The following is a 57,671-nucleotide window of genomic DNA, read 5'->3' as shown; positions in this document are numbered from 1 at the left end:
GGACGGCTTCTATCAGCACGACGAACAGCTCTACGCGTTCGTGATCGATGTCTGCGGACCGGCCGGACAGGTCGAGCAGCAGGCCGTTGCCGCAGCGCGGCAAGCCGGCGTGCCCGTACCGGCGCCGTTAGGATCAGACATGCCCGCTGTCGCTGCCGCCGAGCTCGAGCGGATTTGGTGGCCAGCCAAGATCACCGACAGTGCCCTGCTCACCTACCTCATCCCGATCCGGCAGGCGTACTCGGCCGACCTGCTCGGCGTCCCTGGCGGCCTGCTCCCCCGCCACGACAACCTTGGTCTCGCCCGCGAGCACGTCTACTACCGCAGCCCACGAGGTACACGGCCACGTCACCCCGCTCGGCTTTTGTGGTACATGAGCCGCAGTGGACCTGCCACCGCATACCCTGCCGCTGTCATCGCCTGCTCACAACTGGACCTAGCGGAGATCGGGGCACCGGAGGATTTCCACGCGCGGTTCCAGCACCTTGGCGTCTGGGACGGGCATCAGCTCCACAACGTTGCTCACAACGGGCAGGTGCAAGCTTTGCGCTTCACCAACACTGAGCTGCTGACCCACATATCCTCGCAACGGCTGCAAGTACTGGCTGCCGCCCATCAGCAGCGAGGAGTGCCACCTCCAGGACCGCTACGGATACCGCCCGGGCTGTTTGCCGCGCTCTACCAGGAAGGCCGCCGACAGTGAGCACATCCAGGACCCTGCTGCTGTCCCTCCGCCCCCGCTTCGCCGACGCCATCCTGTCCGGCACGAAAACCGTGGAGCTGCGACGAAGGCCCGTCAACGCTCACCCAGAAACCCCGATTATCCTCTACGCCAGCAGCCCCGCCATGGCCATCGTGGGCACCGCCCGCTTACGCGACGTTCAGACGCTCGACCCGCCGGAGGCATGGCGGCTGTACCAGGACCGCCTCGGCCTCAGCCGCCCCGAGTTCGACGCCTACCTTGCTGGCAACGACCGAGCTCACCTACTCCGGCTGCACCGCGTCTGCACCCTCGACGAGCCACTATCCCTCCGCCGACTCCGCGAAGAAGGTCGGTTCCAACCCCCGCAGAGCTTCCGCTACCTCGCCGAGTCCGACCCGTACACCCTGCGCACACTGATTCCCGCAACCAGCGCCAGGAGGGTCAGCGTCACACCTGGTCAGTAGGCCACCGGGGGCACTAACCGTCGGGTAGTACATGCCCGCTCGTGGCGGGGCGGACATACCAACGTGCCGCACTGCGGCCCAGTTCTTGGCCGGTACCTGACGAGGTGGTGGTTGCCGGGTCGCGTGTCCTTGACACCATCGACTACTCTACGCGTCGAACCTGTTACCGGTCGGCTCTGCCCGGAGGTCATGGTGCTCGAGGATATCGACCAACCCTCGTCCGCGTCGGAAGTCCTCGTTCCCTTGGAGATAGATGGACACACCGTCTTCCTGTCCGCTAGAGCGTCTACCGACCGCACTCAGCCCGGCGATGAGGTAGAGATCGCTGCCAAGCAGCCGGAGCTGGATGATGCGCTCCGAGGAGTCGTAGCATTCGCCGATAAGGTGACCGCTCGCCTGCAAAATTCGGATGCGACTCGCTTCAGCGTCGAGGTTGCCTGTGAGTTTGCGATGGAGTCCGGAACGTTCGTCGCGATCCTCGGGAAAGTCTCGGCGAAATCCGGGCTCAAGGTGACGATTGAGTGGGAGAAGTCGGGAACGTAGAGTGGCGAAACTGTATGGCGGACCGGCGAGGGTGGGGCTAAACGTCCGCGATATGCTGTGACTCAGCGCGGTCCTGCAGTTGGCTCGATTGCGGCACAGGCAGGAGCGTCTCAGTTCGGACAGGAGGGAGGTGGCGAATCTCCTCCAATGACACTGCCAACCCAACAGGTGTGGGAACGCTTGGTCACGTCCTATACCGTTGCGCTGTGCGTCCCGGCTACAGCATCGCAAAAAGCTCGGTTGGGGACGGGGTTCTTTGTCGCACCTGGGATCGTGGCGACCTGCGCTCACGTCCTCGCTGATACCGCCGATACGCTGCCTCCAACGATTCAAGCGCAGATAGGACCGACCGGACGAGTCATTTCATTGCGCACCGACCGGGAAGAGTACTACCGAGATCCGACAGGCTTGGACCTCGCCTTCGTAAGGACGGAAGAGGGGTGTTCGGCGGGACCGACCGATGCTGTACTGCTATCCGACGTGCTTGCGGTGCAAGACCCAGTCTGGTCATACGGCCACCCCGCCAACAACTTTCGCGATGGTCAATCCGTAACCTTCAAGTACCAAGGCTACTCCAAACGTAGCAGGCCTGGATCCTCGCTATTACCTAGGGTGTGGGGTCCCCCGGTAGGTGGGGGATTCAGCGGGAGCCCGGTCGTAAATATACGGACCGGTGCGGTGTGCGGCATGCTCTGCACATCAGATGGAAAAGGTAGCGCACACCTGCTGCGAGCCCACGAGATGACTAATAGATGTGAGGCGGTGCGGGCCTGGCAAGAAAGATTGGAGGGACACAGGCATTGGCTTGATCAGCTAGACGATGACGAGATCAAGGCTGGGGGATGGGCCTTTCCAAGCCCGCAACTACGCGCCTATCTAGCTGCTTCGCGAAAGTCCAACCAGATGCACCCCTATCCAGGAGTGCTCCCAGGCAACCGGCCACCTCCCCTTTCGACTGTGTATGTACAGCAGTTTGCGACGGTGGACGAGGCTAGCGAGGACGACGATGCCCCGGATCGGCGGCACGTTCCGGCCGACGTAGTATTCGATGGCCCGAGCGACGCCGCTTTGATCGGTGCAGCCGGAGCTGGCAAATCCAGCCTTCTTCGAATCGCATCCATTAACCTCCTCGACCGCGTCAGTCGAGGAGCAGCCTCGGCGGTACCCGTCCAAGTGCTCGCCGCAGACCTAGTCCCATCCCGTCCGGTGTCCGAATCAATAGCCGCTAGCGTAAATTCTGCGCTCAGTGATGTCGGTGTACGCCGCAGGTTGCCCGCTGAATTATTCGCTGACGCTCCGATGCCCGGAGCGCTCTGGCTTGTCCTGATAGATGGTCTAGATGAGGTGATGAGTCCAGAGCTTCGGGCGAAGGTTCTGGAACGGCTTCACGGATTGCGTCAAGGTGAGGGTGGAGAGCACTACCGCTTTATCTTGGCCTCTAGGCCCGGCGACCATCTCCTAGCGAACGTACCGGCGCTCGCAATATACGGACTTCTTCCATTTGATGGCGATCAGATGCTCGCGTTCGCCAAGGGCTGGTTCACTCAACTCCGACTCCGTGGCCCGGCGAACGAGGCTCAAAGCTTCATTGATCTATTGGACCGAAGTAGTCTCAGGGAACTCGCCCGAACTCCCCTCGTCTGTACCATGTTGTGCCAGATATTCGCTTCAGATCCCCGTCGCCACTTTCCCGCCGGCCGAGCGAACATCTATGCGACTTTCATGCGGATGTTCAGCGATCGTCAGTACAACGATTCGGAAGGCGGGATACGTCAGCAGATAGCGGCGATTACGCGACGATACGGAGATGTGGCGGAGCGTGCCGGAGAGGCGCTTCTAGCGCGGGCGCCCGGGATTATTGCAGGATTGGCTTCGGCGCGGCAGATGGGGTCGACCGAGGCGGCGGTGTGCTTAGTGACGGCTTGGACCGCTGACCTCCGGCCCCAGCAAATCCCGGAGCAGGTTTGGCAATCACTCGTACGTGAGATCCTCAGGCGTAGCGGCGTGCTGGTTGCCCGAGCCGATGATTTTGTGTTCCTTCATCAGACGATTCAAGAATACCTGGCGGCGCAGCATATAACGTCTCAGTCAAGTTTGAGCGATGCTCTCTTCGAGAGGCTATTTCTGCGGGGTGAAGTCGACGACGAGTGGTTTGACAGAAGACAATCATTTACCAGATTCCTTATAGCTGCTTGGCGACGCAGGTCGGACTTGACTCCTGCGTTATGTGATTTGGTGTCAAGGAACACTCTCCATGGGGGCGACCTCGTCGTTACCCTCCTAGCCGACGGTGTGGAGCTTGCTCCGTCGGTTATGGAGACCACGGTATCCAAGCTTGCGAACTCTGTAGGGCGTCGGCGGAGTCCAATGGCTGACCGGCGTCGTTCCGCTGAGCTGCTGGTCCAGCTCGACGAGTCCGCCGGATCAGTTGCACTGATCGGCCTCGCGCAGGATAGGCGCCTTTCCTACGCCGACCGACGATGGGCTATCGGCGCCCTCGCGCTCGTGAAAGCGGACCATGTTTCGAAGGACGCGCGCCTTGAACTCTCGACGCCGCCATATAATAGACAGGCCCTACAGACCATCGCCAAGCTGAACGAGCATGGTACCGATATGCTTCTCCTAAGGCTCGCTGAAGACGTGGGGCTCGATGGCGTGGACCGGCGGTGGGCGGCAGAAGCGCTCCTTGAGTCGAGACACCCGAGGGCAAGAAGCCTTCTTTCCCGGATAGCGAACGACAAAACTCTACTGTCGTTCGATCGGGAACTCGCCCTAGACTCGATTGCGCGGCTCAATCGAACGGGGGCCGACACGACCCCGGGTCAGGCGGTCCCGGTCGATGCCAGTAAGAACGCACCACTCGCTCGCTCGCTTGTCTGAGGGCTGTTCGCTCGACGCCGGCCTGAATCAGCCAGCGTGCGCTCCAGGAGAATCAGTGAAGTACTGGAGCCATTGATCGAAACCCACAAATCCAGCCATCCGAATGCCGACACGAGACAGATAGCCCGTGCATACGACTTCGCTGCGCGCTTCCATACGGGGCAGTATCGGAAGTCGGGCGACCCCTACATAGTCCATCCGCTAGCTGTCGCCACGATCCTCGCCAACCTGGGCATGGACACGGCAACCATTGTCGTCGCGCTTCTGCATGACTGTGATGATAGTACTCAGGATCTCTCGGGTGCGTTCGACCGGGAGGTCATGTCTTTGATGGCTGGTACGGCGACGTTGGACAGAATGAGAGTTGACGCTGACGCGGACCCTGCGGACACGCGAGCAATGATCGTCTCGTTGACCAGAGACCCCAGGGTTCTGGTGATAAAGCTCGCGGATCGATTGCACAACCTCCGTACGTTGACCTTCCTGCCGGTGACCGAGCGGGAGCAGAAGGCCAAGGAGACGCTGGAGGTTCTGGTGCCACTGGCGCACCGGCTCGGTATGAACGCCATCAAGTGGGAGCTGGAGGACTTAGCCTTCGCGAACCTCCTTCCGAGACGTTACGCGGAGATACAACGGCTGTTGGAGAAGCACCAGCCGCAGTGTGAGGCGCTGCTGAGGCAGGTGACCCAGAAGGTGCAGATCGATCTGCGGTCCGCCAAGATCAAGGCGGAGACCACCGGCCGACCCAGGCACCTCTACGCGATCCACCGAAGGATCATGGGGCGGGGCAGTGATTTCGATCGTGTCCACGACCTGGTCGGCGTGCGCATCCTGGTCGACAGCGTGGTCGCCTGCTACGCGGCGCTCGGTGTGATCCACGCGAACTGGCAGCCCGTGCCGGGTCGGTTCAAGGACTACATCGCGATGCCGAAGTTCAACATGTACCAGTCGTTGCACACCACGGTGATCGGGCCGAGTGGCAAGCCGGTCGAGATGCAGATCCGGACGTACGCGATGCACCGTACGGCGGAGTTCGGCATCGCGGCGCACTGGAAGTACAAGGAGAAGAAGGGCGAGACGGTCGTCGGCCCGCCGGCACACATCGACGAGATGACGTGGCTGCGGCAGTTGCTGGACTGGCAGCGTGAGGCGGCCGACCCGAGCGAGTTCCTCGACGCGCTCCGCTTCGACCTGTCCAGCCAGGAGGTCTACGTTCTCACCCCCAAGGGGGACGTCCTACCACTGCCGACCGCCTCGACGCCGGTGGACTTCGCGTATGCGGTGCACACCGAGGTGGGGCACAAGTGCATCGGCGCGCGGGTGAACGGCAAGCTGGTGCCGTTGGAGTCGACGCTCTCCAACGGCGACTTGGTCGAAATCATCACCTCAACATCCAGTACGGCCGGGCCGACTCAGGACTGGCTGGGCTTTACCAAGAGTCCTCGAGCGCGGGCGAAAATCCGGCAGTACTTCAACAAGGAGCGGCGCGAGGAGGCGATCGAGGCCGGCAAGGACGCGATCGTCAAGGCGATGCGCAAGCAGGGCATGTCGTTGCAGCGGATGCTAACCAGGGACAATCTTGAGGCTGCCGCCAGGGACCTACGGCTGGTCGATATCGCCTCGATCTATGCCGCAATAGGTAACAATCAGGTCTCCGCGCAGTCCGTGGTGCAAATTCTGGAGGCGGGCTACGAAAGTGAAGGGGACGCTGCCGAGGGCTCCGCCGAGGTCGCGGTCGATGACCGTTCACAGCGCCCCCGTGACGCCTGCAACCCAGGTGTGGTGGTCGAGGGTGCCAGTGACGTGTGGATCAAGCTTTCCCGCTGCTGCACCCCGGTGCCACCAGATACCGTGTTCGGCTTTGTTACCCGCTTCAGTGGGGTGAGCATCCACCGTGACGACTGCGCGATGGCGGAGGGGTTGAGAGCGCAGGCAGAGAGGGTTGTCAACGTTAGGTGGAAACCGACCACTGCCTCGATGTTCATCGCGGCTATACAAGTCGAGGCCTTCAGTCGAGACGCGCTTATGGCAGACGTAGTTCGAGTGCTTTCCGAAGAGCCGGTCAAGATTCTATCCGTCACAATGACCACCACGCTCGACTACGTTGTAGTCGGCCAGCTCAGCTTCGAGTTCGGCGAGCCAAGTAAATTGAGCGGCATCGTCGATGCTGTGGCGGCCGTTGACGGTGTATTCGACGTCTATCGAATCATTCCCGGCAACTGATCAAGAGAGTTGCAGAAGGGATAGCCGCAGCGGAGTCGTCGAGTCAGACACCATCTCCGAAAGTTCAGCCCGGACCCCGTGGCTCTGAGCCAGTGTCACCACGTGCGAGGTGTCCCTCCCTTGAGCACCACGGGCAGCCTTCCTCACGGCATGGCAGTTGGGCTGTGCGTCCGCTCCGGCGCGGTGAGTGCATCGTGGAGGTGGTGTCGTCCGGGTCGTGGTGCATGCCGGTGGTGGCGGACGGCGTTTCATTCGGCAGGCGACCTGTCGAGCGAGTGGGGTGTTGGTGGTTCGTGCGACGTGTCGTCCGGCTGCGGGTCCGTTGGAGGACTATGCGGCCTCTTTCGACGAGTTGTTCTCCAGGCTGGCGCAGCGGCGAGGGTTTCGTGAGTATCTGACCGGGCTTTTGCCGCCCCGTGATCGGAACAAGACCTTGACCGGCCTGGCCGGGTCCGAGCCGGTCGCGGGGGCACAGCACGCTGCGGTGCAACGGTTGCAGTACTTCCTGTCGCAGTCGACATGGAACGCCGACGAGGTCAACTGGCGGCGGCTGGAGTTGCTGGTCAACGATCCGGCGACCGCGCCGCACGCGCGCGGGGTGATCGCGACCGACGACTCCGGCGACCGCAAGGACGGCACCGCGACGGCACATGTTGGCAGGCAGTGGCTGGGCCGTTACGGCAAGACCGACAACGGCACCGTCACGGTGAGCACCATGTGGGCCGACGAACGCCTCTACTATCCGCTGCACGCCGAGCCCTACACCCCCGCGTCGCGCTTCGCGAAGAAGCGGGCCGATCCCGACTTCCGGACCAAGCTGCAGATCGCCGCCGACCTGGTCGCCAAGGCCCGCGCCGCCGGTGTGGCGTGCCGGGCGGTGGTGGCGGACTGCTTCTACTGCGATCACGACGACCTAACGCGCCGAACTGCGTACCAGCGGCTGGGGCTCTGTCATGGCCCTCAAGCCCGCCCGCGGCACCTGGCAGTACGGTGCCGAGGCCTACACCCCGAAGGACGCCGCCCGGGCCGTGCCATGGAATGGTCCCGGCGATCCCGGCGGCTGGCACCCGTCGAGCGCCGGTTCCGCGACGGGCGCACCGGCACCTGGTGGGCCACCGACGCCCAATTGGGCTGGTGGGGATCCGATGGGCGCACCCGCCTCGTGGTCGCCACCACCGACCCGGAAACCTTGCCGGACAAGGCCACCTGGTACCTGGCCACCAACATGCCCCGACCCGGTGGCCCGCACGACACTCCTGATCCGGCCCACGAGCCGGCGAACCTGACCGAAGTCGTGCGCATCTACGGGATCCGGCACTGGATCGAGCAAAGCTATAAACAGGTCAAGGACGAACTCGGTTGGGCCGACCTCCAAGTCCGCTCCGCCACCGCGCTCCGCCGTCACCAAACACTGGTGAACTGCGCATTTCGTTTGCTGGGACACCTGGTTCGACCGACCATCCACAAACGACACCCTTGCCCCCGCTCCGGAGCCGCCCCGCGACAACTCCGGAGAGAGGGGGCGCCGAAGCCGGGCCGCCGACTGACCAGCCCAGCTGGTCCAAAGCGCTACGCGCGGTCCGCCCTGGCTCACCCCGTGGCTCCTGCTGCACCGCTGCTGGACAGCCTGGACCAACAAGCCACCACCCGACGAACTCCAGCAACTGCTCAACGCCGTAGCGCATGGCCACGCCCTGAATCTATATTTGCCACCATGAAGCTGACAAACTACCGCTAGTCAGGCGGCTCCAGATGCTCCGTGGGTGCTCGGACGCCAGGGAGGTGGTATGGAAGTTGCGCGATGTAGCCGGATTCCGTGGCCACTGCGAGGCGGTCAAGCGCATCCATTGACTTGGATGGCGGCCTATACACGGCTAGGACCTGTGCGGACGTGCCGGGATGCGGTTGGAACTGGCGGGTTGCGGTGGGATGCGTTTTGCGATAGAGTCGACTTTGGATCAGTATGCCTTCTACTTTGGACTTTTAATCCGCGGGTTCTGGGTTCGAATCCCAGGCGGCCCACCAGAGGTGACCTGCGGCTATCGCCGCAGCGACCGCCGCGTGCCAGGTCAGCGGATGCCAGTTGGTCGTCCCGGGGCGATACCGTCGAGTTCCGCGCGACTACCACCTGCGGAGGTAGTGCCCTGCTCGCTGTCCCGATCGGTGTCGGCCTGAGCTTCGTGGCGGCGGGCCTGCTCGGCTGGCGGGCCCGGCCGGGCAACCGGACCGGCCCGCTGCTGGTCGCCGTCGGCCTGTCGTGGTGGTTCGCCAAGCTCCCGCTGCCGTTGGCGCTGCCGGAGAGTCTCGCCGTGATCCGGGCCGCCGGCTGGGCGGCCGTCCTGGTGCACCTGGTGGTGGCCTTTCCGACCGGACGACTCGGCACGCCGACACCGCGCCTGGTGGTCGGGCTGGCCTACCTGAGCGTCGCCGTGGTCGCCCTGCTGGCCGTGCCCGGTGTCGGGCCGGACGGTGGCGGAACCGGCGGAACCTGGCCGTCCGGTGCCGACCCGGGGTTGCCCGACGCCGGCCCGCCGGTCGGGGCGGTCGCCATCGTCGCGATCCTGGTCAGCGGCTCGGCGGCGGTGGTACTGCTACTCGTCCGCTGGCGGCGCAGCAGCGCCCTCCGGCGCCGGTACCTCAACCCGGTCTTCGGCACCGCCGTGCTGGCGGTGGCGCTCTTCGTGACGGTGAAGCCGGCGACGATCGCCGGTCGGGACGTCGTCGCGCTCACCGTGGCGTTGCAGGTCGCCCTGGTGGCCGTACCGCTGGGCTACCTGGCCGGGCTGTTGCGCCGCCGGCTCGACCGGGCCGGGGTCGCGGACCTGGTCGTCCGGCTGCACGCGGTACCCCGGCCGGCGGCGATCGAGTCGACGCTGGCCCGGGCACTGCACGACCCGACCCTGCGGATCGGCTACTGGGCGCCGGAGTCGGGCCGGTACGTCGACCTCGACGGCCGTACCGTGGTCCCGCCGGAGGACGGTGCGGACCGGGACGGTGCGGACCGGGCGGTGACCCGGATCGACCGGGGGACCGAGCCGATCGCGATACTCGTGCACGACCGGGCGCTGGCGGAGGAGCCGGAGTTGATCGAGGCCACCTGTGCGGCGGCGGGACTCGCGCTGGAGAACGAGCGGCTCACCGCCGACCTGCGGGCCCGGCTGCGGCAACTCGCCGACTCCCGGCTCGCGTTGCTGCGGGCCGGCGAGGCGGAACGGCGACGGCTGGAACGGGACCTGCACGACGGCGTACAGCAGCGGTTGCTGGCCATTCCGCTCACGCTGGGCCTGGCGGAGTCCGTGCTGCGTACCGATCCGGACCGGGCCGTACCGCTGATCGCCGAGGCCAGGAGCGGCACGCTGGCGATCCTGGCCGAGTTGCGGGCGCTGACCCAGGGGCTGCATCCGCCGCTGCTGACCGAGCGCGGCCTGCCCGGCGCGGTACGCGAGCTGGCCGCGCTGTCGCCGGTACCGCTGAAGCTGCCGGACGAGCTGCCGGACCGGTTGCCGGCCGAGGTGGAGACCACCGCCTACTACGTGGTCGCCGAGGCGCTGGCGAACGTCACCAAGCACGCGGCGGCGGCAACGGCCGAGCTGCGGCTCGACCGGCACGACGGGCGGCTGGTGGTGGAGGTCCGGGACGACGGCCGGGGCGGTGCGGATCCGGCCGGCGGTACGGGGCTGCGCGGGCTGGCCGATCGGGTAGCCGTCGCCGGTGGCTCGTTCGAGCTGGTCAGCCCGGCCGGTGGCGGTACCCGGGTCCGGGCGGTGCTGCCGTGCGGGTAGCCCTGGCCGAGGACAACACGCTGCTGCGGGAGGGGCTGGTCCGGCTGCTCACCGAGGCCGGCCTGACGGTGGTGTGCGGTGTCGAGGACGCGACGGCGCTGCTCGCCGGGGTGGCCCGGTACCGCCCCGAGGTCGCCGTCGTCGACATCCGGCTGCCGCCGACGCGTACCGACGAGGGGTTGCGGGCGGCCCGGGAGATCCGCCGCCGCCATCCGGCGACCGGGGTGCTGGTGCTGTCGCAGTACGTCCGGGTCAGCTACACCGTCGAGCTGCTCGACGGCGGCGCCCGGGGGGTCGGCTACCTGCTCAAGGACCGGGTCTCCGACCTGGCCGAGTTCGCGGCGGCGGTCCGGCGGGTCGGTGCCGGGGGTACCGCGTTCGACCCGGTCGTCATCGACCAGCTCGTCGGCCGCCGGGACCGCGACGACGACCCGCTGCGCGGGCTGAGCGAACGGGAGCGGGCGGTCCTCGCCCTGATGGCCGAGGGCCGGACCAACCAGGCCATCGCGGAACGGCTCGACATCGCCGAGCGGACCGTGGAGAAGCACTGTACGAACATCTTCGCCAAACTGGCCCTGCCCGCCTCGCCCGACGACCACCGCCGGGTGCTGGCCGTACTCCGCTACCTCAACGGCTGAGAAGGGGGCGGGTACGGGTAGCCGCACCCGGTGGGTGTGGCCGGCCCGGTGCCGGGGGCGGGCTGGCTCGCTTCCGGGGCCGGCGCGCGGACCGCAGACTCGTCCTCGTCGGCAACGGGATCCGGGGAGGGACGACGATGGCTGGTCCGGGGTTCGGGCGGGTGGACACGGTGGCGGTCGCACGGGGGACCGCCGCTCTGCTGACGGTGGTGATGGTCTGGTACTTCGCGACCTCGGGCGCGGTCCGGTCGGACAATCTGTTCCTGGTCCCGGACCTGCTGGTGACCGTCTTCGCACTGGGCTCGTCGCTGCTGCCCCGGCGGGTGGCGGTACCGGCGATGCTCTTCGCGTACGCCTGGGCGGCGGCCGTCTTCACCACGTCGCTGTTCAGTTACGTGGTCCGGGGCGAGTTCCCGGTCGACCACGTCTTCCTGATCCTGCCCAGCGTGGTACTGGCGGTGCTGCTCGGCCGGATCGCCGCCGGGCGGGTGCCGGCGACCCGGCCCGCCCCGGCGGTGCCGGCGCCGGACCGGTCCGACTCGCCGACCGCCCGGGTCTGACGGGGTCTGACGGCTGCCGCCCGGGCCGCCGACGGACGCCACCGGTCCGTCGGCGGCCCGGGCGGTGGCCCCTGCGATCGCACATCGGCGATCCGACGACCCGGCGGCCCGGCGGTCGCGGTGCGGGTCAGCCGGCCAGGGTACGGACCGACTCCGCCCAGAGCCGGGCGGCGGCCTCCGGGTCCAGGGCGTACGCGGCGACGCCGTTGCGGGTGCCCGGCCGGTGCGGCTCCGCCTCGGCGCAGTCCTCGAAGTACCGGCCGCCGATCCCGTCGAGCAGTGGCGAGGTGCCGACCAGTACGGAGGTGGCGGCGCCCTGCTCCGGCGTCTTCCAGACGAACGCCGACGGTCCCGCCTCGGCGCGCAGCCGGTCGAGTTCCGCCTCGCTGACGTACCGCTGGAGGTTGGTCCGGATCCCGCCCGGCATCAGCGCGTTGGCGGTGATCCCGTCGTCGGCCCAGCGGCTCGTCGCCTCGACCGCGAACAGCACGTTGGCGGTCTTGGACTGCCCGTACGCGGCCCACGGCTCGTACGGCCGCCGGGCGAAGTGGATGTCGTCGAAGACCACCGGCGAGCGCAGGTGCGCGCTGGAGCTGACCGAGACGACCCGGGCCCCGCCGGCCGAGGCGAGTGCCCGGTGCAGTCCGGTGGCGAGGGCGAAGTGCCCGAGGTGGTTGGTGGCGAACTGGAGTTCCCAGCCCTCCGGGGTACGCGTCTCGGGCGCGGCCATCACCCCGGCGTTGTTGACCAGGAGGTGCAGTGGGCCGTCCCAGGCGGCGACGAAGGCCGTGACCGAGGCCCGGTCGGCGAGGTCCAGGGGCGCGACGTGGACGCGGTCGTTGCCGGTGGTCGCGGTGATCTCGTTGGCGGTCTGTTCGCCGGCCGCCAGGTCCCGGACGGCGAGGGTGACCTCCGCGCCGATCCCGGCGAGCGTCCGGGCGGTCTCGACGCCGATCCCGGAGGCGCCGCCGGTGACGACGGCCCGTCGGCCGGTGAGGTCGATTCCGGCCGCGACCTCGGCGGCGGTGGACTCGGCCGAGAACGGCGTGCTGATGCGTTGCGGTGCGTTCATGATCATCCCGTCCTTGATCGGTGCTGCTGGTCGGGGTGGGCCGGCCGGTATGATGTGAAGCGGAGGAACCTCCACTACGAATCACGTTAACCGGAGGAGCCTCCGGTTGCCAACCGCATCCCCGGGTCCGGTGTGTGAGCCACGCCACCGGTCCGGTACGCGCCAGACCTGACGAGGAGAGCCGTGGCGGCCACCGGCCAGCGCCCACTGCGGGCCGACGCACAGCGCAACCGCGACCGGCTGCTGGAGGTGGCCGTACGGGCGTTCTCGCAGGACGGGCCGGAGGCGACCCTGGAGGCCATCGCCAAGGAGGCGGGCGTCGGGATCGGCACCCTCTACCGGCACTTCCCGACCCGGGAGGCGCTGGTCGAGGCGGCCTACCGCAGCGAACTCGACCGGCTCTGCGACGCCGTCGACGAACTGCTGCGCAGCCTGCCGCCGGACCGGGCGACCCGGGTCTGGCTGGACCGCTTCGTCGACTACCTGGGCACCAAGCGCGGCATGGCCGACGCGCTGCGCGCCGTGATCGCCTCCGGCGGCAACCCGTTCGCGCACAGCCGGGACCGGCTGACCGGCGCGATCACCAGCCTGCTGGCCGCCGGTGCCGAGACCGGGACACTTCGGTCGGACGTCCCGGCCGCCGACGTACTGGCCAGCCTCGGCGGGATCTCCCTCGCCGTCGGCGAGCCGGACCAGCGGGACCAGGCCGGGCGCCTGCTCGACCTGCTGCTCGACGGACTGCGCTACCGCGCGACCGGGACCGACGGCTGACCGGCCGGCGCCCGGGACCGACGGCTGACCGGTCGGCGGCCGGGAGCGACGGCTAGCCGGTCGGCAGCCGGTCCACCAGCTTGTCGAGCTGGATCGGCAGGGTACGGAACCGCAGGCCGGTGGCGTGGTAGACGGCGTTGGCGACCGCTGCCGCCGAGCCGACGATGCCGATCTCGCCCAGCCCCTTGGTGCCGAGCGGGTTCCCCTCGTCGTCCTCCTCCGGCACCCAGTACGCCTCGATCCGTTCCACGTCCGCGCAGGCGGTGACGTGGTAAGTGGCCAGGTCCCGGTTCACCCAGTCGCCGAACCGGTGGTCCAGCAGCCCCTCCTCGTGCAGCGCCATCGAGATGCCCATGGTCATCCCGCCGATCAACTGCGATCGGGCGGTGCTCGGGTTCACCACCCGACCGGTGGCGAAGACGCCGAGCATCCGGGGGATCCGGATCTCGCCGGAGTCGACGTCCACCCGGGCCTCGACGAAGTGCGCGCCGAAGGCGTACCGGGCGAGTCGGGGCAGGGCCGCCGCCTCGTCGGTGGTGTCCAGGCGTACCGCCAGGCCGTCGGGGGGTGCCGTGCCGGCGTACCGGTCGTCGAGCTGGCGGCGCAGTTCCTGGCAGGCCCGGTGCACGGCCAGACCCCAGCCGGCGGTACCGGTCGAGCCACCGGCGACCAGCGCCGGCGGAAGGTCGCTGTCCCCGATGCTGACCGCGACCCGGTCGCCGGGCACCCCGAGGGCGTCCGTGGCGATCTGCCACAGCGCGGTCCGCGCGCCGGTACCGATGTCGGTGGCGTTGATCCGCACCTGGTACGTCCCGTCCGGGCCGGCCGCCGCCTCGGCCGACGCACCCGGGATCCGGGCCGGGTAGATCGCGCCGGCCATCCCGGTGCCGATCAGCCACCTGCCCCGCCGTCGGGCCCCCGGAGCGGGGTCGCGGTCCGCCCAGCCGAACCGCCGGGCACCGTCGCGCAGGCAGGCGGCCAGCTTCCGGCTGCTGAACGGTACGCCCTCCTCCGGGTCGACCTCGGTGTCGTTGCGCAGCCGCAGCTCCACCGGGTCGACCCCGCAGGCCACCGCCAACTCGTCCATCGCGGACTCCAGCGCGAACGACCCCGGGCACTCGCCGGGTGCGCGCATCCAGGACGGCGTCGGTACGTCCAGCCGGGCCAGCCGGTGCGTCGTTCGGCGGTGCGGTGCCGCGTACAGCGCCCGGGTGAGTACGGCGGTCTGCTCGGCGAACTCCTCGATGGTGGAACTCTGGCTGATCGCGTCGTGGCAGATCGCCGCGAGCCGGCCGTCGGCGTCGGCACCGAGCCGGATCCGCTGGATGATCGGGGTGCGGTAGCCGATCGGGCCGAAGAGCTGCTGCCGGGTCAACGCCAGCCGTACCGGCCGGCCGACCTGCCGGGCGGCCATCGCGGCGAGCACCGGCGTGCACCGGGTGGTGCCCTTGCTGCCGAAGCCGCCGCCGACGTGCTCGGCGATGGCCCGGACCGCCTCGGCCGGCAACTCGAAGAGCCGGCCGAGGACCACCTGTACGTCCGTGGTGCCCTGGCTGGAGTCGTGCACCAGCAGCCGACCGTCGGTCCAGCTCGCGGTCGCGGCGTGCGGCTCCATCGGGTTGTTGTGGTACGCCGGCGTCCGGTACGTCTGGTCCAGCCGTACCTCCGCCGCCGCGTAGCCGCTGTCGAAGTCGCCGACGCTGGTGTCGGTGGGGAACGACGGGTTGACGTGGTCCGGCTTGTAGAGGCTCGGATGATGCTCGGTGAGTACGCTGCTGTGCGGCTCGGTGTCGTAGTCGATCCGGAGCAGCCGGGCAGCCTCCCGGGCCGACTCCAGCGACTCGGCCACCACCAGCGCCACGATCTCGCCCCGGTAGCGCACCCGGGGCTGCTGGAGGAGCAGCAGTTCGGGACTCTCCGCCGGGTGCAGCCGGGGCGAGTTCTCGTGGGTGAGCACCGCCAGCACCCCCGGCTCGCGCTCCGCGTCGCCGGTGTCGATCCGGACGATCCGTCCCTTCGCCACGCTGGCCTGCACCGCCCACCCGTACGCCACGCCGTCGGCCGGGTGCTCGACCGCGTACCGGGCGGTGCCGGTCACCTTCGCCCGGCCCTCCAGCCGGGGCTGTTCCCGGCCGATGGCGGTGGCCGGCGCGCTCACCGGGCCACCTCGACGTACCCGCTCACCGGTCCCGCTCCGCCGGGTCCGTCGCGTCCTCGGCCAGGTCGACCAGGGTTCGTACGGTCAGGTTCCGGATCAGTGGGATCTTGAAGGCGTTGTGCGTCAGTGGCCGGGCCGCCGCGAGTTCCTCCTCGGCGGCGAGCCGGAAGGTCTCCTCGGTCGCCGGCTGGCCGCGCAGCGCCGCCTCGGCGAGCCGGGGCCGCCAGGGCCGGTGCGCGACCGCGCCCCAGCCGAGGCGGACGTCCCGGACCAGCCCGCCGGCCAGGTCGAGCGCCACCGCCACCGAACCGGCGGCGAAGGCGAACGACGCCCGGTCCCGCGCCTTCCGGTACGTCGACCGGCGCGCGAACGGCAGCGCGGGAATCCGTACCGCCGTGATCAGCCCGCCCGGGGCCAGCGTGGTCTCCTGGTCCGGCCGTTCCCCGGGCAGCCGGTGGAACTCGGCCAGCGGGATGTCCCGGGCGCCGGCCGGCTCCAGCACCTCGACCACGGCGTCGAGCGCGACCAGCGCGACCGCCATGTCCGAGGGGTGGGTGGCGACGCACTGCGGCGACCAGCCGAGGATGGCGAGGTCCCGGTTCTGCCCCTCCAGCGCCGAGCATCCGTCCCCAGGGACGCGCTTGTTGCACGGCCGGGTGACGTCCTGGAAGTAGGCGCAGCGGGTACGTTGCAGCAGGTTGCCGCCGACGGTGGCCATGTTGCGCAGTTGTCCGCTCGCCCCGGCCAGCAGCGCCCGGGCCAGCACCGGGAAGTCCCGCCGTACGGTCGGGTGCGCGGCCAGGTCGCTGTTGCGTACCGTGGCGCCGATCCGGAGCCCGCCGTCGGGCAGTGACTCGACCGAGTCCAGGGGCAGCCGGGTGACGTCGACCAGCAGCCCCGGGCGGGCCACCCCGAGTTTCATCAGGTCGACCAGGTTCGTGCCGCCGCCCAGGTACGCCGCGTCCGGCTCGCCGGCCACCAGCGCCACCGCCCGGCCGGGGTCGGTGCTCCGCTCGTACCGGAAGCTCCTCACCGGAGGCTCCCCATCGGACGGGTCTCGACCGTCGCGGCCTCCCGGATCGCCGAGACGATGTGCGGGTACGCCGCACAGCGGCACAGGTTGCCGCTCATCCGTTCCCGGATCTCCGGGTCGGTGACCCCGTTTGGGCCGGCGGCCAGGTCGGCGGTGACCACGCTCGGCCAGCCCCGGCGCAGCTCGTCGAGCATGCCGAGGGCGGAGCAGAGCTGTCCGGAGGTGCAGTAGCCGCACTGGAAGGCGTCGTGCTCGACGAAGCAGCTCTGCAACGGGTGCAGTTGCCCGTCCTCGGCCAGGCCCTCGACGCTGACCAGGTCGCCGCCGTCGGCCGCCACGGCGAAGACCAGGCAGCTCTTCACCCGCCGGCCGTCGAGCAGCACCGTGCACGATCCGCACTGGCCGTGGTCGCAGCCCTTCTTCGCCCCGGTCAGCGCCAGGTGCTCCCGGAGCGCGTCGAGCAGCGTGGTCCGGTTGTCGAGGTCGAGTTCGTACGGTCTGCCGTTGACGGAGAGCCGGACCGGCGACCGGTGCGGTGGCTCGGTCATCGACAACCGACCCTCGGACTGGTTTGTGCCATATGTCGAGATTACCGAGCGGGATCGCCGGTGCGGGACCAATCGAGCCGTTCCGGTGGCCGCCGCTCAGCCCGGTGGGGACGGACGCGGGCGGTACCGCCAGACCCGCATGTCGCCGAGATGCGTGCGACAGGCGAACGCCCGGGGGGCCGCCTGGCAGGACGTCAGGGCGAACGGCAGCGGGTCCAGCGAGCGGACCGCCGTACCCTCCGGATCGAGCAGGCCCACCCAGGTCCGGGCGCTGCCGCCGGTCTGGCGGAGCAGCATCGGCCCGGAGGTCGCCGGACTCTCGGCCTCCGTCCAGCCGGTCAGGTCCACCACGCTACGCCCGGTGCGCGGATCGACCGTCCGGCGGATCGTGAGGTCCTCGGTGGTCTCCACCAGGTGCCCGCCGTGCGGGGTCACCCTCAGCGGCTCGGGGTTCCGCCACGCGGTGCCGCCGGTGGCCGGATCGACCACCTCGGTGCCGCTCCCGTCGGCCAGGCACAGCATGGGCCCACAGGCTTCGGCCCGTAGCTGCTCCGACGGTGTCGCCCGGATCCATCGGCGCTGCCGCAGGTCGGCCGAGTAGACGGCGACGTTCGTCTCGAACCGCACCATCAGCCAGTCACCGGCCATCGCCGCGTAGAACGGCACGCCGCCCCCGGAATCGAGCCGCTGCCGGACCGCTCCGGTCCGGGGGTCACGCAGTTCGAGCAGGCCGTCGCGGTACCCGGCCAGCAGGGCGGCGGGGCGGCCCGGACCGGCCCGCAGCGTGCTGATCCCGGACAGCACCGGAGAGGTCCAGAGATCCCGACCGGTGTCGAGGTCGACCACCCGACCGGTCTGCCCGACCGGTGGTGCGGTGTAGCTGCCGGTACCCCAGGTCGCCTGGTAGGTCGGGGTGCCGGACGGCGGCGGATTGTCGGGATCGACCCGGCTGCCCGGCGGGAACACCTCCTCGACGACCAGCCCGATCCGTTCCTCGCCCAGCACGGTCAGCTGACTCGGCACCGACCAGCGCCACCGCCCGGTACCGGCGTCCAGCGCGACGGTCCGGAAATCGTTGCTGTCGGGCCGGCCCTCCAGCAGGATCAGCAGACCGGCCGCCTGGTACAGCCAGATCCGCCGCAGCTCCGTCCGGTACGTCGTACTCCAGAGCTGCCGCCCCCGCTCCGTCTCGTACGCGGTGATCCGGTACGCGTCGGTGCCGAGCGGCTCGGTGAGGACGAGCCGGTCCTCGGTCAGCGTGAAGGAGTCACTGCCCTGCACCGTCCCCCGGTAGATCTCCGTCAACTGCGACGGTGCGGCCGGTGCCGCGCCACCCAGGCCGAACACCAGTGCCCCGGCCAGTCCGAGCGCGGTGGTCCGGAGCCGCCGCCAGGTGAACCGGCGCGGCGGGACGGGCTCGGCCGGCGGGTCGTACCGCTGCTCGCCGAGCTCGATCACGACCACCGCGCCGCCCCCTCCCGGCCGGGCCGGTCGGGACCGGCCACGTGATGGCGGCCATTATTCGTCAGTGACGTCCGCCACCACCAGCGTGACGTTGTCCGGGGCACCCGCCTGGTGCGCGAGCTTGACCAACTGCCGCGTGCACTCCTCCCGGTCGGCGAAGCCGGCCAGCACCCCGGCGATGGCGTCGTCCTCGACCACGTCGGAGAGGCCGTCGCTGCACACCAGCAGCCGGTCACCGGCCTGGGCGATCAGCGCGACGGTGGCCGGCTCGACCGGGGTACCCAGCACCACGCGGGTGACCAGCGACCGCTGCGGATGCCGCCGGGCCTCCTCCGGCGTCAGTCCGCCCTGGTCGACGAGCGCCTGCACGAAGGTGTCGTCCCGGGTGAGCTGGGACAGCCTGCCGGCCCGGAACAGGTAGCCCCGGGAGTCGCCGACATGCGCCACCCCGAGCCGGCGGCCGGAGAGCAACATCGCCGTCACGGTGCTGCCCATCCCCTCGGTGGCCTGGTCGGCGTCGGTCACCGCCCGGATCCGGGTGTTGGCCGCACCGATCGCCTCCCGCAGCGCGGCCAGGGGTTCCGCGTCCGGCGCGGACCGCTCCACCGGGGCCAGACTGCTGATCACGATCTCGCTGGCCACCTCGCCGGCCGGGGCCCCGCCCATGCCGTCGGCCACGGCGACCAGGCGGCTGCCGGCGAACGCCACGTCCTCGTTGTTCGGCCGGACCAGGCCAGGGTCGCTGACGGCCAGGCTGCGCAGGACAAAGGTCATACCGTGCAGCTTGCCCCGAGATCCACGGCAAAGTCACTACGCAGTACTGCGTAGGGTTGACGCATGATGCCGGTCTCCATGGTCGGGCGTGCCGGCGAACTGGCCGAGTTCGCCGCCGCCTGGGCCACGGTCGCCGGTGGGCACCCCCGGACCGGCTGCGTGGTGGTCACCGGCGCCGCCGGGGTGGGCAAGAGCCTGCTGATCAGTGCGGCTCTGGACGGCCTCTCACCCCGACCGGGGACCATCCTCAGCGGTACCGCCCGGGTGCACACCCCGGCACCGTACGACTGGCTGGCCGCCGCGCTCAGCGGACGGGACACCCAGGACCTCCCGTTGCCGCCCGACGCGCTGGCCTGGCTGGCCCAGCACCCGAACGCGCCCCGGGAGCGGTACGCCCCCGACGCACTGTTACGCCTCGCGGTACGCACCGTACGGGCGCTGGTCGGGGCCGGGCCGGCGGTACTGGTGGTGGAGGACCTGCACGCACTCGACCCGGCCAGCCTCAACCTGGTCGGCGAGCTGGCCACCGCGCCCGACCTGCCGGCCCTGCTGCTCGTCGGCAGCCGGCCGGCGGAGGAGGCGGTGTCGCCCCGGCTGGTCGCCGCCACCCTGGCCCGACTCTCCGGTGCCCCCGGCGCGATCCGGCAGCACCTCGGCCCGCTGGGCCGGCCGGACGTGGCCGCCGTGCTCGGCCAGGTCTACCCCGGCCGGCCCGTACCGGCGGACGTCGTCGACGCGCTCTGGCGGCGGACCGGCGGCAACCCGTACCGGCTGGTGGAGCTGTTGGTCGCCGAGCGCGGCCGGCGGCCCGAGGAACTCGCCCCCGGGCCGCTTTCCGAGCACCTGCGGCTGCTGGTCGAGCCGCCGCCGGCACCCACCGCCGAGTTGACCGGCCGGGAGGTCGAGGTGCTGTCCTGTCTGGCCGCCGGCATGTCCAACAAGCAGGTGGCCCGCTCACTCGGGATCTCGGTACGCACCGTCACCGTGCACGTGTCCAACCTGCTCCGTAAGACCGGCTCGGCGTCGCGTACCGAGGCGGCCCTCTGGGCGGTACGACAGCGGCTCACCGATCCGGCCCGGCACGGCTGATCCGATCATCCGGTCGCGCCGTTCCTGGTGAACGGGTTCGACGACTTCCTGGTGAACGCCACGACGACGGTTCCGCCCGCCTTGACGCGTACGCCATCATTGATGGATAGCCCGGGATGCGAAGGGGGTGGCTGCGGTGAAACGTGGCACCACTGTGGAAAGGCCGAGCAGTCCGGCGTTGACCAGCATCTTCTTCTGATTCACTACCGGTCGTGAAGCCGGGCTCCCGCAGCCCGTCGGTCGCGTCTCTATCATCGAGACGCACGCGGGAGCCGTCAGGTCCTCCCGACGCACAACAGAAGTGCCGCTCGACCTAGCCGGTGTTTTTCGCGGATGGTGGTGCACGATAGATGAGGATCCAGCCCCGTCAGGAGCTCCTGGAGATCTGGGCGGCCACCGTCCGGTCAAGCTGGCAGGACGGGAAGTGGCAGTGGGGCGGGCGAGACGGGCCGAACTCGATCAGTGACGCCGAGCAGTTGCTCTGCATCCTGCTGCCGGCCACCCAGGCGGACTTCGGGCTGGACCGTCCGGACGAGACCGCCGAGGAAATGATCAAAGCGCTGCGTCCGCTCGGCACCGCCACCCAGATTCCCCGGGTGCTGATCCAGGTGCTCACCGAGTATTACCAGCGCTACACCGACAAATCCGGGACACCGGTCTTCTCCGGCCGCACCTATTTCCAGACCGACGGTGCGGAGCCGTCCGAGCAGCAACTCGACCTCGACATCGTCGACTCGTACGCCATGTCGATCACACTCTCGCTGGCCGCCATCGGTTTCGCCCGGGTCTTCCGTTCGGCCGTGCGCCGTGAGGAGGTTCTCCGCGAGATCGACGAGTTGGAGACCATGGCGAGCACCCGGCTCACCGCCGCCATGGTCGGGCTGCTGCGCAGTTTCGCGGTGAACGTCTTCGACGTCGATTCCGAAGAGGGCCAGGCACTCGTCCGTACCCTCAACCAGAGCGACCTGCCGCAGCGGCAGATCGTCGCCCAGCTCCGCCGCCGACTGCGGCAGACGATCGCGAGTTTCCGCGAGGTCATGATCGGTTCCGGCCAGGTGGCCGACCTGGACAGTCCGAACCGGCTCTTCGAGTGCGGCTGGTCCTGGGGCATCGTCAAGGACGCGCCGGAGGTCGAGACGACCGAGCCGGTCGGCCAGCAGCCGCCGGGGTTCGCCCCGGAGGAGCCGTACCTCTACTTCACCGTCATCGCGATCGACGCGATCGAGGAGCTGTTCACCGAACGGACCCGGATCCTCGGCCTGCTCAACGAGGAGCAGCAGCGGCTCTCCCGGGCGTTGCAACTGCGGTGGGACCTGACCCGGGGCTACTGGGCCACGGTCGCCACCTTCGGCGACGGCCACCGCTGGCCGCTGGAGGACATCCCCTGGCGGACCACCGACCGGGACGCCTCCGACTACTACACCCTGCTGGTGACCTCGCTGGCGGTCAAGGGTCTGGTCGTCGAGCGGGGCGCGGACGCCGACCTTAGCCGGGTCGGCGCGGTGCTGGAGGAGCTGGCCAACCGGGCGAGGATCACCCGCCGGCCGTTCGACCAGGACTCGGCGCTGGTGCTGCACGCCCCCGGCGTACGACTGACTCTGCAGAACAGCGAGAAGCTGGGCGGCCCGACGTTGCGGTGGGCGGTCAGCGAGTTCTCCGCCCTGCTGTTGCAGCGCACCGCGTTCATCGCCGGCCTGCTCAGCGACGCCGACCAGCGGGCCAGGATGCTCGACCTGGCCGACCGGGTCTGGGACCATCTGGTGCTCCGCCGTCTCGACCGTGGTGGCGGCCGGAGCCTGTGGGACCAGCCGGCCCGGGTGTTCCGGCAGTTCGACGAATACCACGACGCTCCCTCGTGGTATTACACCGAGCGCGTGGTGCAGTCCCTGGTCACCACCGTACGCATCCTGCGCCGGCCGCCACTGCGCAGCGACCGGCTCACCCTGCACGCGCTGGACCTGCTCAACGAGGCCGAGCACCTCTACGACATGGAGCTGCTGACCGGCGCGGCGGAGGCGGGGCCGAAGATGCAGCAGACCCTCCAGGTGATCCGGGTCAACCTGCGACGGGCGCGGGAGATCGTGCACGAGCGGCCCGGCACCGCGGCAGCGCTGACCAACGCCGTGCTCCGCTCGCTGGACGAGTTGAACGCGGCCCGGCGCGACGTCGCGGAGGCGGGCTGACATGTTGATTTTCGCGGCCTCCGACAAGGGCGGCACCGGGCGCTCGGTCACCAGCAGCAACATGCTCTACCGCAGCGCGTTGCAGGGCAGTGACGTCTGCTATCTCGACTTCGACTTCGGGTCGCCGACGGCCGGCGCGATCTTCAACATCGACTCCGCCGTGCGCGGCACCACCCGGGGCGGGCTGCACGACTACCTGGACGGCGCCCTCGCCGAGCCGCAGCGGATCGAGGTGTGGACCGAGTCCGACCGGGCCAGCCTGCGCAACCGGCCGCCCGGCGCGGGCCGGCTGGTGTTGCTCCCCGGCGACAGCGGCGGCGGTGAGTTCCCGGCCACCCGGGAACGGATCGAGCGCTGCGCCCGGCTGTTCCTGCGGCTGGAGGAGGAGTTCGACCTCAGCCTCGTCGACCTCAGCGCCGGCCGGTCGTACGCCACCCAGATGGTGCTGGCCGCCACCGCCATGCCGGAGCTGAAGTCGGTACGTTCCCGCTGGCTGGTGTTCCACCGCTGGACCCGGCAGCACGTCCTCGCCGCCTCCGGCCTGGTCTACGGCACCCGGGGCATCCTGGACGCCGGCAGCCGGGCCGGGCACGACTACGACGAACTGGTCAACCGCCTGCGGTTCGTGCGTACCGCCGTGGTGGACCCGGACTCGCCGGAGTTGGAGGGGCTGCGGCCGGCCCAGGTGGCCTGGCTGCGCGAGTGCAACCAGGACCTGCTGGAGCTGGCCAGCAACAACCGGGTCGGTCGGACGATGCTGATCGGCTCCGTACCGCTCGACCCGGTGCTGCAATGGCGTGAGCAGCTCATCTCCGACAACGACGTGTACGCACGCAAGATCGCGAACCTGGAGACGGTGGAGGCCTTCTCGGCACTGGCGAAACTCATCGTGGACGACGCGGCCTGGGAGATGCTGTGATGAGACCGGATGTGACCTTCGAGGAGACGGCGGCCAGACGCAGTGTCGAGTCCGTACCGCTCTCGCACCTCTCCGTCGAGCTGGGGCACCTCTACATCGAGGAGTTCGCCGGCGGCATCGACCAGCTCCGCCGGCACTTCGCCCGGATCGCGCCCTGGGCGGCGGCGGCCCGGGCCGCCTGCGCGGACCGGACGCCGAGCAACCGTCCCCGGATCAGCACCTGCTTCCTGATCGACGACTACTTCACCCGGTTCAGCACGCCCCGGGTGGTGATGGAGCAGGTCCGCGAGGCCGCGCAGGACACCGGGCTGGTGATCGACTACTTCGCCCGGGAGGCCGGCTGCGCCCAGGCCGACGACATCCCGCTCGCCGAACTGGTGCTCACCCAACTCGTCTCGGACCCGGCCCCGGAAACCACCGGGGACCGCCCGCCGACCTCGGAAACCGGCTGGCTCTGCAACGGCGAACGGTCGCCGGCCTCCGGACCCGGCCAGGCGATGAGCGCCGGCCGGGCCTGGCAGCCGCCGGTGCAGAACGCGGCGAACCGGCACTCCATCTTCATGGACGTCGAGCTGTGGGACTACGAGGACAACGGCCAGCGGCGCTGGTCCTGCCCGTTCCTGGCGGCGGTCTGGCAGCTCATGCGGCTGGGCCTGCTCCGGCACGAGGGTGAGGGCGTCACCAACCCCTACCAGCTCGACGACTGGCCGGACGACTGGGACGAGATGCCGGCGGTGGTCAAGCTCAACCCGCACGCCGCGCCGTTCAGCGCGTACCGGACCTTCTCGGTGCTCGGCTCGCGCTTCCTGCCCGTCGAGCACGCCGTCCGGACGATCCTCAGCCAGGTCTCGATCAGCCCCGCCGTGCTCGACCAGATCCAGACGCGCAGCCGCAACGAGCACATCGACCTGGCCAAGGACCTGGTCGAACGCGTGGAGTACGTCTTCGTCGGCGACTGACCGCAGCCTCCTCACCGTCGTACGTCCGGCAGGTGGTCGGGGTCCGCGTCGGGTAGCCAGGTGAGCACCTGACCGGCCCGGCGCCGGAAGCCGGGATCCGGGTCGTCCCGGGCGAGTTCGGTAAGCAGTTCCCGGGTCTGGTGGTCGTCGCCGAAGTGCGTGCCGAGGGCCTGCACGGTGGCGGCCCGCACCGACCAGTCCTGGTCGCGGAGCCGTTCGACGAACAACGTACGCACCTCGGGGTGTTCGGCGAGGCGTTCACCGAGTACCCGGAGCACCTCCCGGCGTACCTGCACGTCCCGGTCGTCGCCGGCCTGCTCGATCAGCAGCTCGCGTACCGCCCGGTCGGCGCCGAAGTGTTCGCCGAGGATGCGTACCGCGACGGTGCGGATCTGCGGGTCCTCGTCGGCGGCCCGGCCCATCAGCACCTCGCACTGCTCGACGTCGGTACCGAGCCGGGTGGCGAGTTCGACGGCCGCCTCGTGCACGAGTTCGGCGTCCGGGTCGTGCCGGATCCGTTCCAGCAGCGCCTCCCGGACGTCGGCGTCGACGCCGACCCGCTGCACCAGCAGTCGTACGGCGGCGAGCCGGACCCGGGCGTTGCTGTCCCCGTGTACCCGCCCGGCCAGCAGGTCGTGCACGTCGTCCCGGGACCCGCCGCGCTCCACCACCGCCGTGGCGGCGAGCGCGAAGACGGCGGCGTCCGGATCGCGCTGTGCCCGGTCCACCAGCACCTGGTGCACCTCGTCGGAGAACTGCGGCTCCCGGGTCAGCGCCCGCAGCGCGGCGAGCCGTACCTCGGCGTCGGGGTCGGTGCTGGCCCGGGCGAGTACCACCTCCCGGGTGGCCCGGTCTCGGCGTACGGTGTCGGCGAGCGCGTTGACGGCGGCGAGCCGGACGCCCGCGTCGGTGTCGTCCCGGGCCAGCCCGGCGAGCACCTCGGAGACGGCGGAGTCCATCCCGACCCGTTCGATCAGGGCCCGGGCGGCGACCAGCCGGATCCGGGCGTCCGGGTCCCGCAGCGCCAACTCGCCGAGCGCGGCGCCGACCGACGCCTCGGCCCCGATCTCGTCGGTCAACGCCCGGGCGGCGAGCAGGCGTACGTCGGCGTCCCGGTCCTGCCGCGCGGCGGTGACCAGCAGGTCGATCAGGGCGGTGTCCCGCTCGAAGTACTCGACCAGCAACCGCAGCGCGGCGTGCCGGACGATCTCGTCGGTGTCCCCGCCGGTACGGCTGACCAGCAGGTCCCGGGTGGTGGTGTTCGGGCCGTGCTGCTCGATCAGGGCACGGGCGGCGGCCCGCAGCACCCCGGGATCGCGGTCCACCCGGATCCGGTCGACGAGCAGCGAGCGGACCTTGGTGTCGGTGGCCAGCCGCTCGCCGAGCACCCGGACGCTCGTCCGCCGGGTGACCGGTTCGGTGTCGTCGCGGGCCCGCTCGATCAGCAGGTCGCGGACGTGTCGGGTGGCGGCGAACCGCTCGACGAGTACGTGCGCGGCGGTCCGGGTCACCTCGGCGTCGGTGTCGGTACGCAGGCACTCGATGAGCACGTCGCGGAGTTCGTCGTCGCCGCCGTACCGGTCGCCGAGGGTCTGGATGGCGGTCCGGCGCACGCTGGCGTGCTCGTCGGCGTGTGCGCGCTCGCGGAGCAGTTCGCGGACGTTCGGCTCGTCCCGGAACCGCTCCCCGAGCGCCTGCACGGCGGCGAGCCGCACCCCGGCGTACCCGTCGGCGCGGACCCGTTCGATCAGCAGGTCCCGGGCCTCGGCGTCGGTGCCGAACCGTTCGCCGAGGGCCTGCACGGCGGCGAGGCGTACCCCGGCGTGGTTGTCGGCCCGGGCGCGCTTGATCAGCCGGGTCCGGGCCCGGGCGGCGGCGGCCTGGTGTGCCGGACTGTCGACCGCGGTGGTGGCGAGCTGGGCCAGCTCGGCCAGGCCGGCGACCGACGCGTAGGAGGCGGGGCTGTCGTCCATGGTGGCGAGCACGTCGTCGAAGAGGTCGTCGATCCGCTCGGCCGGGGTGGAGAGCATCGCGGCCAGCCGGGCGGCGTGGGTGGAGACCGGGTTCCAGACGACCCGGACACCCCGGCGGCGGTACCAGGAGAGGTAGATCTTGCGGCCGGGCCAGTTCGGCCCGATCGCCTTGGCAGCCGGCAGGATCTCCTCGTCGATCAGCCGGGCGGTCTCCCGGTCGTCGATCGAGACACAGTGTTCCAACAGCAGGATGAGCTGCCGCAGCAGCGTCTCCGCCGGCTTGGCGGCGGCGGTGTGCAGGTTGCGTACCTCGGCCAGGCACTGCACGGCGAGCGCCAGGTTCCACGGCGGCGGGGCGAAGTCGGCCGGCGGCCAGGGCTGGTTGACCTCGGTGGTGAGGAGCTGGATGAGCTGCGCGGTGTGCTTCTGGTGCAGCGCACCGGCGAGCAGCCGGAGCACCTCCCGCCAGGACAGGTCGGCCCAGTGCTGCCGGAAGAGGTCCTTGAGCTGCTCGAACGAGAGCACCTGGTCGTGCTGGAACTTGGCCAGGATGGCGTCGGCGCAGAAGAACTCCAGGAAGGTGCGGTGCACGAAGCCGTAGACGTGCGGGCCGTACCGGCTGAGGATGAAGTTCCGCTCCCGGAACTGGTCGATCATCGCCAGTGCGATGGTCCGGGCGGTGGCGGCGTCCCGGCGGTACCGCTCGACCAGGTATTGCTCGAAGACGTCGCTCAGCTCGACCCGGTCGATGTAGTTGACCGTCAGCCCCCGGTCGGCCGACTGCATCCGGTACGCCAGCCGGCGCAGCAGCTCCTTCTTGTCCTCGGTGTCCAGGAAGCTGGCGGCCTCGGACTGCTCCCGCAGGTGCCGGTCGACGTCCCACTGCGCGACCAGCACGGTCGCCGCGTGGTCGTAGAGCTTCCAGCGTTCCCGGGGCAGCGGCTGGTGCTTGCCGATGATCGCCAGGATGGTCAGCAGCAGGGGATTGCCGGCGAGTTCCCGGATGGCGTGCGAGTGCCGCATCGCGTCGAGCAGCCGGGCCCGCTGGGCGCGTGCGTCCTCCGGCCGGTCCCGGATCGCCAGCCTGTACCAGCTCGACAGGAAGTCGCCGGTCTGCTCCTCGTCCAGGTCCTGCAAGGTGTAGTGCACGAAGCCGACGCTGGTCAGGATCCGGCGGGAGTAGCCGATGATCCGGGAGGTGACGATCATGCGTACCTGCGGGTGGTTGGCGGCGAACCCGGCGATCTGTCGGGCCACCTCCTCCCGGCGGTGCCGGTCGAAGACTTCGTCCAGGCCGTCGAGGATCATCACCGCCCGGCCGCCGACGCCGAGGTGTCGCAGCAGCGCGGTCCGTTCGATGCCGAGCCCGTCGGTGCCGGCCCGGTGGTCGAGGTAGTCGACGAAGTTCTCGCACCGGCCCTCGGCGGCCAGGGTGATGAACGAACGCAGCTCGATCAGCAGCGGCAGGTGGTCGGCGAGCGCGGTCAGCCGGTCGTCGACCGGCCCGCCGGTCAGGCTGAGCGTGACGTACCGGGCGGCCGTCGACTTGCCCGAACCGGGGTCGCCGAGCAGCACGATCGCCCGCTGGTCCGGCGCACCGAGTACGTCGAAGAGCCGCTGCAACGGCTTCGCCCGGTACGACTCGTGCAACTGCACCAGCTCCCGGGGGTCGACCTCCTCCGGCACGTCCTCGGTGCCGATCCGCCCCTCGGACTGCATCCGGCGCAGCCACTCCCGGGGCAGCTCGGCCGGCGGCGGATCCTCGCGTACCCACTGCTCCACGAAGACCGACATCAACTGGATCCGCAGGTAGTCCTCGGTCTGCTCCGGCGTCAACGCGTCCAGGTCCAGTACGCCGTAGTGCTGGCGCAGCCGGAGCAGGTATTGCTTGAGGGTGTCCCGGCTCAGCGCGTGCATGCCGCCGCCGGTCGGCACGCCGGTGTCGGTGAGGCAGTTCGCCACCGCCGCGGTCACCATCGCGGCCAGGTCGGCCGGATCACGGAAGGTGCTGCACATGTGCCGGTCGGACAGTTCCGCCCGGAGCGACTCGATCTTGTCCGCGTCCCGGCCCCGGTCCACGAAACTGCGTGGCCAGGGCGCCTCCTCGTCGAGCAGGAAGATCAGGCACGGTTTGCCGCCGGTCAGCGCCTCCCGGTATTCGAGTTCGGTGATCGAGCGGTCGTAGCCGGCCGGGACGAAGCCGTACCGCCAGGCGAAGATGCCGACGTAGACGTCACATTCGGCGACGTCCGCCAGGCAGCGTTCGAGCGGGCGCCGGTCCTCGGCCACGTACGACTCCATGGCCATGTCCTCGACCCGGAGCCGGCGCAGCGCCAGTTGGACGGCGGCCCGGCACTCCTGGAGATCACGGAAAGTGGCCGAGACGTAGACCTTGGTCACGGCGGCTCCTAGGGGGCTTCGTGAGCGGCGCGTGACCCCACCGTACCAATAGGACGCAACAAGCCGGTTTCCGCTGGTGGGAGGCTGTGGGCACGGGCAACGGAGTTGCACCGCCGGTGCATGATGAATTGCCGCCCACCGATCACCGTGCCCGACGCCGATATCGGTTACCGTGACGCTGTCACGGCGAACGTCCCACCGGGCCTGCCGGCTGGCGACGAGCCGGTCCGCGACCCGGCGACGCGGTCCCGGTGCTGCACGAGGTTGCGGAGGAGCAGCAATGCTGACCTTGGGCGAGGTCCACACCGGACTCCTACAGAACTCCAGCTCACTCTCGCTGGAGAACACCGCCCAACTCCTCGACTTCCTGGTCGGCCAACGGGTCCGCCGGTCCGAGCGCCCGATCGCGTACGCGGTCTCGCCGGACCAGCTCACCGGGATCGACTGCCGGCTGCCGACCCACACCGGCAGCCGTACCCGGGGGGTCGGCACGGTGGTGTCGCACGCGGCGGTGACCGGCGGGCACGTGTTGCAGGGCTCCACCTACACCCGGCTGGACCGGGCCGCCAGCAACCGCCGGCTGATCTGGTCGCACTACCTGTCCCGGCCCGGCTGGGTGGAGACGATCGGCAAGGTCGACATCCGGGACGTCGCCCAGGGCTTCCTCGGGCCCACCTACCAGCCGCAGACGCTCAACCTCGGTGCGATCAGCGCCCGGCTGATCGACGCGGTGCAGAGTTCGGCCCGGCTCGACCGTCGACCGCCGTTCCGGACCAAGCGCACCCGGCTGCGCTGGGCGGTGCTGCCGGCACCGGACCAGTCGACCGAGGCGCACGGGAAGTTCCGGATCGAGTCCGACACGCTGCGTACCCTGGAGCTGACGGCGCCGCAGGAGGCCGTACCCGCCCTGGTGGAGTTCTGCGAGGACCTCGCGCTGCACGACTGGCTGCTCACCACGCTGCTGTCGCTGATCGAGTTCAGCCTCACCGGGCCGGGCACCCGGACCCAGCGGATCGACCGGCTCCGCCCGGCGATCGACTGCCTGCTGCACCTGTGGATGCCCGCCGCCCGGCTCGACGAGTCGGTGCTGCCGGTGTGGCGGGACCTCGAACACCGGCCCGGGTTCACCCGGCAGTGGCAGACCTCGGTGACCCGGATCCGTGACCAGGTCACGCTCAGCACCATCGCGCTGCTGGAGGCCCCGTCCCGCTGACCCGGGGCCGGCACCCGGCGCCCCTGCCGGCCGGTCAGCCGGCACCGGGTGGCCGGGCGGAGAGTTCCCGCCAGGTGTCCGGGCCGGCCAGCAGGGTACGGACGACGTCGTACGCCGCTTCCTCGCTGTCGAACTCGTAGAACCGGGAGACTCCCTCGGCTCCGCCCGCCCGCTGCTCCACGTGCCACTGGTCGGCGTCGGCCCGGAGGTAGACATCGCGCCGCGCCAGGCGCCCCCACTTGCCGTTCCACCAGTGCTTTCGTTGTTCCATGCCGGGACCTTATCGAACGTACGTTCGAGAAGATCACCGGGTGTCGGCCAGCCACCCGGAGGGGTGACCCCCGGTTCAGGGCCGGCGCGGAGCCGGCGGGTACTGCTGGCCGAACCGGTCGTCCGGGCCCTCGGGGTGCCGGTTCGGCGCCCGGCCGGCGGCGACCAGCGCGTCCCGGATCTCGGTGAGCAGCTTGATCTCCTCGCTCGGCGCGGCCGGCGCCGGCTCCTCGCCCCGGCGGCGACGCTCGGCGAGCTTGTTCATCGGGTAGACCACCAGGAAGTAGAGCACGGCGGCGGTCATCAGGAAGGTGATGGTGGCGTTGATGAAGGCCGCCCAGTCGACCTTGGCGTCGTTGGGCAGCGTCCAGGTGCCTGCCTTGAGACCGTCCTCACCACCGAACATCGTGATCAGTGGCTTCAGGAACGAGGTGGTGAACTGGGTGACCAGGCCGGTGAAGGCCGCGCCGATGACCACACCGACGGCAAGGTCGACGACGTTGCCGCGCATGATGAAGTCTTTGAAGCCCTTGAGCATTGGCATCTCCAGGTTGCCGGGATCGTGTCGGTCGACAACCTAGTGCCCAACGTCGGGCGGACGAAAAACGCGGTAACCGGCGTCCTGTCCGGTTAGCCGGCGGAGGCGGGACCGCCGGCCACCGCCTCGTCCACCGTGGCGTGCGTCTGCAACACCTCCACCAGGCCACTGACCTCCAGGATGCGCAGCACCCCCCGGCGCGGCGCGGCCAGCCGGACCATGCCGCCGGCCTCGTCGGCGCTGTTCCGGGCGCGGACGAAGACGGAGAGCCCGGTGGAGTCGCAGAACGACAGCTCGGACAGGTCGAAGACCAGCCTGTGGCGACCCTTCTCCAGCAGGTCCGTGATCTGGTCCTGAAGTTGCGGGGCGGTGGCCATGTCGAGTTCGCCCGCGACCGACACGACGACGACGTCGGCCCGCTCCTCGGTGTGCACCGTCAGGGACATTCGCGACCTCCTGGGATATCGGTCGAACCGTACTCCACGACCGGGTCGGTACGCATGACGGGCGGCCGGAAACCAGCGATCCGCCGAACCGGTGGGGGCGCGGTCCGCTCTGCGCGAACAGGGGTTACCGGCGGCCGTCCGGCCCGGGCACGATCGCGGAATGCGAATCCTCGTCCTCGGCGGCACGGTGTTCCTCGGCCGGGCCGTCGCCCGACAGGCCCTGGCCGCCGGCCACGACGTCACCTGTGCTGCCCGGGGCTCGTCCGGCGATCCCGTGGACGGCGTGCGCTTCGTCCGGGTGGACCGCGCCGACCCGGCCGGCCTGACCGCGCTCACCGGCGAGTTCGACGCGGTCGTCGACGTCGCCCGGCACCCCGACCAGGTTCGGCACGCGGTCGCCGCGCTCGCCGGCCGGGTGGGGCATTTCACGTTCGTCTCGACCGGCTCGGTGTACTCCGACACCGGCACCGTCGGCCAGCGGGTCGACACCGCCCCGCTGCTGGCGCCCGCGCCCCGGGACGCGGAGGACCCGACCCGCGACCCGGAGTCGTACGGCGCCTGCAAGGTGAGCTGTGAGCGGATCGTGACGGAGGCGTTCGGTGCCGAGCGGGTCTTCGTCTGCCGGGCCGGGCTGCTCGTCGGGCCGGAGGATCCGAGCGGGCGCTTCGAGTACTGGGTGCGGCGGGCGGGACGGGGTGGCGAGGTCCTCGTCCCCGGCACGCCGGAGGACATGGTGCAGTTCGTGGACGTACGCGATCTGGCGGCCTGGATCGTCGCGGCCGCCGAACGCGGACTGACCGGCACGTACGACGGCACCGGCGCCCCGATGACCCGAGCCGCGTTCCTGGCCGACCTGCTTCCCGACGGCGCCACCCCGACCTGGGTGTCCCAGGAGTTCCTGGTCGAGCAGCAGGTGGAACCCTGGACCGGCCCGCGTTCGCTGCCGCTCTGGCTGCCGCTGCCCGAGTACGCCGGCTTCCTGACCCGGGACGTGACCGCGAGTCTGGCGGCCGGACTGCGCACCCGGCCGCTGGCCGAGACGGGCCGGGACACCGCGGACTGGCTGGCCACGGCCGGCCCCGGGGCGGGGCAGCGGATCGGGCTCACCGAGGCGGAGGAGGCCGAGCTGCTCGCCGCCTGGCGCACCAGGTAACGCCCGCCGGCCCTGACCGGCGCTGCCCCGGGCCGCCGGTGCTTCACCGGCGCTGACCAATGGCTCCGGATGCCGACTCAGCCCGGTGCCCGGTCGCCGGCCCGGCCCGGTGCCCGGTTGCCGGTGCTGACCAGTGGCTCCGGCGGCTCCGGTCATCCGGTCCGGACCTGCGCGCCGGGCGAGGTGGCGGAGCCGTGCAGCCGGAGCCGGACGATCCGGGCGTCCGGCGGGATGTCGTAGACCACCGCCCCGGTGACCCGGTTGCCGGGGTTGATCTCGCTGAGGAAACCGAGCTGGTCGGCGTTGGCCAGCAGCCCGGCCGAACTGTCCACCCCGAACCGCTCCCCGGCCGGCCCGTACGCGATCTGCAGGTTGTCCTGGAACGTCAGCGGTCGGCGGCCCAGGTTGCGGATCGTCAGGTGGACCACGCAGAACTGTCCGACAGCGAGCTGACTGACCAGCGGGTCGCCGACCTCGGTCAGCCCGCAGCGCAGCTCACGCACCTGGAACTCGAGATCGCCGTCCCGGACCGGCTGGTTGAGGCCGACGACCTGGGGGCTCCGGTCGCGCAGCCCGGTGAAGAGGTCCGGCCCCCACGCCAGTACGACCACCGCGGCGGCCACGCAGCAGCAGGAGAGCAGCGCGGCGACGAGACCGAGTACGAACCACCACCGTCGGTCGGTCGGCCGGAACTCGGGAATCCTGGGGGTACCGCCGGACGGTGCACCACCCGGCTCCGTACCGCCTCCGCCTGCCGGCTCGGTCGGCCGGGGTGCCCAGATCGGCGGTTGCGACTGTGGTGCCGGCGGTGGATAGCCGCTCAGCGGTGGGATGGTGGCCGACGTCTCCGGGGTGGACCAGTCCGGCGCCGGCTCTGCTGGTGGCGCCGGCTCTGCTGGTGGCGCCGGCTGGGGTCGGGCCGGCTGCGGTGGCTGTCCGAGGGGCGGTGGCTGGCCGGGGGGCGGTGGTCGTTCGGGGGGCGGTGGGGAGGGCGGGCCGGCGCCGGGCGCGATCGTGTCGGGGAAGCGGCCGGTGGTCGGGATCGGATCCGGGATCTCGTCGACCGTCGACCCGGCCGCCGGGTCCGGCGTCGGCTCCTGGCTCGGCCCGTCCGGCGGCGGCGGATCGATCGCCCAGTCCCACGACCCGGGTACCGGCTCGGTCGGCTCCGCCGGCCGGTCCCCGCCCGTCGGCGCCCCGCCGGAACCCGCACCGGGCCGGTACGGCTGCTCGCCGGGCTGGTCGGGGCTGGTCATCACGATCCTCGCATCATCCGGGGCCTCTGGGAAAATAGTAGGCTTTAGCGCAATTCGTCCCAGTGGGGATCGTCATCTTCGTCCTCCTCCGGACCGGGAAGGAGGACGGCCGCACCGCTCCGGTACGGGTGCCGAGGTGGGTGGCAGGATGGGCCGGTGGATCTCGTTACCGTCGATGACGTACGGGCTGCGGCGGTCGACGTGGCCGGCGTGGTGCTGCGTACCCCGCTGTTGCCCTGCCGTTGGGACGACCAGCTCTGGCTCAAGCCGGAGAGCCTGCAACCGGTCGGCTCGTTCAAGCTGCGCGGCGCGACCCACGCGGTGGCCCGGCTCGACCCGGACCAGCGGATCCGGGGCGTCGTCACGCACTCCTCCGGCAACCACGGGCAGGCGCTCGCCTACGCCGCGCGGGCCCAGGGGGTGCCCTGCACGGTGGTGATCCCCGAGGGTGCTCCGGCGGCAAAGATCGACCAGGTACGCGCACTCGGCGCCGAGGTACGCATGGTCGCCCCGGCCGACCGGCTGCCGGTCGCACAGGCGATCGCCGCCGAGCAGGGGCGCACCCTGATCCCGCCCTTCGACGACCGGCGGATCATCGCCGGCCAGGGCACCATCGGGCTGGAGGTGCTGGCGGACCTGCCCGACGTCGACGTACTGCTGGTGCCGGTCGGTGGCGGCGGGCTCGCCTCCGGGATCGCCACGGTGGTCAGGGCGCTGCGCCCGGGTGCCAAGGTCATCGGGGTCGAGCCGGCCCTCGCCGCTGACGCCGCCGAGTCGCTGCACGCCGGAGAGCTGCGCCGGTGGGAACCGGAGCGCACCTACCGGACCAGCGCGGACGGGCTCCGGACGACCCTCTCCGCGCTGACCTTCGCACACCTGAGCGCCCGGCTGGACGGCATCGTCACGGTCACCGAGGACGAGATCGCCGCCGCCACGACCCGGCTGGTCCGGGCCGCCCGGCTGGTGGTGGAGCCGAGTGGCGCGGTGGCCACCGCGGCCCGGATGTTCCACGCGGCCGAGCTGCCCGCCGGGCGTACCGTGGCGGTGATCTCCGGCGGCAACGTCGACCCGGCGGTACTGGTGGCCGCCGCCGGCCGCCCCGACGCGGGCTGACGGCGCCTTGGTGGCACGGTCCGACGTCACCTCGATGGCAACGGCCGACGGCGCGACGATGCGGGCCGACCGAGCCGGGCGGCGGCATTACCTACATTGGAACCATGGCTGACCGGACCGGCGCGAGCGCCTCGGACAAGACGTTCGCGGTGCTGGAGGCGCTGGTCGAGCACAGCCGGCTGACCGACATCGCCGCCGCGACGAACCTGCCGAAGGCGACCGTGCACCGGATTCTCCAGGTGATGGTCGAGCGAGGGCTGGCCCAGCCCAGCGGCACCGGGGACTACTTCACCGGCCCCCGGATGCTCGCGCTGGCCGGCCGGGTGATGCACCGGCTGGACCTGCCCGCCCGGGTACGCCCGGAACTGGAGGAACTCCAACGCCGCACCGGCCGTACGGTGCACCTGGCGCTGCTGCACGGCGACGAGGCGGTCTACGTGGCCAAGGTGGAGGCGGGCAAGCCGTACCAGCTCGCCTCCCGGGTCGGGATGAGCCTCGACCTGCACAGTACGTCGATCGGCAAGGCGGTACTCGCCACCCTGGACGACGGCCGGGTGGCCGCGCTCGCCGAGCGGACCGGGCTGCGCCGGCACACTCCGGGAACGATCGTCGAGGTCGGGCGGCTGCTGGCCGAACTCGCCACGGTCCGGTCCCGAGGCTGGGCGGAGGACCACGAGGAGAACGAGCCGGGAGTCTCGGCCACCGGCGCGGCGGTGTACGACCACGCCGGCCACGTGATCGGCGGGGTGAGCGCGGCGACGCTCAGCTACGAGGCGGCCGACCAGCCGGCGGACGAGGTGGGCCGGCAGGTGGTCGAGGCTGCCGCCCAGGTGTCCCGGGCGCTCGGCGCCCGCACCGTCCCGAGCTGACGGGCGCCCCGGCGACCCGCCACCGCCGGTTGTGCTGGTGGCGCCAGTCGTGCTGCGGTCGGCTGGGGACGAGTGTCCGTCAACGGTCCTTTAGAGCTGGGTGCACAAGCGGGACCTCCGCTCTGAGAGCCAGGGAATCGGTCTCGGCAGGAGTCCGGTCGTAGCCCGGGCGCACAGACGGGGCAGCTCGACAGTGTCCTGGCGAGACAGTGCTTCCTCGGCTCAGGCATCGAATTGTTTCCGGCCGGTTGCGCGGGCTGAGCAGACCGGCCAGACTGTGACGAAGGTAACCGTGGAACGCCGTTCCGCAGGACGGAATGGCCGTGCTCTGGGGGTGCGACCAGATGACACGCGGCGAGAACCGGAACCGAGAACGCAACCGCAACCGCGACGAGGACGACGACGACAACGCGACGGCGCAGCGGACGCCGTCCTGGTCCACCGTGCCGACCGGCCGGGCGCCGGGCGACAACGGGCCGGCGGACGGCGCCGACGAGGTCGCGCCGGTCGCCGTACCGGCCGACGAGCTGGTGGAGATCGCCGCCCGGGTGCTCGCCACCGCCGGTAGCCCGGAACCGGCCGCCCGAGCCGTCGGCAGCTCACTGGTCGAGTCCGACCTGGTCGGACACGACTCGCACGGGGTACGCCGGCTGGTCCCGTACGTCGACGCGGTGCACAGCGGCATGATCGACCCCTCGGCCGATCCCGTGCTGCGGCGCCGGCACCGGGCCACCGCCGTGGTCGACGGGCGGCGCGGGTTCGGCCAGCTCGCCGCCCGGCTCGCCGTTACCGAGGCCCGGCAACTCGCCGACGAGTACGGCGTCGGAGTGGTGACGATCGGCAACTGCAACCACATCGGCCGGCTCGGCGAGTACGTGCAACTGCTCGCCGAGGCGGGCATGGTCGGATTGGCGTTCTGCAACATCAACCCGACGGTCGCCCCGTACGGCGGTCGGGAGCGGCGGCTTGGCACGAACCCGTTCGCCTGGTCGGCGCCCCGGGCCGAGGGTCGGCCACCGGTCGTCGTCGACTTCGCCACCTCGGCGATCGCCGAGGGCAAACTCGCGCTGTCGCTGGCCCGTCGGGAACGGGTCGGCACCGGCCTGCTGGTCGACGCGGACGGACGCGGCTCCACCGACCCGCACGACTTCTACACCGGGGGCGCGCTGCTGCCGTTCGGCCAGCACAAGGGCTACGGCCTCAGCGTGATGATCGAGATCGTCGGCGGGCTGCTCTCCGGCGCCGGAGTGTCCAGCCTGCCCGGCTACGACAACACCAACGGCACCGTACTGGTCGCCGTCGACATCGGGACCTTCCTGCCGGTCGCCGAGTTCCGTACCCGGTCGGAGGGGTTCTGCCGGCTGCTCGGTGACACCGCGCCGGCCGTCGACGGCGATCCCGGCCCGGACGGCGTGCTGGTGCCCGGCGAGAAGGAGGCGCTGACCCGCGCCGCCCGGATCTCCGACGGTGTTCCCCTCGCCCCGTCCACCTGGCGCGAGCTGGCCGAGCTGCCGGGCGGACCCGAGCTGCCCGGCACGTCCGTACCCCACCCCCGCAGCCGCGCCGAGGGCGCGGCCCCCTCGTCTCAGGAGGACCGGAGATGACAACGTCGGTGGACCCCGCGCCCCCGCCCGAGCCCGAGCCCATTTCCGCACCGTCCGACCAGGAGAGCACCCCGCCGGCCGAGCTGCGCCGGGTGGTCTCGGCCTCGCTGGTCGGCACCGCCCTGGAGTGGTACGACTTCTTCATCTACGGCACCGCCGCCGCGCTGGTCTTCGACGACATCTTCTTCCCGGACGCCGAGCCGGCGGTGGGCACGCTCGTCGCGTTCGCCACCTTCGGGGTGGCGTTCCTGTTCCGGCCGGTCGGCGGGTTCTTCTTCGGCCGGCTCGGTGACCGGATCGGCCGGCGCTCCACACTGATCGTCACCACCCTGGTGATGGGCATCGCGACCGGGCTGATCGGCCTGCTGCCGACGTACGACCAGATCGGGGTCTGGGCGCCGATCCTGTTGGTGCTGATGCGGATCTGTCAGGGGCTGGGTGCCGGAGCCGAGTTCGGGGGCGCGTCGACCCTGCTCGCCGAGCACGCCCCACCGGACCGGCGCGGCTACTACGCCTCGTACGCCCAGACCGGGGTGCAGATCGGTCTGGTCCTCGGTACCGTCTCGTTCCTGCTGGTCGGGATGCTCCCCGACGACCAGCTCGAATCCTGGGGCTGGCGGATCCCGTTCCTGGCCAGCTTCCTGATGATCTTCGTGACCGTCTACGTCCGGCTCCGGGTCACCGAGTCGCCGGTGTTCCGCCGGATGGAGCGCAGCCGGACCGTCGTGCAGACACCGGTGCTGGACACCCTGAAGATGTACCCGCGCAACTTCCTGGTCGGGATCGGCGCGCACATCTGCGACACCGCGATCGTCTACATCTTCGCCACGTTCAGCGTCGCCTACCTGACCAACGAACTCGACCAGCCGCGTTGGGTGGCGTTGACCGGAGTGATCCTGATGGGCCTGGTGGTGATCGCGGTCCAGCCCGTCTACGGGGCACTGTCGGACCGGATCGGGCGCAAGCCGCTCAACGTCTTCAGTGTGGTCTTCACCGCCGCCTTCGCCTTCCCGTTCTTCTGGCTGCTCGACTCCGAGGTGACGGTGCTGATCTGGCTGGCCCTGATCATCGCTGGTGGGATCGGCTTCGCCCCGATGATCGCCGTACAGCCGGCGTTCTACGCGGAACTGTTCGGTGCCGGGGTGCGGTACACCGGGTTCGCCGCCTCCCGGGAGATCGGTGCGGCCATCTCCGGCTTCTCCCCGCTGGTCGCGGCGGCACTGCTCAGCGCCGGGGACGGCTCACCCTGGCTGGTCGCACTCTGGATCATCGGCACCGCCGTCGTCTCGCTGGTGGCGTTCCTGGTCGCCCGGGAAACCCGGACGATGGACATCGGCGCCGTGCACGCGTACCAGGAGGGACCGGAGACCGGGGTCGGCGGGCGGGGCGCCGACGGCCTCGACCCCGACGGCGACCGCGCGGTGAAGTTGGAACAGCGGTGAGGCTGGAGAAGACCGTCGCGGTGGTCACCGGCGGCGGCACCGGGATCGGCCGGGCGGTGAGCCTGGCGCTGGCCCGGGCCGGCGCGGACGCCGTGGTGGTCAACTTCAGCCGGTCGCGGACGGAGGCCGAGGAGACCGCGATGAAGGCCCGGGAGTGGGCCGGCCGGTCCCGGGCGCTCGCCGCCGACGTCACCGACGACGATCAGGTACGCGCGATGGCCGCGCAGGTGGTCGCCACCTTCGGCCGGGTCGACGTGCTGGTCAACAATGCCGGCGGTACCCGGGCGGTGGAGCACGCCGACCTGGACGGGCTGACCGACGACATCTGGCGGGACGTGCTCGATCTGAACCTGCTCGGCGCGTTCCGCTGCGCCCGCGCCTTCGCCCCCGCGCTGCGCGAATCCGGCGGTGCGATCGTCAACATCTCGTCGATCTCCGGTTACCGGGCCGGCGGCTCCTCGATCGCGTACGGGGTGAGCAAGGCGGCGATGCTCCAGCTCACCCGGAACCTGGCGGTGGCGCTCGCCCCGGAGGTACGGGTCAACGCGGTGGCACCCGGCACCGTGCAGCACACCCGCTGGCAACCGGGCCTGCACGGCGAGCAGGGCTTCGCGGAGCGCAGTGCCCGGGAGCGGGAGGTGGTGCCGCTGCGCCGGACCGCCGACCCGGAACACGTGGCCCAGGCGGTGCTCGGGCTGCTCGGCATGGACATGGTGACCGGCGAGGCGGTCATCGTCGACGGCGGCAAACACGTCGGGTACTGACCGAGTCCTTCCCGGGGCAGGGTGGAGTTAGCTCCACCCCGCCCCGGGACCTGACGCTCCTGACCCGGCGGGCCGGCGCTGGTGTGCTCGACTGGTGAGTACAGCTACCGCCGCAACGGCCCCCCGGACCCGCATCCCCGACCTCGACGCACTGCGCGCCTTCGCGCTGCTCGGCATCCTCGTCGTCAACATCACCTTCGCCGCCACCGGCTTCAGCATGAACGTCACCGACCCGGCGTACGACTCGTGGCTGGACGACGCGGTGCGCTGGCTCAACCTGAGCTTCTTCGGGATGAAGTTCTACCTGCTCTTCTCGTTCATGTTCGGCTACAGCTTCGTGCTCCAGACGCAGGCGGCGGCGCGGGCCGGGGCCGAGTTCCGGCCCCGGATGGTACGCCGGCTGCTCGGCCTGCTCGCCCTCGGCGCGATCAACATGGTGTTCCTGATGAGCGGCGACATCCTCACCGTGTACGCGCTGCTCGGCGCGGTGCTGCTGGCGATGCGCGGGGTACGGGACCGTACGGCGCTGATCGTCGCCGCCGTGCTCTACGGCTATCTGCTGCTGGCCATGGGGTCGAGCATCCTGTTCCTGGACACGTCGAGCTACTTCGACCACGCCAGCCAGGTTGCCGCCGCGCAGGAGACGACCGCGAACCTGGCCGGTGGGTTCGGCTCGGTGGTGCACGAGCACATCGCGATCCTGCCGCTCTACGGCCTCTCCCAGTTGACCGTGCAGGGCCCGACCACTCTGGCGATGTTCCTGCTCGGCATGGTCGCCGCCCGCCGGGGACTGCTGGTCGGACTGACCGGCCGGGAGTCGTGGCTGCGGATCGTCCAGCTCGTCGGCTTCCCGGTCGGGATCGTCGGTGGCGCGGTCTACGCCACGCTCGGCGGCACCGGCAACACCCTCGGTGTACTCGTGAGTGTGCTGACCGCGCCGCTGCTGGCCGCCGCGTACGCCGCGACGCTGATCCGGGTGGTGCACAGTGATCGTGGCCGGTGGCTCGGCACGGCGCTGGCCCCGGCCGGCCGGATGGCGTTGTCGAACTACCTTGGCCAGTCGGTCGCCACGCTGCTGATCTTCACGGGTGTCGGCTTCGGGCTGGTGGGTCAGGTGTCGCCGCTGGAGATGATGCTGTTCGCGGTGGCCATCTTCGTCGGCCAGGTGGTGGTCAGCCGCTGGTGGCTGGAGCGGCACGGACACGGCCCGGTCGAGTGGCTGCTGCGCTGGTTCACCAACGCGGACCGCCCCGCCTGGCGGCGACTCAGCCGGCCGGCCCGGTAGCCGCCGGGACCGGGGTCGCCGCGCGCTCGTCGTACCTCGACCGGGCGGCGGCGATCTCGTCCAGGTGGGATTCGGTCCAGTGCACGAGGGACTGGATCGTGTGGTGCAGGGTCACGCCCAGCGGGGTGAGCGCGTAGTCGACCCGGGGCGGTACGACCGGATGCACGGTGCGGTGCACGAGCCCGTCGCGTTCGAGCTGGCGGAGTGTGACGGTGAGCATCCGCTGGCTGATCCCGTCGACCTCCCGACGCAGCTCGGTGAAGCGCAGGCTCTGCCGGTCGAGCAGGGCGATGACCAGCAGCGACCACTTGTCGGCGATCCGGTCGAGGATCTGCCGGACCTCGCAGTCCTCGCGTCCGTCCCACTGCCGGGCGGTGTAGTCGCCCTCGGTTCCCGTGCAGTAACCGGGTGACTTCGAAGTGCCTTCTTCCACGAAGGTCAATCCTGGCCGACGATCTCCTTGGTTACAAGAGGGAACCGACCAGCCGGGTGGTAACCGAACGACGCGCCCCGGCGGTTCCCTCGCGCGTACACATCGGTTTCACGAGGAGCGGTCCGTTGCCCAGTTCACCGTCAACCCAGCAGTCCGGCGCCTCGCACCGGCTCGATCCACGCGCCTGGGGCGTACTCGTGGTGATGTGCGGGGCGATCTTCCTGGAGGGCATCGACGTGGCGATGCTCAACGTCGCCCTGCCGTCGATCCGCGCCGACCTCGGCCTGTCGACCGGCGCACTGCAATGGGTGATGAGCGCCTACGTCCTCGGGTACGGCGGCTTCATGCTGCTCGGCGGTCGCGCCGCCGACCTGTACGGCCGACGCCGGATGTTCCTCTTCTGGCTGCTCGTCTTCCTGCTCTTCTCCGGACTCGGCGGGCTGGCGACGGAGAGCTGGATGCTCATCCTGGCCCGGTTCGTCACCGGCGTCGCCGCCGCGTTCATGACCCCCGCCGGGCTTTCGATCATCACCACCAGCATCCCCGAGGGACCGCAGCGCAACCGGGCACTGCTGGTCTACGCCGGGATCGCCTCCGGCGGGTACTCGCTCGGGCTCGTCGTCGGCGGGCTGCTGACCGCGATCGACTGGCGCTGGGTGTTCTTCGCCCCGGTACTCTTCGCGCTGGTCCTGCTGATCGCGGCGGTACCGCTGGTGCCGAGGTCGGCCCGGCCCGAGCCGACCGGCCAGGGCGTCGACCTGGCCGGCGCGGTCACCGTGACCAGCGCCCTGATGCTGCTCGTACTCGCGGTCGAGCGGGCCACCCACACCAGCGCCGTGCAGACCGTCGGTACGTTCGCCGCCTCACTCGCCCTGCTCGGCGCGTTCCTGGTGATCGAGTCGCGGTCGCGTAGCCCACTGGTCCGGCTCGGCATTCTCCGCTCCGGAGCGCTGGTCCGGGCGAACATCGCCGGCCTGCTGTTCCTTGCCGCCTTCTTCGGGTTCCAGTTCGTCGCCGTGCTCTACCTCCAGGAACTGCGCGGCTGGTCGACCCTGGAGACGAGTCTCGCCCTGCTCGCCGTCAGCGTGGACATCGTGCTCGCCCCGCTGCTGACACCCCGGCTGGTCGCCCGGTACGGCAACCCCCGGGTGATCCTCGGCGGCCTGCTCCTCGCCGCCGTCTCGTACGCGCTGTTCCTGCGGATCGGCCCGGACACAACGTACGCGGCGATGTTCCCGACGGTGATCATCCTCGGCGTGGCGTTCGCGCTGGTCTACGGGCCGCTCACCATCGCCGCCACCGACGGGATCGAGGAGCGGGAGCAGGGTCTGGCGGGCGGACTGCTCTACACGTCGATCCAGTTCGGTGCCGCCCTCGGCCTCTCCGTGGTGACCGCCGTCAACGTCGCCGCCACCGGCGCCGACGGCAGCCCGGAGTCGATGCTCGACGGCTACCGGGCAGCTCTGCTGGTACCACTCGCCGCCGTCGTCGTCGCGGCCGTCGTCACCGCCTTCGGGGTACGCCGCGCCAGCGGCTCAGGGGATGCCGACCCGACTGCCGGGGCTGACCTGCCGGCCGCCGCCGTCGGTGTTCCGGTGGAATCCGCCCGCTGACCCCATCGGGTACGGGCCAGCCTCGATCGCACGGCTGGCCCGTACCCGATGCCGTTGACGGGTCTATATGCGCCGGGGCCGTCATGGAGACGGCGTTGTCCGGTGCGGAAGAGATGGAGAAGCGCCTCGCGCTGCGGCTGGAACGGCAGCGCGCCGTCTTCGAGCAGGACGACCCGCCGCTGACGACCTTCGTGATCGGCGAGGTGGCACTCCGCGTCGGTGACCCGAAGGTGCTGCGCGAACAGCTCGAACACCTGCTCCAGTTCAGTGCGCGCCCCCGCGTCATCGTGCACGTCGTGCCCGCGACGGCCGGGCTCTGGCTCGGGCAATCGGGACCGTTCGTGATCGCGTCCTTCGAGGAGGGGCCGGACGTCGCGTTCCTGGAGGACCACCTACAGGGACGAGTTATCACGGATCCCCGGCCGGTTGCCGCCCTACAACGCTCGTGGGAGATTGTCAGGGCGGTCGCGCTGCCGCGTGACCTCTCCAGGGACCTGATTCTTAAGCTGGTGAACGAGTCGTGACCACCGAACAGCGCTGGAAGAAGTCGAGCAGGAGCAACGCCCAGGCCGAGTGCGTGGAGGTTGCCGACGATCTGGGTGGGGCGGTCGGCGTACGGGACTCGAAGGATCGGGGCGGACCGGTGCTGGCCTTCACGCCCGAGGCTTGGCGGGCATTTGTCAGTCGGGTACCGGGCCGGCAGCTCTAGCCCTTTCCTGAGCCGGTGCCTCCGGCGCGGAGGTGGTGGCTGACGTCGCCGAGAAAGTCCGTGCTGAGCCGCCGTTCCGTGAAGCGCCAGCCGGCGTCGCGCCGCTCGAAGCGGTCCTGGCAGCGCCCACTCGCCACCGCCTGGAGCGGAAAATCGGGTAGGGCCTGGAAAACGGTGACGTACGACCTGGCCTCGGCGGTACCGGCCGACTCGTCAACGTCGACGACGAGGTTGCTGAGCACATGTCTGGTTCGCGGCGTTCCGTCGTCGTAGAGCATCAGCGTGTCGTGGACCAGCCGCTCGACCGCGTCGCGGCCGTCCAGGGGCGGGCCGCTGTCGAGGGTGACGCCCGCGTCGGCGACGAGGTCGGCGAGTCCGGCGAAGTCTCCGGCGTCCAGCAGTTCGTAGTAGCGGGCGACCAGGTTCTCGATCGCCCGGTGACTGGGCAGTTCGAGGGGCGGGGCGTCGGCGAAGCGGTCGGTGTCCATCTGGCTGCCTCCGGGCAGGTGAAACGCCGGGCGGAGGTGGCCGAGGTCGACTCTACTGGCGCGCGTCGGTCTCGGCGGTTGATCGGGAAGCGTGGTGCGCCGGGCGAAGCAGGGTGATCCCGACCGCGCAGGTCCAGAGCAGCAGGGGAAAGACGGCGACCCGTTCCATCCCGCCGACACCGAGTCCCAGGCCCTGTTGGGCGAAGAAGAGCGTCGTACCGGCGAGTGCGGTCAGCGCCAGCGCCAGAGTGCGAGCGCGGAGCCGGCCGAGCGGTGTGCTGCCGGGGGCGAGTGCCGCGAGCAGCAGTCCGAGGTTGCCGAAGCCCATGATGAGGAGTGCACCGAGGACGTGCAGGTTCTCGTCGACGTCGGCCGGGAAGACGCCGGCCAGGGCGTACCCGATGGCGGCGAGCAGCAGCAGCGACTGGACCGCGCGGACCCGGCGGCCGGAACCGGCGACGCGCCAGGTGAGCAGCGTGCCGGCGGCCAGCAGCAGGGCGGTGAGCAGTACGGTCGCGTTCATCGCGTCGTGCCAGGGCGAGCAGACGTACCGGGGACGGCTGCTGTTCCAGATTCCGCAGGTGACGTTGCCGAGGTCGCTGATGTTGTGCTCGGCCCAACTGAATGCCGGTCCGCTCCAGCGGAGCCCGACGACCACGTTGGCGGCGAGGAAGAGCGGTGTGGCCACGATCCAGCAGAGCGCGCCGATCCGCGCCGTTCGGGGTAGGTCCATGCCGACGAGAAGATCATTCGGCGTGGTTCGGGCGCACTACCCGTAGCCGGTCGGTGCGGGGTATGGCTGGGCCTACCCGAACACCGGCCCCGCACCGGAATCGGTACGGGGCCGGGGGTCGCGGCGGGTCGGCGTGCCGCCGCGCGTCTGATGGGGGCAGGGTCAGGCGCGACGCCACTTCTGGTTGGCGCCGCCGGTGCACTCCCAGAGCTGGAGCTTTGCGCCGTTGGCCGTGTTCCGGTCGCGTACGTCGACGCACTTGTTCGCCTGCGGGTTGACCAGGTCACCGGCCGCGCTCAACACGAACTGCTGGGCCGGGTTGCCGTTGCAGCCGACGATCTGGATGTTGGCGCCGTTGGCGGTGGACCCGTTCGCCACGTCCATGCACTTGCCGAGCGCCCGGACGGTGCCGCCGGTGAAGGTCCAGCGCTGCGCGGCGGTGCCGTTGCAGTCCCAGATCTGCAACTGGGTGCCGTCGGCCGGGTTCGCGCCCGGCACGTCGATGCACTTGTTGGCGAGCCCGACGAGCTGGCTACCGGTGCCGGGGTTGCCGCCGCCGGTGTTCCAGCCCCAGACGCGGACGTAGTCGATCAGCATCTGCTGCGGGAACGTGGTGCTGCCGTCCGGGTAGCCGGGCCAGTAGCCGCCGACCGCGATGTTCATGATCATGAAGAACGGGTGGTCGTAGACCCAACGGTTGCCGTTCAGGTCGGCCGGGGTCTTGCGGGCGTACTGGATGCCGTCGACGTACCAGGTGATCGAGTCGGGAGCCCAGTCGACCGCGAAGGTGTGGAAGGCGTCGGCGAACGCCTGGCCGCCGGGGAGCGTGTAGCGGGAGCTGATCGCGCTGCCGCCGGAGTAGCCGGGGCCGTGCAGCGTGCCGTAGAGGTTGCCGGGCTCGCGGCCGATGTTCTCCATGATGTCGATCTCGCCCATGTCCGGCCAGGGCATGCCGCCGAGCATCCAGAACGCCGGCCAGATGCCCTGGCCGCGCGGCAGCTTCATCCGGGCCTCGAACCGGCCGTACGTCTGGGTGAATCGGTCCGCGGTGAGCAACCGGGCCGAGGTGTACTGGCAGCGGCCGTAGTGGCACTGGTAGTTGGCCGGGTTCTCCCGGCGGGCGGTGATGACCAGGTTGCCGTTGCCGTCGTGTGCCGCGTTGCTGGTGCTGTTGGTGTAGTACTGCTGCTCGTTGTTGCCCCAGCCGCCACCGCCGATGTCGTGCTTCCACTTGCTGCCGTCGGGGGCGGTGCCGGCCGGTGCGTTGAACTCGTCGCTCCAGGTGAGCGCGCCCGGCTCAGCGACGGCCGGGCTAGGTGGGGTGACCACCAGCGTCGTGGCCAACAGGGCCAGGACGAGGGCGGCTCGGCGTGTACGCATGTCAATATTTCTACGTCAGAGAGCGCTTTCTTGCAAGGTTGTTAACTAAAAAGAAAGTCATCCGGTCCCGCTACGCTGCTGCGGATGTCCGACCCGTCTCCGCTTCCCGCCGAGCCGTCCGACCTGTCCGACCTCGACGCGCGGCTCGCCCAACTTCGCGGCGGGTACGAGCGGTGGCGGGCCGCCGCCAATGCCGCCGCAGTCCGGTGGGAGTGGTACAGCGCGGAGGCACACGACCTCCGTCCACTCTGGTACGAGCGGGATCTCCGCAAGCCGGGGCGGCGACTCGCCGAGCGCCCGCCGCTGCAACGGGACCACTGTCGGATCGGCTTCGACGCCGACGGTCGGCCCGTCGCGTGGCTCGACCACAGCGGCTTCCCCGGCGGGAAGCTCACCGAGGAGACGTACCGCGACCACTCGGCCGGCCCCGAGATCGTGCGGGAGGCCCGGTTCCGGACCGGTGACGGGCCGATCTACCTGCACGAGTACAGGTTCGAGGCGGGTCGGATCCGCTCCGCCCTGGCCGTGGCGACCCGCGGCGGTGGCTACGAGGAATACGAGTACACCGGCGACCGGGTGACCCGGATCAGGGCGTACCACGGCGAGCGGACCGGTGGACCCGGCAGCCGACTGCATCCGGCGGCGCCGTACCAGGTGATCGACGCCAGCTACGACGGCGCCGGCCTGTCCCGGCTGGAGATCACCTGGCCCGGCCCACGGCGTCACGTCGAGCTGAGGTACGAACGACCGCCCGCCGGCTACAGCCTCGACGCGGCGATCGAGGTGCTACGCCGGGCGCTGCTCCGGCAGGTGCCGGCCGTGGCGCGGGAGATGGGAATCGACGAGCCGGCGTACTGCGTCGCGCTGGGCTATTTCGCGGCGGATCCGGTCGGGGTGGTGGTGCACGTCGGGCTCGACTCCGACCGGCGGGAGTGGCTGGCCGCGCAGGCGGAGCCGGACGCGCCCGACGAGGACACCTTCGTACTCTGGAACCCCTGCGACCTGCACGGGCTGGAGACTGTCGACTACGGCGACGCGGCGAAGATTGCCCGGCTGCTCCGTCAGGAACTGCAACTGGCCGACGCCGGCTTCGATACCGACGCCGAGGCGCCCAGTGGGGTGAACGAGCACGTACGCCACATGCTCTGCCAGGTCGCGGCTGAACTGAACACCGTCGACTGGTCCGCTGTCCTGCCCGTCACCGACGACTTCGTCGTCTACGCCTCCGACTGGCAGATGGTCGACTTCGACCGCAACCTGCCGGAGTGCGTACCCGCGCGGCAGATCTCCCTGCTGCGCCAGCGAGGTCTCTTGTAGACGGTGACGGGTGGTTGAGAGGGCATCCGCGAGGGCTGGCCAGATATCGACACCTATGGGAATATCTCTCGGAGTAGTTACGTCGACACTCACAGCTCTCTTGGCTGGAGGCGCGATGACGCAACTGTCCTTCTTCGGCCCCGACGAGGCTGGCCCCGAGCCCAAGCCGGACAGCGACGCCCCGGTGCGGCTTCGGCTGCTCATCACCGTGAAGGCGGCCCCCAACCCATCCGCGAAGTACGGCGAGACGGTCTGTGTGGCCGCGCTCAGCGTGGACCCACTCCGGCGAGGGTGGGTGCGGCTCTACCCGATCAATCATCGGGACCTGGACCGTGACGACCGGTTCCGGAAGTACGAGATCGTCTCGATCGACGCCAAGCCTGCACGGCAGGACCAACGCCGGGAGAGCTGGAAACCGATCGTCGACTCGGTCACGCGCGAGTTGTTCGTGCCGCCGTGGGAGAAACGGCGCCAACTGCTCGACCCGTACGTCGAGGACTCGATGTGCCGCGTGCATCGAGCTACGGCCGATCGCCCGGACGCACCGTCCCTGGCGCTGATCCGACCGGCCCGGGTCGACGGGATCCGGGTCACTCCGCACGAGGGCTGGTCTGCTGACGACCAACGCAAAATCGAAGCGTACGTCAGCCAACTCGACCTGCTCGACAGCCGCGACCGGACGCCACTCGAGGCACCCCGGTTCCGCGCGGCCTACCACTACCACTGCCACGAACCGGGCTGCGGCGGACATCGGCAGGGCATCCTGGACTGGGAACTCGTCGCCCTGCAACGCAATCTGCGGGGCCGCTCCGACGACGAGGTGCGGCGGGCCGTGGAGCAGAAGTTCCTGCACGAACTCTGCGGACCTGGTCGCGACGTCGCCTTCTACGTCGGCAACCAGGCCAAGCGGGTCAACACGTTCAGTGTCCTCGGAATTTACTGGCCGCCTCGACGATAGGGCGCCGGTCGTGTGCGGCCTGAAGCACCAGGTCCCGGTGACACTGCCGCTGATCAGCCTCGAAACAGAGCAGCGCGACGAGTTCCCGCTGGCTTGCGTCGGCGAGCGCGTCAAGCGCCTCGACGGCCTCCGGCCGGGCGAGTAACCCGGCGTATACCGCCCGGGCCCGGGTGAGCGTTTCCGGTGAGCCGGTGAACCCAGTGCGGTTGTCCTTCGGGTTTCCCAGCTCACGTCGGTGTTCGTAGGCGATGCCCGCGTCGTCGAGCGCCTGCCCGAGCGCAGTCTTGCTGAATCCCCGCTTCCGGGAGATCGGGGTGAGCCGTACGTCCACCAGACGTGACACGCCCATCGCGACCAGGTCTGCCACGAAGTCCCCGATGTCCCGGCCCTCGTAACCCACGCCGACCAGTCCGAAGCGCTCGTCCGTCGGGACCGTCATGCGACTCACCCTTCCACAACCATGCGGTCTACGCCGTGACGCCCAGCCGGCCGAGGATCCAGGCGGCGACGAACGCCTCTTCCTTCCAGGAGTCGTACCGCCCGCTCGGGCCGCCGTGCCCGGCACCCATCTCCGTCTTGAGCAGGTACGACCCCTGTGGCGCGAGCGCGCGCAGCCGGGCGATCCACTTCGCCGGCTCGTGGTAGAGCACCCGGGTGTCGTTGATGCTGGTGACGGCGAGGATCGGCGGATAGTCCTGGGCGGTGACGTTCTCGTACGGCGAGTACGACTTCATGTAGGCGTACACCTCGGGGTCGGCGAGCGGGTTGCCCCACTCCTCCCACTCAGTGACGGTCAGCGGCAGCGACGGGTCCAGGATGGAGGTGAGCGGGTCGACGAACGGCACCTGCGCGACGATCCCGGCGAACGCGTCCGGGGCGATGTTCGCCACCGCGCCCATCAGCAGCCCGCCGGCCGAGCCGCCCCGGGCGACCAGCCGGTCCGCCGAGGTCCAGCCGGCCTTCGTCAGGTGCCGGGCGGCGGCCACGAAGTCGGTGAAGGTGTTCTTCTTCGCCAGCAACTTGCCGGTTTCGTACCAGCGGCGGCCCAGCTCACCGCCGCCGCGCACGTGCGCTACGGCGAAAACCACGCCCCGGTCCAGCAACGAGAGCCGGGGGATGGAGAACCACGGGTCCATGCTGGCCTCGTACGAGCCGTAGCCGTAGAGCACGCACGGTGCCGAGCCGTCCCGGGGCGTGTCGACCTGGCAGACCAGCGAGATCGGTACCCGGGTGCCGTCGTCGGCCAGCGCCCAGTCCCGGTGCTGCTCGTAGCCGGCCGGGTCGAAGCCGCCGAGTACCGGCTTCTGCTTGCGCAGCACCATCTCCCGGGTGACCAGGTCGTAGTCGTAGACCGAGTCGGGGGTGATCAGCGAGGCGTAGTGCAGCCGGATGCTGGTGGTCTGGTATTCCGGGTTGCTGTCCAGGCCGACGTTGTAGAGCGGCTCGGGAAAGTCGATGTCGTACGACTCGGTGCTGCCGACCGGCAGCACCCGGATCCCGGTCAGTCCGGCGGTCCGCAGCGACACCACGAGGTGGTTGGCGAAGGCGTCGACGGACTCCAGTCGGGTGCCGGGGTCGTGCTCGATCATCGGCACCCAGTCACCCGGGGCGTCCGCCGAGGTGTACGCCAGCGCGAAGTCCTCCGCGCCGTCGTTGTGCAGGATCAGGAAGCGGTGCCCGTGGTGCTCGATCGAGTATTCGACGCCCTGCCGCCGGGGTGCGACCACCGCCGGCTCGCCGGTCGGGTTGCTGGCCGGGATGACCCGTACCTCGCTGGTCACCTTGCTGTGCGCGTCGATGACGACGAAGTGCTCCGAGCGGGTCAGCCCGACGCCGACCCAGAACCGCTCGTCGTCCTCCTGGTAGACGACGACGTCGCTGGCCGCCGGGCTGCCGACGGTGTGCCGCCAGACCCGGTAAGGTCGCCAGCTCTCGTCGACGGTCAGGTAGAACAGCGTGGAGCCGTCGGCCGACCAGGCGCTGCCGTAGAACGTGTCGGGTACCTCGTCGGCGAGCACCTCGCCGGTCTGCAGGTCCTTGACCCGCAGGGTGAACCGCTCGTCTCCGGCGAAGTCGGTGGAGTAGGCGAGCCAACGACCGTCCGGGCTGACGTCGAAGGCGCCGAGCGCGAAGAAGTCGTGCCCCTGCGCCAGCGCGTTGCCGTCGAGCAGGATCTCCTCACCGTCCAGCGGTGCGCCGTCCGCCGGCATCGGCGGAGCCGTCTCGCCGTCCCGCACCGCTCGGCGGCAGTGGATGCCGTACTGCTCGCCTTCGACCGTCCGGGTGTAGTACCAGTGGCCGTTCTTGCGGGTCGGCACCGATAGATCGGTTTCTTTGGTACGCCGCTTCGTCTCGTTGAAGAGCGTCTCCCGGAGCATGCCGAGCCGGGCCGTGGTCTGCTCGGTGTAGGCGTTCTCCGCGGTCAGGTAGCCGATCGTGTCCGGGTCGTCCTTGGTGGCGAGCCAGGCGTACTCGTCGATCACCGTGTCGCCGTGGTGGGTGCGCTCGGTCGGCACCCGCTTGGCGACGGGGGCGGCGGTCGTCTCAGAGGTCACCCGGTCACGTTACCCGCCGAGGCGGGCCGGAGGGTGGCCCGGTGGTGTGAGCCCGGCGTTGCCGAAAATTAGCACATGTGTACGATTACCAAGGTGGGGGACTCGATAGAACGACGTGGGGGCGCGGACATCGCCCGGCGGCTGGCGGGCATCTGCGGTGCCCGGTTCGCCCGACCGGCCGGGGCGGCCGACGGGGTGGCCGGCGCGGTCGCCCGCTGGGTTGCCGCACCGGGCACCCCGGAGGCGGTGACCGAGGTGGTCCGGCTGGCCGCCGAACACGACCTGTCGGTGGTCGCCCGTGGGGCGGGGACCAAACTCGACTGGGGCACACCCCCGTCGCAGGTCGACATCGTGCTGGACACCGGTCGACTCGCCGGCGTCTGGCAGCAGCCGGACGACGAGCTGGTCGCCGAGATCGGCGCCGGTACGCCGGTCCGGGCCGCCGAGGCGATCCTGGAGCGGACCGGCCGCCGGCTGCCGATCGACGTGCCGTCGGTCGGCGCCACCGTCGGCGGCGTGGTCGCGGCCAACGAGAGCGGCCCGCTGCGTCATCTGCACGGCAGGCCCTGCGACCAGCTCGTCGGGGTGAGTTACGTCGACGCCTCCGGGGTGCTCTCGCACGCCCGGGTCGGCACGGCGGGCCAGCCAGGTGAGCGGTCCGACGCGGTGCCGGCGGATTCCGACGTCGCCCGGCTGACGGATGCCGCCGTCGCGCGGCTGACGGATCCCGCTCGGCTGGCGGGTCCCGACGTCGTCCGGCTGACAGATCCCGCTCGGCTGGCGGATTCCGACGTCGCACGGCTGCTCTGCGGCTCGCAGGGCGCGCTCGGCGTGCTGGTCTCGGCGACCCTGCGGGTGCAGCCGATCCCGGCCAGCCGGGCCTGGGTGACGCGTTCGGTCTGGACGCCGCTTGAGGTGCACGACCTGGTCCGCGCCGTCCTCGACGCCGAGCTGCGGCCGACCGCGATCGAGGTGGACCTGCCCGGCGGTCGGGTCTCCCCGGCCGGTCGCCACCTCCGGGCGGTCGGCTCCGGCGGTCATCTCCCGCCGGACGGGCCGGGCGCCACGGGGGCGCCCGGCCCGTCCGGGCGGGCCGCCGCGCGGGGCTGGTTCGAGGCGCCGGGTGCGTCCGCCGCCGGGTCGGTCGCCGCCACGAGCGGCGCGGGCGACCGGACGCGGTACGGGCGCGGGCGCGGGGTGCGCGGCCGGTTGACCGAGCCGGGCGCCGGCACCCTGGCGATCCTGCTGGAGGGCGGGCCGGCCGAGGTGGCCGAGCGGGCGGCCGGGCTGACGAGGCTGCTCGGTGGTGACGCCCGGGCCGTCGGGGTGGCCCCACCGTGGTGGCGCCGCTATCCGTTCCAGCCGGACGAGGTGGCGCTGCGCATCGAGGTGCCGATCGGTGACCTGCACGCCGCCGTCTACGCGCTGCGGGACGCCGCCGGGATGCCGGTGCCGGTGCGTGGCTCCGCCGGGCTCGGCGTCGTACACGCCGCGCTGCCGGGCGACTCGTCGCCGGAGCGGGTCGGCGTGATCCTCGACGGCGTACGCGCGGTGCTGCGGGCCAGGTCCGGCCGCTGCGTGGTGGTGGCGGCGCCGGCCCGGGTACGCGAGGCCGTCGACCTCTGGGGCGAACTGCCGGACCTGCCACGGCTGCGCCGGGTCAAGGAGCGGTTCGACCCGGCCCGGCGACTCGCTCCGGGGCGCTACCCGGGCGGCATCTGACCCCTGGGCGGGGGTGCGCCCGGCCCGGTCGGTGCGAACCGAGCGGGCCGGGCCTGGGTCAGCAGTTCGGCACCCCGGGCAGTTGTGCGGCGGGATGGTCGATGTAGATGTTGGTCATGAAGCCGTTCTGGTCGCGCAGCCGCGACCACCAGTTGTTGGTGTAACCCTCGGCACTCACCGTGTCGCCCTGCTTCTGGCAGAGCACGTAGACCAGGGTCGGACCGGCCAGCGTGGCCACCGTCGGGGCGGCGAGCCGGGCGTCGCTGCGTACCCGGACCCCGCTGCCCCAGGTCCAGAAGGCGGTACCGCCGCCGCAGCCGTTGTCGCTGGTCAGATACCGCTGGTTGTACGACCCGGGATACGGCGCCAGCGAGCCACCGTTGATCACGATGGTCTGCCCGACCCCGTTGTAGAGCTGCTCGTAGTGGATGTGTGCACCGCTTGAGTTGCCGGTGCTGCCGGTGGTGCCGATCTGCTGGCCCTGGCCGACCGTGGCGCCGTCGGCGACCGAGAACGCGGCCAGGTGGAAGTAGTACGTGGTCCAGCCGCCGCCGTGGTTGACCACGATGTAGTTGCCCGCCCCGCCGGCCTGGTAGTAGCGCCGGGCGGTGCCGGGTGCGGAGGCGAGTACGGGGGTACCGGCGGTGCCGCCGCCGTCGGAGCGGACGAAGTCCAGCGCCAGGCGTACCTCGGCGCTGTGGTGGCTGTACGTCCAGCGCTGTCCACAGGGGAACGGCGCCTTGAACACCGGGGCGGCGTGCGCGGGTGTCGCCACCACCAGCGTCGCCGCGAGAGTCGTCAGGAGGGTGGCCGTCAGGGTGAGAAGTAACCGGATCGATCGCAAGGGGGTTCCGTCCTTCCCAGGGGTGGGGGCGGGGGAACGGCCGGCCATTGCGTACGCACCGGAGATGCTAGTCGAGCAGATCAGGGCATGTAAATACTTACCTTAATAGATGTTCGGGTCCGAAGGTTTCCTCCAGGACGCGGGAGTCCGAGGAGCTGGCGGTCAGCCGGTGGCGTCGTTGCGCAGCACCAGGATGGCGATGTCGTCCCGGGGCGACTCGACCGAGAAGTTGATCGCCGCCGCACGCAGCCGGGCGGCCACCACCTCGGCCGAGTAGCCGGCCAGCGGCGCCGCCGCGTCCCGCAGCCGCTCGATGCCGAAGAGTTCCCGGCCACGCCGCCGCTCGGTCACCCCGTCGGTGTAGAAGACCAGCGCGTCACCGGGGCCGAGCCGCACGTCGGCGACCGGCGAGGCGATCGAGTCGAGCAGGCCGAGCGCCGTACCTCCGGAGCCCACGAACGACGTCCGCCCGTCGCCCCGGACCAGTACCGGCCGGTCGTGGCCGGCCAGATAGAGCGAGACGGAGAGCCGCCCGCTCGGGTCCCGGTCCACGGCGGCCAACGCGAGGGTGCAGTATCGGCCGCCGCCGCGCTCCACCAGCGTGCCGTTGAGCCGGGACAGCGCCTCCGGCAGCGGCTTGCCGTCCCCGACGAGTACCCGGATCACGTCCCGGACCAGCCCGGTCACCGCCGCCGCCTGCACGCCCTTGCCGGAGACGTCGCCGACCACCACCAGCCAGCGGTCCTCGCCCAGCGGTACGACGTCGTAGAAGTCCCCGCCCACCTCGGCCGCGTCCCCGGTCGGCACGTACTCGGCGGCGAACCCGATGCCGTCCACCACCGGCAGCACCGGCGGCAACAGCGACTGCTGGAGGGTGTGCGCCACCTTGCGCCGCTCGTCGTGGATCCGGGCGTTCTCGATCGCCAGCGCCGCCCGCCGGGCCACGTCCTCCAACACGGCGACCTCGTCCGGGTCGTGCCGGTGCCGCTGGTGCCGGCCGACCGCCAGGGTGCCGAGCCGCTGCCCCCGGGCGACCAGCGGGATCGCGAACCCGTCCATCGGGGCGCCGATCGGCACCTGCCCCTGGCTGCGGGACGCCTCGCGCAGTCGGGACTGCACCGACTCCGGACCGTCCTCCTTGAGCATCTTGTGCAGTTGCGGCAGCACCGCCTCGTCGGCGTGGGTGGCGGCGGCCAGCTTGAGCCGGCCCCACTCGTCGGTGACGTGCACCGCGCACCACTGGCCGAGCCGGGGTACCACGAGCTGCGGGATCAACGCCATGGTCAGCTCGACGTCCAGCGACTGGGCGAGCAGCTCACTCGCCTCGGCGAGGAAGGTCAGCCAGGTCTGCCGGCGTACGTCGGCCCGGCGCAGCCGGTCGTTCTCCAGGTGCAGCGAGAGCCGCTCGGCGACCAGCGCGGCGAGCGGGCGGGCGTACCCGGAGGGCGCGGCGTCGAGTTCCAGCTCCCCGGCGTACGGCCGGTGCACCGTCAACGGCACCCGGAGCAGTTCGTCGCCGGGGCGGGGTTGGCGGCCGTACCGGGCCAGGAGCTGCCAGCCGGCGCCGTCGCCCCGGTCCAGGCGTACCGCGCCGCCGGCCGCGCCGACCATGTCGCCGACCCGGACCAGCAGGTCGGCGGCGAAGGTGGGCAGCGGATCGTCCGCGTACGGGTCGGGAGCGGTCTGCATCAGCGCGCTCATCGCCCCGGCGCTCGGCGCGGACGGGCCGGGCGGGCTGTTGACGCCGCTGGTGGCGACGGAGTGCGGCGGCGCCTCCAGGACGGAGCCCGGCTCGGTCGGGCCCTTGCGGTCCAGCCGGAACCAGACACCCTTGCCGGTGGCCTGGTGGGTGGTGCCCCACCGGCTGGCGAAGTGGTCGACCAGGAGCAGGCCCCGGCCCCGCTCGGAAACCTGCGAGATGTCCGTCAGGTCGTTCTTCGGTCGGGCCGTCACGTCGTCGATCGGTCCGGCCGCGAAGTCCGAGACCGTCACGGTCAGGCCCTCGCCGTCGGCGATGACCTCGATGTCCAGTTCGGTGCGGGCGTGCTCGACGGCGTTGGTGGAGAGTTCGGTGGTGAGCAGCAGCGCCTCGTTCAGCAACTCGTCCAAGCCGGCCTCGGCGAGTACCGACCGGACCAGGGCGCGCGCCGCCGCCGGGGTACGCCGATCTGCGGGCAGCCGTACCCGGCGCAGTTGTTCGCCCGCCCCGCCGGTGCCCGCCCCGCCGGTGCCCGTGCCGCCCGCCTCCGCTGACACCCTTCGTATCCTCCACCGATCCGAGATCCAGGCCACCCTATCCGGGCCGGGCACCCCGGCGCCGCGCTCGTGCCCACCCGGCGGCCGGCACGGGCCCGCGCTAGGCTGGACCCTGCCCCACTTGACCGTTCTGCCCGCTTTACTGCACCGGGTGCCCGACGGTTACTGCCCGGGGTGCCCGACGGCTGCCGATCTTGCGGGTCGGCGTGCGGCGAGGGTGGCATTTGCTCGACGAAAGGCACAATGATGGGTGGGCCACGGCCCGCGCGGAACCCCTTACGGGCTGGCCCCCCTCCTTCGAACCTGAGCGAGGAACGATGACCACGGCGAAACAGATCTCTGCCGAGGAGCGGTCCGCCGCCGAGGACGCGGTGCTGCTCAGTGAACTCGCCGAAGCGTTGCGGCGGGTGCGTCGCGGCGACCTGAAGGTACGCCTTCCACGCCGCGCCGGTGTGGCCGGCGAGGTGGCGGACGCCTTCAACGAGGTGGTGTCGGTGCAGGAGCGCCAGCACCTCGACCTGCGCCGGATCAGCCGGATCGTCGGCCGGGACGGCCGGCTCACCGAGCGGCTGGACGAGGAGGGGCTGGACGGCGCCTGGGCCGAGGGGCAGCGGGCGATCAACTCGCTCATCGACGACCTGGGCCGGCCGACCACCGAGATCGCCCGGGTCATCGTGGCGGTCGCCGACGGCGACCTCTCCCAGCACATGGCGCTGGAGATCGACGGCCGGCCGCTGCGCGGTGAGTACCTGCGGATCGGCCGCACCGTGAACACGATGGTGGACCAGCTCTCGTCGTTCTCCAACGAGGTGACCCGGGTGGCCCGGGAGGTCGGCACCGAGGGTGAGCTGGGCGGCCAGGCCGACGTACGCGGCGTCGCCGGCACCTGGAAGGACCTCACCGACTCGGTGAACACCATGGCGTCGAACCTGACGTACCAGGTGCGGTCGATCTCCCAGGTGACCACGGCGATGGCCCGGGGCGACCTGTCGCAGAAGATCACCGTCTCGGCCAAGGGCGAGGTCGCCGAGCTGGCGCACACCATCAACGGGCTGACCGACACGCTCCGGCTCTTCGCCGAGCAGGTGACCCGGGTGGCCCGGGAGGTGGGCACCGAGGGCAAGCTGGGCGGCCAGGCGGACGTGCCGAACGTCGCCGGCACCTGGAAGGACCTCACCGACAGCGTCAACTCGATGGCCTCGAACCTGACCGCCCAGGTGCGGAACATCGCCCAGGTGTCGACGGCGGTGGCCCGGGGTGACCTCAGCCAGAAGATCACGGTGGCCGCGCAGGGCGAGATCCTGGAGCTCAAGGACACCGTCAACACGATGGTCGACCAGCTCTCGTCGTTCGCCGACGAGGTGACCCGGGTGGCCCGGGAGGTCGGCATCGAGGGCAAGCTCGGCGGCCAGGCGCAGGTACGCGGCGTCTCCGGCACCTGGCGGGCGCTCACCGAGAACGTCAACCAGCTCGCCGGCAACCTCACCTCGCAGGTTCGGAACATCTCCCAGGTCTCCACGGCAGTCGCCAAGGGCGACCTGTCGCAGAAGATCACGGTCGACGCGCAGGGCGAG

The 57,671-nt window shown here is 70.6% G+C and carries 47 protein-coding genes and 2 pseudogenes (1 of these 49 running past the window's edge); 30 read left to right on the top strand and 19 right to left on the bottom strand.

Going from position 1 to position 57,671, the window contains the following annotated elements; all coding sequences use genetic code 11:
• The 10 genes and pseudogenes from Pen02_RS30050 to Pen02_RS30010 form a co-directional block, all read left to right on the top strand.
• On the top strand, positions 1-703 hold the final stretch of the coding sequence (locus Pen02_RS30050; protein WP_203869510.1) for a GNAT family N-acetyltransferase. It extends 1,373 nt beyond the left edge of the window; only the last 703 of its 2,076 coding nucleotides appear in the window; its start codon lies beyond the left edge, outside the window; its stop codon occupies positions 701-703.
• The gene (locus Pen02_RS30045) at positions 700-1,167 is read left to right on the top strand and encodes an ASCH domain-containing protein (RefSeq protein WP_203869509.1); all 468 of its coding nucleotides are present in this window, start codon (positions 700-702) and stop codon (positions 1,165-1,167) included. The genes Pen02_RS30050 and Pen02_RS30045 overlap by 4 nt, the downstream gene beginning before the upstream one ends.
• Before the next feature lie 189 nt (positions 1,168-1,356).
• Positions 1,357-1,710, top strand: a complete 354-nt coding sequence (locus tag Pen02_RS30040; protein WP_203869508.1) for a CU044_2847 family protein — start codon at positions 1,357-1,359, stop codon at positions 1,708-1,710.
• A 147-nt stretch (positions 1,711-1,857) separates the two neighbouring features.
• Positions 1,858-2,388, top strand: a pseudogene (locus Pen02_RS43090) (S1 family peptidase); the annotation flags it as partial.
• A 279-nt stretch (positions 2,389-2,667) separates the two neighbouring features.
• Complete coding sequence (locus Pen02_RS30035) at positions 2,668-4,590, top strand: NACHT domain-containing protein (RefSeq protein WP_239141528.1); 1,923 nt, start codon at positions 2,668-2,670, stop codon at positions 4,588-4,590.
• A 36-nt stretch (positions 4,591-4,626) separates the two neighbouring features.
• Entirely contained in the window at positions 4,627-6,813 is a 2,187-nt protein-coding gene (locus Pen02_RS30030) for a RelA/SpoT family protein (RefSeq protein WP_239141526.1), read from the top strand.
• A 322-nt stretch (positions 6,814-7,135) separates the two neighbouring features.
• Entirely contained in the window at positions 7,136-8,551 is a 1,416-nt protein-coding gene (locus Pen02_RS30025; protein ID WP_203869506.1) for an IS701 family transposase, read from the top strand.
• 442 nt (positions 8,552-8,993) lie between these two features.
• Positions 8,994-10,595 (top strand): sensor histidine kinase, encoded by a 1,602-nt coding sequence (locus tag Pen02_RS30020; RefSeq protein ID WP_203869505.1) that lies wholly within the window; start codon positions 8,994-8,996, stop codon positions 10,593-10,595.
• Positions 10,586-11,233 (top strand): response regulator transcription factor, encoded by a 648-nt coding sequence (locus Pen02_RS30015; protein WP_203869504.1) that lies wholly within the window; start codon positions 10,586-10,588, stop codon positions 11,231-11,233. The genes Pen02_RS30020 and Pen02_RS30015 overlap by 10 nt, the downstream gene beginning before the upstream one ends.
• 137 nt (positions 11,234-11,370) lie before the next feature.
• Positions 11,371-11,793, top strand: coding sequence for a hypothetical protein (locus Pen02_RS30010; protein ID WP_203869503.1), 423 nt, complete (start codon positions 11,371-11,373; stop codon positions 11,791-11,793).
• A 127-nt stretch (positions 11,794-11,920) separates the two neighbouring features.
• Here Pen02_RS30010 and Pen02_RS30005 read toward each other — a convergent pair whose 3' ends face one another.
• On the bottom strand, positions 11,921-12,865 hold the full coding sequence (locus Pen02_RS30005) for an SDR family NAD(P)-dependent oxidoreductase (protein ID WP_203869502.1): 945 nt from the start codon (positions 12,863-12,865) through the stop codon (positions 11,921-11,923).
• 183 nt (positions 12,866-13,048) lie between these two features.
• Here Pen02_RS30005 and Pen02_RS30000 point away from each other — a divergent pair, with 183 nt between their 5' ends.
• Positions 13,049-13,636 (top strand): TetR/AcrR family transcriptional regulator, encoded by a 588-nt coding sequence (locus tag Pen02_RS30000; RefSeq protein ID WP_239141524.1) that lies wholly within the window; start codon positions 13,049-13,051, stop codon positions 13,634-13,636.
• 52 nt (positions 13,637-13,688) lie between these two features.
• Here Pen02_RS30000 and Pen02_RS29995 read toward each other — a convergent pair whose 3' ends face one another.
• From Pen02_RS29995 to Pen02_RS29975, 5 genes are all read right to left on the bottom strand, one after another.
• On the bottom strand, positions 13,689-15,794 hold the full coding sequence (locus tag Pen02_RS29995) for a xanthine dehydrogenase family protein molybdopterin-binding subunit (RefSeq protein WP_203869501.1): 2,106 nt from the start codon (positions 15,792-15,794) through the stop codon (positions 13,689-13,691).
• Between the two features lie 22 nt (positions 15,795-15,816).
• Positions 15,817-16,827, bottom strand: a complete 1,011-nt coding sequence (locus tag Pen02_RS29990; RefSeq protein ID WP_203869500.1) for an FAD binding domain-containing protein — start codon at positions 16,825-16,827, stop codon at positions 15,817-15,819.
• Positions 16,824-17,375 (bottom strand): 2Fe-2S iron-sulfur cluster-binding protein, encoded by a 552-nt coding sequence (locus Pen02_RS29985; protein ID WP_203869499.1) that lies wholly within the window; start codon positions 17,373-17,375, stop codon positions 16,824-16,826. The genes Pen02_RS29990 and Pen02_RS29985 overlap by 4 nt, the downstream gene beginning before the upstream one ends.
• Positions 17,376-17,471: 96 nt before the next feature.
• Positions 17,472-18,839: an outer membrane protein assembly factor BamB family protein gene (locus tag Pen02_RS29980; RefSeq protein WP_203869498.1), complete on the bottom strand. Its 1,368-nt coding sequence runs from the start codon at positions 18,837-18,839 to the stop codon at positions 17,472-17,474.
• Positions 18,840-18,893: 54 nt separating this feature from the next.
• Complete coding sequence (locus tag Pen02_RS29975; protein WP_203869497.1) at positions 18,894-19,613, bottom strand: PP2C family protein-serine/threonine phosphatase; 720 nt, start codon at positions 19,611-19,613, stop codon at positions 18,894-18,896.
• A gap of 63 nt (positions 19,614-19,676) precedes the next feature.
• Here Pen02_RS29975 and Pen02_RS29970 point away from each other — a divergent pair, with 63 nt between their 5' ends.
• The 4 genes from Pen02_RS29970 (at position 19,677) to Pen02_RS29955 (ending at position 24,763) form a co-directional block, all read left to right on the top strand.
• The gene (locus tag Pen02_RS29970; RefSeq protein WP_203869496.1) at positions 19,677-20,702 is read left to right on the top strand and encodes a helix-turn-helix domain-containing protein; all 1,026 of its coding nucleotides are present in this window, start codon (positions 19,677-19,679) and stop codon (positions 20,700-20,702) included.
• A 350-nt stretch (positions 20,703-21,052) separates the two neighbouring features.
• The gene (locus tag Pen02_RS29965) at positions 21,053-22,885 is read left to right on the top strand and encodes an SCO2524 family protein (RefSeq protein WP_203869495.1); all 1,833 of its coding nucleotides are present in this window, start codon (positions 21,053-21,055) and stop codon (positions 22,883-22,885) included.
• Position 22,886: 1 nt separating this feature from the next.
• On the top strand, positions 22,887-23,804 hold the full coding sequence (locus Pen02_RS29960) for an SCO2523 family variant P-loop protein (RefSeq protein ID WP_203869494.1): 918 nt from the start codon (positions 22,887-22,889) through the stop codon (positions 23,802-23,804).
• Positions 23,804-24,763 carry an SCO2522 family protein gene (locus tag Pen02_RS29955; RefSeq protein ID WP_203869493.1) on the top strand — a complete coding sequence of 320 codons (960 nt, stop codon included), beginning with the start codon at positions 23,804-23,806 and terminating at the stop codon, positions 24,761-24,763. Before Pen02_RS29960 ends, Pen02_RS29955 begins: the two co-directional genes overlap by 1 nt.
• An 11-nt stretch (positions 24,764-24,774) precedes the next feature.
• Here Pen02_RS29955 and Pen02_RS29950 read toward each other — a convergent pair whose 3' ends face one another.
• Positions 24,775-29,136, bottom strand: coding sequence for a HEAT repeat domain-containing protein (locus Pen02_RS29950; RefSeq protein ID WP_203869492.1), 4,362 nt, complete (start codon positions 29,134-29,136; stop codon positions 24,775-24,777).
• A 280-nt stretch (positions 29,137-29,416) separates the two neighbouring features.
• On the opposite strand from Pen02_RS29950, the gene Pen02_RS29945 reads away from it, so the two are divergent.
• Positions 29,417-30,349: an SCO2521 family protein gene (locus tag Pen02_RS29945; RefSeq protein WP_203869491.1), complete on the top strand. Its 933-nt coding sequence runs from the start codon at positions 29,417-29,419 to the stop codon at positions 30,347-30,349.
• 34 nt (positions 30,350-30,383) lie between these two features.
• Here Pen02_RS29945 and Pen02_RS29940 read toward each other — a convergent pair whose 3' ends face one another.
• From Pen02_RS29940 to Pen02_RS29930, 3 genes are all read right to left on the bottom strand, one after another.
• Positions 30,384-30,620: a hypothetical protein gene (locus tag Pen02_RS29940; RefSeq protein WP_203869490.1), complete on the bottom strand. Its 237-nt coding sequence runs from the start codon at positions 30,618-30,620 to the stop codon at positions 30,384-30,386.
• A 75-nt stretch (positions 30,621-30,695) separates the two neighbouring features.
• Complete coding sequence (gene mscL / locus Pen02_RS29935; RefSeq protein WP_203869525.1) at positions 30,696-31,157, bottom strand: large conductance mechanosensitive channel protein MscL; 462 nt, start codon at positions 31,155-31,157, stop codon at positions 30,696-30,698.
• 92 nt (positions 31,158-31,249) lie between these two features.
• On the bottom strand, positions 31,250-31,603 hold the full coding sequence (locus Pen02_RS29930; protein ID WP_203869489.1) for an STAS domain-containing protein: 354 nt from the start codon (positions 31,601-31,603) through the stop codon (positions 31,250-31,252).
• A gap of 160 nt (positions 31,604-31,763) precedes the next feature.
• Here Pen02_RS29930 and Pen02_RS29925 point away from each other — a divergent pair, with 160 nt between their 5' ends.
• On the top strand, positions 31,764-32,756 hold the full coding sequence (locus tag Pen02_RS29925) for an NAD-dependent epimerase/dehydratase family protein (RefSeq protein WP_203869488.1): 993 nt from the start codon (positions 31,764-31,766) through the stop codon (positions 32,754-32,756).
• Between the two features lie 152 nt (positions 32,757-32,908).
• On the opposite strand, the gene Pen02_RS42655 is transcribed toward Pen02_RS29925, so the two are convergent.
• A complete protein-coding gene (locus tag Pen02_RS42655) occupies positions 32,909-34,012 on the bottom strand; it encodes a DUF4352 domain-containing protein (protein WP_203869487.1) in 1,104 nt (367 codons plus the stop codon).
• 156 nt (positions 34,013-34,168) lie between these two features.
• On the opposite strand from Pen02_RS42655, the gene Pen02_RS29915 reads away from it, so the two are divergent.
• The 6 genes from Pen02_RS29915 (at position 34,169) to Pen02_RS29890 (ending at position 41,089) form a co-directional block, all read left to right on the top strand.
• Complete coding sequence (locus tag Pen02_RS29915) at positions 34,169-35,125, top strand: threonine ammonia-lyase (RefSeq protein WP_203869486.1); 957 nt, start codon at positions 34,169-34,171, stop codon at positions 35,123-35,125.
• A gap of 104 nt (positions 35,126-35,229) precedes the next feature.
• On the top strand, positions 35,230-35,994 hold the full coding sequence (locus Pen02_RS29910; protein WP_203869485.1) for an IclR family transcriptional regulator: 765 nt from the start codon (positions 35,230-35,232) through the stop codon (positions 35,992-35,994).
• A gap of 344 nt (positions 35,995-36,338) precedes the next feature.
• Positions 36,339-37,598 carry an Ldh family oxidoreductase gene (locus tag Pen02_RS29905; protein WP_203869484.1) on the top strand — a complete coding sequence of 420 codons (1,260 nt, stop codon included), beginning with the start codon at positions 36,339-36,341 and terminating at the stop codon, positions 37,596-37,598.
• Complete coding sequence (locus tag Pen02_RS29900) at positions 37,595-39,040, top strand: MFS transporter (protein ID WP_203869483.1); 1,446 nt, start codon at positions 37,595-37,597, stop codon at positions 39,038-39,040. The genes Pen02_RS29905 and Pen02_RS29900 overlap by 4 nt, the downstream gene beginning before the upstream one ends.
• Positions 39,037-39,804 (top strand): SDR family NAD(P)-dependent oxidoreductase, encoded by a 768-nt coding sequence (locus tag Pen02_RS29895; protein ID WP_203869482.1) that lies wholly within the window; start codon positions 39,037-39,039, stop codon positions 39,802-39,804. The genes Pen02_RS29900 and Pen02_RS29895 overlap by 4 nt, the downstream gene beginning before the upstream one ends.
• 94 nt (positions 39,805-39,898) lie before the next feature.
• Entirely contained in the window at positions 39,899-41,089 is a 1,191-nt protein-coding gene (locus tag Pen02_RS29890) for a DUF418 domain-containing protein (RefSeq protein ID WP_239141522.1), read from the top strand.
• Here the strand turns inward: Pen02_RS29890 and Pen02_RS29885 are convergent.
• Positions 41,070-41,420: a winged helix-turn-helix transcriptional regulator gene (locus tag Pen02_RS29885; RefSeq protein ID WP_239141536.1), complete on the bottom strand. Its 351-nt coding sequence runs from the start codon at positions 41,418-41,420 to the stop codon at positions 41,070-41,072. The genes Pen02_RS29890 and Pen02_RS29885 overlap by 20 nt on opposite strands.
• Before the next feature lie 227 nt (positions 41,421-41,647).
• Here Pen02_RS29885 and Pen02_RS29880 point away from each other — a divergent pair, with 227 nt between their 5' ends.
• The 3 genes from Pen02_RS29880 (at position 41,648) to Pen02_RS29870 (ending at position 43,844) form a co-directional block, all read left to right on the top strand.
• On the top strand, positions 41,648-43,135 hold the full coding sequence (locus Pen02_RS29880) for an MFS transporter (protein ID WP_239141520.1): 1,488 nt from the start codon (positions 41,648-41,650) through the stop codon (positions 43,133-43,135).
• An 83-nt stretch (positions 43,136-43,218) separates the two neighbouring features.
• Positions 43,219-43,659, top strand: coding sequence for a DUF5753 domain-containing protein (locus Pen02_RS29875; protein ID WP_372445697.1), 441 nt, complete (start codon positions 43,219-43,221; stop codon positions 43,657-43,659).
• The gene (locus Pen02_RS29870) at positions 43,656-43,844 is read left to right on the top strand and encodes a DUF397 domain-containing protein (protein WP_203869479.1); all 189 of its coding nucleotides are present in this window, start codon (positions 43,656-43,658) and stop codon (positions 43,842-43,844) included. The genes Pen02_RS29875 and Pen02_RS29870 overlap by 4 nt, the downstream gene beginning before the upstream one ends.
• Here the strand turns inward: Pen02_RS29870 and Pen02_RS29865 are convergent.
• The 3 genes from Pen02_RS29865 to Pen02_RS29855 all read right to left on the bottom strand — a co-directional run bounded on the left by Pen02_RS29865 (position 43,841) and on the right by Pen02_RS29855 (position 46,445).
• The gene (locus Pen02_RS29865) at positions 43,841-44,332 is read right to left on the bottom strand and encodes a nuclear transport factor 2 family protein (protein ID WP_203869478.1); all 492 of its coding nucleotides are present in this window, start codon (positions 44,330-44,332) and stop codon (positions 43,841-43,843) included. The genes Pen02_RS29870 and Pen02_RS29865 overlap by 4 nt on opposite strands.
• Before the next feature lie 52 nt (positions 44,333-44,384).
• On the bottom strand, positions 44,385-45,065 hold the full coding sequence (locus tag Pen02_RS29860; protein WP_203869477.1) for a DUF998 domain-containing protein: 681 nt from the start codon (positions 45,063-45,065) through the stop codon (positions 44,385-44,387).
• A gap of 162 nt (positions 45,066-45,227) precedes the next feature.
• Complete coding sequence (locus Pen02_RS29855) at positions 45,228-46,445, bottom strand: glycoside hydrolase family 16 protein (protein WP_203869476.1); 1,218 nt, start codon at positions 46,443-46,445, stop codon at positions 45,228-45,230.
• An 84-nt stretch (positions 46,446-46,529) separates the two neighbouring features.
• On the opposite strand from Pen02_RS29855, the gene Pen02_RS29850 reads away from it, so the two are divergent.
• Together Pen02_RS29850 and Pen02_RS29845 are read left to right on the top strand one after the other, a co-directional pair.
• Positions 46,530-47,762, top strand: a complete 1,233-nt coding sequence (locus tag Pen02_RS29850; protein WP_203869475.1) for a hypothetical protein — start codon at positions 46,530-46,532, stop codon at positions 47,760-47,762.
• A gap of 115 nt (positions 47,763-47,877) precedes the next feature.
• Complete coding sequence (locus Pen02_RS29845) at positions 47,878-48,720, top strand: DUF8757 domain-containing protein (protein WP_203869474.1); 843 nt, start codon at positions 47,878-47,880, stop codon at positions 48,718-48,720.
• Here Pen02_RS29845 and Pen02_RS29840 read toward each other — a convergent pair.
• Both Pen02_RS29840 and Pen02_RS29835 read right to left on the bottom strand, forming a co-directional pair.
• The gene (locus Pen02_RS29840; protein ID WP_203869473.1) at positions 48,683-49,159 is read right to left on the bottom strand and encodes a DUF488 domain-containing protein; all 477 of its coding nucleotides are present in this window, start codon (positions 49,157-49,159) and stop codon (positions 48,683-48,685) included. The two genes, Pen02_RS29845 and Pen02_RS29840, sit on opposite strands and share 38 nt — an antisense overlap.
• 28 nt (positions 49,160-49,187) lie before the next feature.
• Positions 49,188-51,275 (bottom strand): S9 family peptidase, encoded by a 2,088-nt coding sequence (locus Pen02_RS29835; RefSeq protein WP_203869472.1) that lies wholly within the window; start codon positions 51,273-51,275, stop codon positions 49,188-49,190.
• A gap of 75 nt (positions 51,276-51,350) precedes the next feature.
• Here Pen02_RS29835 and Pen02_RS42095 point away from each other — a divergent pair, with 75 nt between their 5' ends.
• Positions 51,351-52,997 carry an FAD-binding oxidoreductase gene (locus Pen02_RS42095; RefSeq protein ID WP_239141518.1) on the top strand — a complete coding sequence of 549 codons (1,647 nt, stop codon included), beginning with the start codon at positions 51,351-51,353 and terminating at the stop codon, positions 52,995-52,997.
• 277 nt (positions 52,998-53,274) lie between these two features.
• On the opposite strand, the pseudogene Pen02_RS42090 reads toward Pen02_RS42095, so the two are convergent.
• Together Pen02_RS42090 and Pen02_RS29810 are read right to left on the bottom strand one after the other, a co-directional pair.
• Positions 53,275-53,814, bottom strand: a pseudogene (locus tag Pen02_RS42090) (M23 family metallopeptidase); the annotation flags it as partial.
• Positions 53,815-54,003: 189 nt separating this feature from the next.
• Positions 54,004-56,097: a SpoIIE family protein phosphatase gene (locus tag Pen02_RS29810; RefSeq protein WP_203869470.1), complete on the bottom strand. Its 2,094-nt coding sequence runs from the start codon at positions 56,095-56,097 to the stop codon at positions 54,004-54,006.
• A gap of 317 nt (positions 56,098-56,414) precedes the next feature.
• Here Pen02_RS29810 and Pen02_RS29805 point away from each other — a divergent pair.
• Positions 56,415-57,671, top strand: a 1,257-nt coding sequence (locus Pen02_RS29805; protein ID WP_203869469.1) for a HAMP domain-containing protein, incomplete at its 3' end; no start/stop codon positions are given.

It is taken from the genome of Plantactinospora endophytica, from assembly GCF_016862915.1.
GTDB classification, from domain to species: domain Bacteria; phylum Actinomycetota; class Actinomycetes; order Mycobacteriales; family Micromonosporaceae; genus Plantactinospora; species Plantactinospora endophytica.
Note: the sequence above shows the minus strand (reverse complement) of the source record. Positions and strands in the feature narration are given on the sequence as shown.

What these genes read in the sequence shown, in the direction of transcription:
- Pen02_RS30040 (WP_203869508.1), top strand. Translation starts at nt 1,357, where the DNA reads ATGGTGCTCGAGGATATCGACCAACCCTCGTCCGCGTCGGAAGTCCTC.
- Pen02_RS30010 (WP_203869503.1), top strand. Translation starts at nt 11,371, where the DNA reads ATGGCTGGTCCGGGGTTCGGGCGGGTGGACACGGTGGCGGTCGCACGG.
- Pen02_RS30005 (WP_203869502.1), bottom strand. Translation starts at nt 12,865, where the DNA reads ATGAACGCACCGCAACGCATCAGCACGCCGTTCTCGGCCGAGTCCACC.
- Pen02_RS29985 (WP_203869499.1), bottom strand. Translation starts at nt 17,375, where the DNA reads ATGACCGAGCCACCGCACCGGTCGCCGGTCCGGCTCTCCGTCAACGGC.
- Pen02_RS29975 (WP_203869497.1), bottom strand. Translation starts at nt 19,613, where the DNA reads ATGACCTTTGTCCTGCGCAGCCTGGCCGTCAGCGACCCTGGCCTGGTC.
- Pen02_RS29970 (WP_203869496.1), top strand. Translation starts at nt 19,677, where the DNA reads ATGATGCCGGTCTCCATGGTCGGGCGTGCCGGCGAACTGGCCGAGTTC.
- Pen02_RS29965 (WP_203869495.1), top strand. Translation starts at nt 21,053, where the DNA reads ATGAGGATCCAGCCCCGTCAGGAGCTCCTGGAGATCTGGGCGGCCACC.
- Pen02_RS29960 (WP_203869494.1), top strand. Translation starts at nt 22,887, where the DNA reads ATGTTGATTTTCGCGGCCTCCGACAAGGGCGGCACCGGGCGCTCGGTC.
- Pen02_RS29955 (WP_203869493.1), top strand. Translation starts at nt 23,804, where the DNA reads ATGAGACCGGATGTGACCTTCGAGGAGACGGCGGCCAGACGCAGTGTC.
- Pen02_RS29945 (WP_203869491.1), top strand. Translation starts at nt 29,417, where the DNA reads ATGCTGACCTTGGGCGAGGTCCACACCGGACTCCTACAGAACTCCAGC.
- Pen02_RS29940 (WP_203869490.1), bottom strand. Translation starts at nt 30,620, where the DNA reads ATGGAACAACGAAAGCACTGGTGGAACGGCAAGTGGGGGCGCCTGGCG.
- mscL (WP_203869525.1), bottom strand. Translation starts at nt 31,157, where the DNA reads ATGCTCAAGGGCTTCAAAGACTTCATCATGCGCGGCAACGTCGTCGAC.
- Pen02_RS29930 (WP_203869489.1), bottom strand. Translation starts at nt 31,603, where the DNA reads ATGTCCCTGACGGTGCACACCGAGGAGCGGGCCGACGTCGTCGTCGTG.
- Pen02_RS29925 (WP_203869488.1), top strand. Translation starts at nt 31,764, where the DNA reads ATGCGAATCCTCGTCCTCGGCGGCACGGTGTTCCTCGGCCGGGCCGTC.
- Pen02_RS42655 (WP_203869487.1), bottom strand. Translation starts at nt 34,012, where the DNA reads ATGACCAGCCCCGACCAGCCCGGCGAGCAGCCGTACCGGCCCGGTGCG.
- Pen02_RS29910 (WP_203869485.1), top strand. Translation starts at nt 35,230, where the DNA reads ATGGCTGACCGGACCGGCGCGAGCGCCTCGGACAAGACGTTCGCGGTG.
- Pen02_RS29905 (WP_203869484.1), top strand. Translation starts at nt 36,339, where the DNA reads ATGACACGCGGCGAGAACCGGAACCGAGAACGCAACCGCAACCGCGAC.
- Pen02_RS29900 (WP_203869483.1), top strand. Translation starts at nt 37,595, where the DNA reads ATGACAACGTCGGTGGACCCCGCGCCCCCGCCCGAGCCCGAGCCCATT.
- Pen02_RS29875 (WP_372445697.1), top strand. Translation starts at nt 43,219, where the DNA reads ATGGAGACGGCGTTGTCCGGTGCGGAAGAGATGGAGAAGCGCCTCGCG.
- Pen02_RS29865 (WP_203869478.1), bottom strand. Translation starts at nt 44,332, where the DNA reads ATGGACACCGACCGCTTCGCCGACGCCCCGCCCCTCGAACTGCCCAGT.
- Pen02_RS29860 (WP_203869477.1), bottom strand. Translation starts at nt 45,065, where the DNA reads ATGGACCTACCCCGAACGGCGCGGATCGGCGCGCTCTGCTGGATCGTG.
- Pen02_RS29855 (WP_203869476.1), bottom strand. Translation starts at nt 46,445, where the DNA reads ATGCGTACACGCCGAGCCGCCCTCGTCCTGGCCCTGTTGGCCACGACG.
- Pen02_RS29850 (WP_203869475.1), top strand. Translation starts at nt 46,530, where the DNA reads ATGTCCGACCCGTCTCCGCTTCCCGCCGAGCCGTCCGACCTGTCCGAC.
- Pen02_RS29845 (WP_203869474.1), top strand. Translation starts at nt 47,878, where the DNA reads ATGACGCAACTGTCCTTCTTCGGCCCCGACGAGGCTGGCCCCGAGCCC.
- Pen02_RS29840 (WP_203869473.1), bottom strand. Translation starts at nt 49,159, where the DNA reads ATGACGGTCCCGACGGACGAGCGCTTCGGACTGGTCGGCGTGGGTTAC.
- Pen02_RS42095 (WP_239141518.1), top strand. Translation starts at nt 51,351, where the DNA reads ATGTGTACGATTACCAAGGTGGGGGACTCGATAGAACGACGTGGGGGC.